Origin of the sequence: Lachnoclostridium sp. An118 (assembly GCF_002160985.1) — a bacterium.
GTDB classification, from domain to species: Bacteria; Bacillota; Clostridia; order Lachnospirales; family Lachnospiraceae; genus Claveliimonas; species Claveliimonas stercoravium.
Window position 1 is genome coordinate 229,336 of record NZ_NFLQ01000002.1, and the last position, 42,328, is coordinate 271,663.

Below are 42,328 nucleotides of genomic sequence, written 5' to 3' on the forward strand. Positions count from 1 at the left end.
CTTTTGTGCTCCGGGGCGGGGGCCCGGGAGACGGTGCTGGAGGCCTTTGAGCTGCCGGAGGATATGGACCCTGTCGTCCTGAGGGGCGTTGTGTCCAGAAAGAAGCAGCTTATCCCGGCGCTGGTGAGCGCACTGCAGCAGTAAGGAGGAGAAGCGGTAATGGCGAAGGAAATATGGAAGCCGGGCAATATGCTCTACCCGCTCCCGGCAGTGATGGCAAGCTGCGGGGACCAGGAGGGGAGGACCAATATCATCACAGTGGCATGGACGGGGACGGTGTGTACCAACCCGGCCATGGTCTATATCTCTGTCCGGCCTCAGAGGTACAGCTATGACATCATCCGGGACAGCGGGGAGTTTGTCATCAATCTGACTACGGAAAAGCTGCTCCGGGCGGCGGACTGGTGCGGCGTCAGGTCCGGCAGGGACACGGATAAATGGAAGGAGATGCATCTGACGGCGGGAAAGGCATCCAGGCTTGCCTTTGCGCCGGTCATAGAGGAGTCTCCTGTCAACATTGAGTGCAGGGTGACGGAGGTGAAGGAACTGGGAAGCCACCACATGTTCCTGGCCCGGGTGGAGGCTGTGCAGGCGGACACAGCCTACATGGACGAGGCCGGGCGGTTCCGCCTGAACGATGCGGGGCTTGTGGCCTACTCCCATGGAGAGTACCTGGAGCTTGGGAAAAAGAGGGGCAGCTTCGGCTACAGCGTGAAGAAGAAAAAGCGCAGGTAGGCCAGGCAGAGGGCGAAGACGGCGGCCTGGCTGGCCAGCAGTCCCCACAGGTATCCCTGGATCCCGATGACGGGGATGAGGAGGAACACGCTGCCGATGCGGAGGAGGAGTCCGGTCACATTCACGGCGAAGGAAATATTTGTCTTTCCCAGGCCGTTCAGGATGCCAAGGAGGCACCCGTTTGTGTAGAGGAAGGGGCACATCCAGGCCAGGGTGATGATGAAATGCCCTGCAGCCGCACTGTGGAACAGGAGCCTGCCTATGAAGTTTCCCGTCACCACAAGGGCCAGACAGAAGAGGAGCCCCAGGGAAAAGCAGCAGAAAAAGACCTTTTTGATGACTCGCTTCATGGCCGGGATATCCCCGGAGACCTGGATTTCCGCCACGGCTGGCAGCAGCATGGTGGCGATGGAATTTGTCAGGGCGGAGGGGAAGAGGACGCAGGGCAGGGCCATGCCCGTCAGGACGCCGTAGGTGCTCAGGGCCTCCCCGGCGCTAAGACCGTGGGACTGCAGCCTTGCGGGGATGGAGACGGCCTCCACGCTCTGCAGGATATTGAGGAGCACGCGGCTGCCGGTGAGAGGGACTGCCAGGGAGAGAATCTCCCGCAGTCCCTTTTTGTATGCCCCAAAGGGCAGGCGTTTCTGTGAGGACAGGTCTTCAGCCCGGCGCAGGTTTCCGAGACAGTAGAGGGCGGCAGCCGCCTCGCCCGCCACAATGCCGGCTGCGGCCAGGGCAATCCCTGTCTCCATGGAGCGCTCCATGAAGAACCAGTACAGAAGGGTGACCGCTCCCACCCGAACGGCCTGCTCCAAAAGCTGGGACAGGGCGGGGACTTTTGTATGCTTCCGGCCGATGTAGTAGCCGTAGATGCAGCTGTGCATGACGGAGAAGGGCAGAGCCAGGGAGAGGATCACCAGGAGAGGCGCGCACCGCGGCTCCCCCAGGAAGCGCAGGGCGATGGAGCCCGCCTCCTTCTGGATGAAGAGCATGAGGCCAAAGGCAAGCAGGAGAGACAGGCTGAAGCCGCTGTACAGCCCGGCTCTTGTGCGGCTCCCGTCCCTCTGGGAGCGGCCTGCGGCGGTGCTGCGGGCGATGGCTGTCTCGATGCCGGCGGCGCAGAGGGAGAAGCAGAGGGCGTAGACGGGAAAGGCCAGCTGGTAGAGGCCCACGCTCTCCTCTCCAAAGGCGCGGCTCAGGAAAATACGGTAAAAGAAGCCCATAAAGCGGGTGGTGACGCCGGCCAGGGTCAGGACAAAGGCCCCCTTTATGATGGTATTTTTCTGTATCATGGCAGGCTCCGGAACATTTTTATTACAGCATATTCAGGAAAACGCAGGTATATTCAGGCGTTCCGGGGCAAAAATGAGAGAAAGATGCTTGACAGACAGGCGGGGCAGTGCTATCCTACTAACAGAAATTCCGAGTAAAATACTAGGAATTAAAAAGGAGGGTGATGACAATGAAGCTGTCCACAAAAGGACGATACGGGCTCCGGGCTATTGTGGACCTGGCCAGGTTCAGCGAGGAGGAGCCGGTCTCCATCAGCAGCATTTCCGCCCGGGAAGACATTTCCGAGGGGTATCTGGAGCAGCTCATGGCTCTCCTGAAAAAGGCCGGTCTCGTAAAGAGCATCCGGGGAGCCGCGGGGGGATATGTGCTGGCCCGCCCGGCCGGGCAGATATCTGTGGGAGATGTGCTCCGGGCCCTTGAGGGAAAGCTGGAGCCTGCCGAGTGCGCGGCCTACCATCCGGACGAGGGATGCCAGGCGGCGGACAGCTGCGTCACAAAGTATGTGTGGAAGAAGATCAATGACAGCATCAACGACACGGTCAACGGGATCATGCTGGATGCCCTGCTGGAAAAGAGCAGGGAGCTCAGGCCCGAGGAGGAAGACAGGGAAAAGGCCTGCAGCAGAAAATAGACCCGGAATACGATAAATGATGATACCGTACAAGGAGGATACAAAAATGGACAGACTGATTTATCTGGATAATGCGGCGACAACGAAGACAGCCCCTGAGGTAGTGGAGGCCATGCTCCCCTATTTCAGTGAAAGTTATGGAAATCCGTCCAGCGTCTACAGCTTCGCGTCGAAGAACAAGGACGCGGTGACAGAGCAGAGGGAGGTCATTGCCCGGGCGCTGGGGGCAAAGAGCAATGAGATCTATTTTACGGCTGGGGGGACAGAGAGCGACAACTGGGCCCTGAAGGCCACGGCGGAGGCCTACGCCTCCCGGGGAAAGCACATCATTACCACAAAGATCGAGCACCACGCCATTCTCCACACAGGGGATTACCTGGAGGGGAGAGGTTTTGAGGTGACCTATCTGGACGTGGACGACAAGGGGCTTGTGCGCCCGGAGGATGTGGAGGCGGCCATCCGCCCGGACACCATCCTTATCTCCGTCATGTTTGCTAACAATGAGATAGGGACGATCGAGCCCATAAAGGAGATCGGGGAGATCGCCCGCAGGCACAATGTCCTGTTCCACACAGACGCGGTGCAGGCCTTTGGTCAGGTGCCCATCAATGTGGACGAGCTTGGCGTTGACATGCTCAGCGCCAGCGGGCACAAGCTGAACGGCCCAAAGGGGATCGGCTTCCTCTACATCCGCAAGGGCGTGAAGATACGCTCCTTCATCCACGGCGGGGCCCAGGAGAGAAAGCGCCGGGCGGGAACAGAGAATGTGCCCGGCATTATCGGCCTCGGGAAGGCGGTGGAGAGAGCCGTGGCCACCATGGCAGAGCGGTCCGCAAAGGAGATCGGGCTCCGGGACCACCTCATCAGCCGGGTGCTGGAGGAGATCCCCTACTGCCGTCTCAACGGGGATCCGGTGGACAGGCTGCCGAACAATGCCAACTTCAGCTTCCGGTTTATCGAGGGCGAGTCTCTCCTCATCATGCTGGACATGAAGGGCATCTGCGCCTCCAGCGGTTCGGCCTGTACCTCGGGCTCCCTGGACCCGTCCCACGTGCTGCTGGCCATCGGCCTGCCCCACGAGATCGCCCACGGCTCCCTGCGGCTGACGCTTGGCGAGGAGACCACAAGGGAGGATATCGACTACGTGGTGGACAGCCTGAAGGAGATCGTGGCCCGGCTGCGGGAGATGTCCCCTCTCTACGAGGATTTTGTAAAGAAAAGCAATCAGTAAAGATATAGAAGGACAGGCCGCCCGACAGGCGGCGGACAAGGAGGAAGATAGAATGTACACAGAGAAGGTAATGGATCATTTTCAGCATCCCAGGAACATGGGAGAGATAGAGAACGCCAGCGGCGTTGGCACAGTGGGAAATGCAAAGTGCGGGGATATCATGCGGATCTATCTGGATATTGACGAGGACCAGATCATCCGGGACGTGAAATTCAAGACCTTTGGCTGCGGGGCCGCGGTGGCCACCAGCAGCATGGCCACAGAGCTGGTGAAGGGAAAAAATATACAGGAAGCCATGGAAGTCACCAACAAGGCGGTGATGGAGGCACTGGACGGCCTTCCGCCGGTGAAGGTCCACTGTTCTCTCCTGGCGGAGGAGGCCATCCACGCGGCTCTCTGGGATTACGCCGAGAAGAACGGCATCAAGATCGAAGGGCTGGAAAAGCCCAAGTCTGACATCCACGAGGGCGAGGAAGAGGAAGAAGAGGAATATTGATCCGGAAGGACAAAGAGCATGGAAAAGAAGAAGGTTGTGGTCGGCATGTCCGGGGGAGTGGATTCCTCCGTGGCGGCCTGGCTCTTAAAAGAACAAGGATATGACGTGATCGGCGTGACCATGCAGATATGGCAGGACGAGGAGGAGACTGTGCAGGAAGAAAACGGCGGCTGCTGCGGTCTCAGCGCGGTGGACGACGCCAGGAGGGTGGCCTCAAGGCTGGGCATTCCCTACTATGTGATGAATTTCAAGGACCAGTTCCGCCGCAGCGTCATCGATTATTTCGTGGGCGAGTATACCTGTGGCAGGACTCCCAATCCCTGCATTGCCTGCAATCGCTATGTGAAGTGGGAGTCCCTCTTAAAAAGAAGCCTGGATATCGGGGCGGACTGTATCGCCACCGGCCACTACGCCCGGGTGGAGCAGCTGCCGGGCGGCCGGTGGTCCCTGCGGACCTCCGCCACAGCCAGGAAGGACCAGACCTACGCCCTATACAATCTCACCCAGGAGCAGCTCGCCAGGACTCTGATGCCGGTGGGGGGCTACACAAAGGAGGAGATACGCCGGATGGCGCTGGACCTGCAGCTTCCCGTGGCGTCCAAGCCGGACAGCCAGGACATCTGCTTTGTGCCTGACGGGGACTACGCCTCCTTTATCGAGAGGACCATCGGCCACAGGTTCCCGGAGGGCAGCTTCGTCCTCTCTGACGGGACGGTGGTGGGAAGGCACAGAGGCATCATACACTATACCGTGGGGCAGAGAAAGGGGCTTGGGCTGGCCCTGGGGCGCCCGGTCTTTGTGCTGGAGATACGCCCTGACACAAACGAGGTGGTGGTGGGCACGGATGAGGAGTCCATGTCCAGATACGTGACAGCGGACCACGTCAACTTTATGTCTGTCCCCGACCTTCCGGAGCCCAGGCGGGTTTTTGCCAAGATCCGGTACAATCACAGGGGCGCCTGGTGCCAGGTGGAAAAGACAGGGGACGACCAGATCCTGTGTACCTTTGACGAGCCTGTGCGGGCCATCACGCCGGGGCAGGCGGTGGTCCTCTACGACGGGGAGTATGTCCTTGGAGGAGGGACTATCACAGGCAGCAGGCCATAGCCCGGCCCGGCCTGAGGCGGAAACAGCCGGCAGACAGGGCAGGAAGAGAAGACAAAAAAGGAAAGAAGGGTGGAACAATGAGGGCAGACGTACATATGCACACATCATTTTCCCACGACTCCCAGTCAGAGCCCAGGGAAATGATAGAGGGAGCCATCGCAAAAGGGCTGGAGGTCATTTGCTTTACGGACCACTATGACAAGGACTATATGGGCTGGGGGGATGAGAGCATTTTTGACGCGGACGCTTATTTCGAGACGCTTCGTCCCCTGCGGGAAGAGTACCGGGACAGGATCGATATCCGCATCGGCGTGGAGCTGGGCATGCAGCCCCATCTGGGCGGGTTTTTTACTGAGTTCACAAAGAGATATCCCTTCGACTTTGTCATCGGTTCCCTCCACGTAGTGGACGGGGATGACCCGGCCCTGGGGACTGTCTTCCAGGGACGGACAGACGAGGAGGTGTACAGGAGCGCCTTCCGGGAGATGCTGGCAGACATAGAAAGCACGCCGGATTTTGACGTGCTGGGGCATATTGACTATGTGGTGCGGTACGGGAAAAACGGAACGGCAGAGTATTCCTACAGAAAATATGCCGACGAGATCGACGCCATCCTGCGGGCGGTCATCCAGAGAGGGAAGGGCATCGAGCTGAACATGGCAGGACTGAAGTACGGCCTCCCCTTTGCCCATCCCCACCCGGACATCCTGCGCCGCTACCGGGAACTGGGAGGCGAGATCATCACAGTGGGAGCAGATGGGCACAGACCGGAGCACATTGCCTGGGAGTTCGGAAAAGCCGACGACATCCTTAAGTCCTGCGGTTTTCGCTATTACGCCGAATTTAAAGAGAGAAAGCCGGTTTTTAAACTCCTTACGTAAAATTGGAAAAGCCTCTTGAATTTTTGTATGAGATTTAGTACAATTGTTAGTGGTTGAGAGTTCTTTAACAAAGTTGAAGGACGACAAGAGCTGTGAAACAGTAAATAGACTTTAGGAGGAATGTAATCATGGCAGTAAAAGTAGCAATCAACGGATTTGGACGTATCGGACGTCTTGCTTTCAGACAGATGTTTGGAGCAGAGGGATATGAGGTAGTTGCGATCAACGACCTGACAAGCCCGAAAATGTTAGCTCACCTGTTAAAATATGATTCTTCTCAGGGCAAATACGCTCTGGCTGACAAGGTAGAGGCTACAGAGGATTCCATCATCGTAGATGGAAAAGAGATCAAGATTTACGCAAAAGCAAACGCTGAGGAGCTTCCCTGGGGCGAGATCGGTGTAGATGTTGTTCTGGAGTGTACAGGCTTCTATACATCCAAAGAGAAAGCTTCTGCTCACATCAAAGCAGGCGCTAGAAAGGTTGTTATTTCCGCACCAGCCGGAAACGATCTGCCGACTATCGTATATAATGTAAACCATGAGACACTGAAAGCAGAGGATACAGTTATCTCCGCTGCTTCCTGTACAACAAACTGCCTTGCACCTATGGCAAAGGCTCTGAACGATCTTGCACCGATCAAATCCGGTATCATGTGCACGATCCACGCTTACACAGGAGATCAGATGACTCTGGACGGACCGCAGAGAAAAGGCGACCTGAGAAGATCTCGTGCCGCTGCATGCAATATCGTTCCTAACAGCACAGGTGCTGCAAAGGCTATCGGCCTTGTTATTCCTGAGCTGAACGGCAAGCTCATCGGCGCTGCACAGAGAGTGCCTACTCCGACAGGTTCCACAACGATCCTGACAGCAGTTGTAGAGGGTAATGTGACAGTTGACCAGATCAACGAGGCAATGAAAGCTGCTTCCACAGAGTCCTTCGGATACAACACAGATGAGATCGTATCCAGCGATATCGTTGGTATGAGATACGGCTCACTGTTCGACGCTACACAGACAATGGTTCTTCCGCTTGAGAACGGAACAACAGAAGTTCAGGTTGTTTCCTGGTATGACAATGAGAACTCATACACAAGCCAGATGGTAAGAACAATCAAATACTTCGCAGAATTAGCGTAATTAAGACTCACGAAAGGGTCCGGTCTGATTGGACCGGGCCCTTTTTTATGAAACCGCAGGTTCCGGCAAGGAAAACAGGAGACGCATTTTGCCGTACCGCGGTCAAACATTTATAAGGAGGCAGTGACATGCTTAATAAAAAATCAGTAGACGATATTAATGTAAAAGGAAAAAGAGTCCTCGTGAGATGTGACTTTAATGTACCCCTCATTGACGGAAAGATCACAGACGAGAACCGTCTTGTGGCAGCCCTTCCCACCATCAAGAAGCTGATCGCAGACGGAGGAAAGGTCATCCTCTGCTCCCACCTTGGAAAACCGAAGGGACAGCCTGTACCTGAGCTCTCTCTGGCACCTGTTGCCGTACGTCTCTCTGAGCTTCTCGGCCAGGAAGTAAAATTCGCGGCAGATCCGGAAGTGGTAGGCCCCAACGCAAAGGCTGCTGTGGAGGCTATGCAGGACGGAGATGTGATCCTTCTTGAGAATACACGCTACAGAGCTGAGGAGACAAAGAACGAGGATGCTTTCTCCAAGGATCTGGCTTCCCTGTGCGATGTATTTGTAAACGATGCTTTCGGAACAGCACACAGAGCACACTGCTCCAACGTAGGCGTGACAAAATATGTGGACACAGCCGTTGTTGGATATCTGATGCAGAAAGAGATCGACTTCCTCGGAAACGCAGTCAACAACCCGACAAGACCTTTCGTGGCTATCCTTGGCGGAGCAAAGGTTTCCAGCAAGATCTCTGTTATCGAGAACCTGCTCGATAAAGTAGACACACTCATCATCGGCGGAGGTATGGCTTACACATTCGCAAAATCCCAGGGTGGAAAGATCGGCATTTCCCTGTGTGAGGATGACTATCTTGAGTATGCGGCAAACATGCTGAAAAAGGCTGAGGAGAAGGGCGTAAAACTTCTTCTTCCCGTAGACAACCGTATCGGAGATGAGTTCTCCAACGATGCCAACATCAAGATCGTTCCTACAGGGGAGATCCCGGATGGCTGGGAAGGCATGGACATCGGACCTGAGACAGAGAAGATCTTTGCCGATGCAGTAAAAGACGCAAAGACTGTTGTGTGGAACGGACCTATGGGATGCTTCGAGATGCCTAACTTTGCACACGGCACAGAGGCAGTTGCGCAGGCACTGGCTGAGACAGACGCCGTGACCATCATCGGCGGCGGCGACTCTGCAGCAGCTGTAAACCAGCTTGGATACGGCGACAAGATGACACACATCTCCACAGGCGGCGGCGCTTCCCTTGAGTTCCTTGAGGGCAAAGAGCTCCCGGGCGTAGCCGCAGCTAACGATAAGTAAGCACTTAATGAGTCCAAGTCCGAAGGACGCCGGACGAATTCTAGTGCGCACTTAGTTCACCGCACTTAGCGAGCCAAGCCCGCCAGGGCGCAGGAGAGCTTAGTAAGGTGAACATCCCCCCACTTAATGAGTCCAAGTCCGGAGGACGCCGGACGAATTCTAGTGCGCACTTAGTTCACCGCACTTAGCGAGCCAAGCCCGCCAGGGTGAAGGAGAGCCTAGTAAGGTGAACATCCCCCCACTTAATGAGTCCAAGTCCGAAGGACGCCGGACGAATTCTAGTGCGCACTTAGTTCACCGCACTTGGCGAGCCAAGCCCGCCAGGGCGAAGGGGAGCTTAGTAAGGTGAACATCCCCCACTAAAAATGTAAAGAAATAAGGAAAAGAGTGAAAATAACAATGGCAAGAAGAAAGATTATTGCAGGAAACTGGAAAATGAATAAAACTCCCAGCGAGGCAGTTGCGCTTGTTGAGGAGCTGAAACCGCTGGTAGCTACCGAAGATGCGGATGTTGTATTCTGTGTTCCGGCTATCGACATCATCCCTGTTGTTGAGGCGTGCAAGGGAACAAACATCCAGGTTGGGGCTGAGAACATGTATTTTGAGGAGAGCGGAGCCTACACAGGAGAGATCTCCCCGGCCATGCTCACAGATGCAGGCGTGAAATACGTTGTTCTCGGACATTCTGAGAGAAGAGATTACTTCGGTGAGACAAACGAAGATGTAAACAAGAAGGTGCTGAAAGCTTTCGAGCACGGCATCACACCCATCATGTGCTGCGGCGAGACTCTGGAGCAGAGAGAGCAGGGCGTGACAATGGACTTCATCCGTCAGCAGGTAAAGGTTGGCTTCCAGAACGTGACAGCAGATCAGGCAAAGACAGCAGTCATCGCTTACGAGCCGATCTGGGCTATCGGAACCGGAAAAACAGCTACAACAGAGCAGGCTGAGGAAGTCTGCGCAGGCATCCGCGCATGCATCGCTGAGATCTACGACGAGGCTACAGCAGAGGCTATCCGTATCCAGTATGGCGGATCTGTAAACGCAGGCAATGCTGCTGAGTTATTTGCACAGGCAGACATTGACGGCGGACTTGTAGGCGGCGCTTCACTGAAAGCCGATTTCGGTAAGATCGTAAACTACAAATAAGAATAAAAAAGCACCCGCAGGGGACTTGAAACAGCAGGCCCTGCGGGATTTTGGGTTTCGGGAGGTAAAATACAATGATACTGGAAACTGTAAAACTGCAAGAAGAAGGATCCCTTCCGGACGCCCATGTGGTCTTCTATATTCTGGATACGCCGGGGGAGAAACTCTGGATACAGAAGAGACCATTTGTGATCCTGTGCCCGGGCGGAGGTTATGAAAGGACCAGCTTCCGGGAAGGAGAGCCCATTGCCATGTATTTCCTGGGAAAGGGATATCATGTGGCAATCCTGCGCTACTCCACAGCTCCGGCTGTATTTCCGGCAGCTCTCCTTGAGCTTGGAAGGACTATGGCACTGATCCATGAGAACGGGGAAAAGTGGAAGGCGGACACAGACCAGATCTTTGTCCAGGGATGCTCCGCGGGCGGACACCTGGCCGGGACCCTGGGGACCATGTGGCAGGAGCCGTTTCTTGCGCAGAAGCTCCATGTGAAGGCAGAGGATTTAAGGCCTGCCGGACTTCTGCTCTGTTATCCCGTCATCTCCTCCAAGGAGGGAGTGGCTCACGAGGGAAGTTTCCGCGCGCTGCTGGGCGACCGGTATGAGGCGGAGAAGGAGAAGCTTTCCCTGGAAGACAGAGTGGGAGAGGAGACACCGCCCTGTTTTCTGTGGCACACCTTTGCGGACGCCACAGTGCCGGTGGAGAATTCTCTTCTGATGGCAGGAGCCCTTCACAGATGTCATGTGAAAACAGAGCTTCACATTTTCCAGGAGGGAGTCCACGGCCTCGGGGCTGCGGATGAGCTCTCCAGAAGAGCTGACGGAAGCGGCGTGCAGAGAGAGTGCCAGTGCTGGACGGACCTGGCATACCGCTGGATGGAGCATATCCGGCACCAGGATGAGAAGTAATAAAATGAACCAACAGGAAAGTAGGGAGAATGAAAATGAGTAAAAAACCAACAGTGCTTATGATTTTAGACGGTTACGGTTTAAGAGATAAGGAAGAAGGAAATGCGGTGGCAGAGGGCAAGACTCCTGTCATGGACAAGCTGATGGCTGAGTGCCCGTTTGTACATGGAAATGCCAGCGGCATGGCTGTAGGTCTTCCGGAGGGACAGATGGGAAATTCAGAGGTAGGACATCTGAACATGGGAGCCGGCCGCATTGTATACCAGGATCTGACAAAGATCACAAAGGCTATCCAGGACGGCGACTTCTTTGAGAACAAAGCCCTCCTTGCAGCCTGCGAAAATGTAAAGAAAAACGGCTCTTCTCTTCATCTTATGGGACTTGTGTCCGACGGTGGCGTGCACAGCCACAATACCCACATCTACGGACTTCTGGAGCTGGCAAAGAGACAGGGGATCGAGAAGGTCTATGTACACTGCTTCCTGGACGGCCGTGACACACCGCCGGAGTCCGGTAAAGAGTACGTGGAAGAACTGGTGGCAAAGATGCAGGAGATCGGCGTAGGAGAGGTGGCTACTGTCATGGGACGCTACTATGCCATGGACCGCGACAACCGCTGGGACCGTGTGGAGAAGGCTTACAGAGCTCTTGTGTACGGCGAGGGCGAGCAGGCTGTGTCCGGACCGGCAGGCATCCAGACATCCTATGACAAGGAGACGACAGATGAGTTCGTACTGCCCACGGTCATCATGAAGGACGGCGCTCCCACAGCTACAGTGAAAGACGGTGACTCCATCATCTTCTTCAACTTCCGCCCGGACCGCGCAAGAGAGATCACCAGAACATTCTGTGATGATGCGTTTGCAGGATTTGAAAGAGGAGAGCGCGTCAAGACAACATTCGTGTGCTTCACAGACTATGATGTGACCATACAGAACAAACTGGTCGCCTTTGTGAAAGAGGAGATCACCAATACATTCGGTCAGTTCCTGGCAGCAAACGGGCTGAAGCAGGCGCGTATCGCTGAGACAGAGAAGTATGCCCACGTGACATTCTTCTTCAACGGCGGCGTGGAGGAGCCCAACGAGGGTGAGGATCGTATCCTTGTGAAATCTCCAAAGGTGGCTACCTACGACCAGAAGCCGGAGATGAGCGCCTACGAAGTGTGCGACAAGCTGACAGATGCCATCAGATCCGGAAAATACGATGTCATCATCATCAACTTTGCAAACCCGGATATGGTGGGACACACCGGCGTGGAGAGCGCAGCCATCAAGGCCATCGAGGCTGTGGACGAGTGCGTTGGCAAAGCTGTTGAGGCCATCAAAGAGGTGGATGGACAGATGTTTATCTGCGCAGACCACGGAAATGCAGAGCAGCTCATTGACGAGGAGACAGGGGAGCCTTTCACAGCTCACACAACCAATCCGGTGCCCTTTATCCTTGTAAACGCAGATCCTTCCTACAAACTGAGAGAGGGCGGCTGCCTGGCAGATATCGCTCCTACGCTGATCGAGATGATGGGTATGGAGCAGCCCAAAGAGATGACAGGAAAATCACTGATCGTGAAATAAAACAGGTCAATAAAACAGACAGGGACAGATCCCCGGCAGAGGTTATATGGCTTTCTGCCGGGGTTTTTGTGTTCCATTGCATCCAACGTATATATGTGTTACGCTTACTGTAAGTAAATTTTCTTAGGGATGACTTGATGAAATTAAACAGATCAAAAGCGGAAACTGCCTTGCAGGAAGCGGAAAAATCTAACCCAGGCCCATGGGTGGAGCACTCCCGGTATGTGGCGGAGGCCTGTAAAAATATTGCGGAGCGCTGCAGCCATTTGTCTGCTGAAAAGGCTTATATTTACGGGCTGCTGCATGATATCGGACGGTATGCCGGGGTGAGCTCGGAGAAGCATCTCATTGACGGGTACCGCTACTGTATGGAGAGGGGATGGGATAAGGCGGCACAGATCTGCATTTCCCATGCGTTTATGATACAGGACATCCATTCCTCTATTGGTACCTTTGATGTCTCCGGGGAAGACTATCAGTTTATGGAAAAGTTTATCGATAACGCCGTGTACGATGATTATGACCGGCTGGTACAGTTATGTGATGCATTGGCATTACCGACAGGGTTCTGTATCCTGGAGAAGCGGTTTGTGGATGTGACGATCCGCTACGGAGTACATCCTTATACGGTTGACCGCTGGAAGAAGATTTTGGAGATCAGATCAGATTTTGAGGAAAAAATACAGTGTTCTATTTATGAGCTGCTTCCGGGAGTGATAGAAAACAGTTTTAAATAGTAAAGGAGAGGTCTGTCGATGAACTATGATATAAAAATGGTTGCCGTTGATGTGGACGGCACGTTTGTCCATTCGGATCACACTTACGATGCCCCGCGGTTTCAGCACATTTTATCCCGTATGAAGGAGGCAGGATGCCGCTTTGTAGTTGCGAGTGGAAACCAGTATTATCAGCTGCGGGACCTGTTCCCTGGGTATAGCGATGAGCTCTCTTTTGTAGCTGAAAATGGTGCGTTTGTAAAGGATGGGAAGGAGCTTGTCTTTACAGCAGATATGCCGAAGTCCGTGGTTGATGCAGTGATAGACGTCTGCAGAGTATCCGGAAATATCAAATTTTGTATGTCCATCTAATGAGGAGGACGGCGTACTTGTGACACTTGAAAAGCTTTTTGGGCTTGGATATTAAAAAACGGAAGTGAGGTATCTCCCGTTCCAGGAGATACCTCACTTCTGTTTTTTACTGGGGAGGCAAACGGCCGTTTTTTGCAGTCCTGTCCTGCTATACAGCCATCTCTTCCCTGTTTTCCGCTTTATCCAGGTTCTTGTTGGCTGTGGACAGCATCAGCTTGATGCGGTTCAGCTGGTTGACTTCGCTGGCGCCCGGGTCGTAGTCGATGGCAACGATATTTGCCAGCGGATAGCGGCGGCGCAGCTCCTTGATAACGCCCTTTCCTACCACGTGGTTTGGCAGGCAGGCGAAGGGCTGCGTGCAGACGATGTTGGTGGCACCGCTGTGGATCAGCTCCAGCATCTCTCCGGTCAGGAACCAGCCCTCGCCGGTCTGGTTTCCGAGCGACACGATTTCCGAAGCCATGCGGCCAAGGTCGCGGATGTCAGCCGGCGGGTCAAAGTGTTTACTCTCCTTAAAGGCTTTGCTGGCCGGGGAGCGGAACCACTCCAGTGCCCTGATGCCCAGATTTCCCACAATAGCTTTCGATTTAGCAAATCCCAGCTTCTCCACCTTGAAGTTCTGGTTATAGAAGCAGTAAAGGAGGAAGTCGATGAGGTCTGGCACAACAGCCTCCGCGCCCTCGCTCTCCAAAAGGTCTACCAGATGGTTGTTGGCGGCCGGCAGGAACTTGACGAGGATCTCGCCCACCACGCCGACTCTTGGTTTCTTTACATCCAGAAGTTCGATGTTGTTGTCAAAGTCCTGGATGATATCCCGGCAGAGCTTCTTGAACCTCCGCCTGGAAGGATAGCCCTGGGATACAAAGTCCGAGCATACCTTTACCCATTTCCGGTGCATGGCCTCCACGGAGCCTTTTACAGCCTCGTAGGGTCGCAGACGGTAGATGCACTTCATGAAGATATCGCCGAACACGGCGGCGTAAATGCCACGCAGCGCAAGCATGGGGGTGATCTTAAATCCCGGGTTTCCCTCCAGGCCGCTTAAGTTGATGGAGATGACCGGAATATGCTCATAGCCCGCTTTTTTGAGGGCCCGGCGGATAAATCCGATGTAGTTGGAGGCACGGCATCCGCCTCCTGTCTGGCTGATGATGACAGCGATCTTATTTGTGTCATACTTGCCGGATAAGATGGCCTCCATGATCTGGCCTACCACCATGAGAGACGGATAGCAGGCATCGTTATTTACGTATTTCAGTCCCACATCCACGGCCTGCTTGTTGTCGTTGGGCAGCACCTCCACATGGTAGCCGGAAGCGTTGAAGGCAGGCTCCAGCAGCTCAAAGTGGATGGGTGACATCTGCGGGCAGAGGATGGTGTAGTCCCCGCGCATCTCCTTTGTGAATGGTACTTTGGTGATGGCAGAGGAGTGGAGCTCCCTCTTCTGGTTTCTCTGCTCGCGCACACGGATGGCGGCCAGCAGGGAGCGGATACGGATTCTTGCGGCTCCCAGGTTGTTGACCTCGTCGATCTTCAGGGAGGTGTAGATCTTGTCAGAGCCGGTGAGGATGTCCGCCACCTGGTCGGTGGTGACAGCGTCCAGACCGCAGCCAAAGGAGTTCAGCTGGATAAGGTCCAGGTTATCCTTTGTCTTCACAAAGTTTGCCGCCGCGTAGAGGCGGGAGTGGTACATCCACTGGTCCATGACATTTAAGGGCCGCTCCACCTGGTGCAGGTGGGAGACGGAGTCCTCTGTCAGGACGGCGATATTGTAGGAGTTGATGAGCTCCGGTATGCCGTGGTTGACCTCCGGGTCAATGTGGTAGGGGCGCCCTGCCAGGACGATGCCCCGGTTTCCTGTCTTATCCAGGAACGCCACGGTCTCCTCGCCCTTTTTGCGCATGTCATCCCTGCATTCCTCCAGCTCGACCCAGGCTTTGTGGACCGCGTCCCTGATCTCGGATGCAGAAATGGAGAATTTCTCTCCCAGCTCTTCAATGAGCCGTGAGGAAAGCGTCTCCTCGCTGGCGAAGGAGAGGAAGGGGTGCATGAAGTCCACTTCCCCGTTCACGATGGGATCCATATTGTTCTTGATGTTCTCCGGGTAGGAGGTGACGATCGGACAGTTGTAATGGTTGTTTGCCTCCTCAAACTCGTTCCGCTCGTAGGGGACGGACGGGTAGAAGATGTGCTGGATCCCCTGTTCAATAAGCCACTGTACATGTCCGTGGGCCAGCTTGGCCGGGTAACACTCGGACTCGCTGGGGATGGACTCGATGCCCAGCTCGTAGATCTTCCTTGTGGAGGCCGGCGAGAGCACCACCCGGAAGCCAAGAGCTGTGAAAAAGGTGAACCAGAAGGGATAGTTGTCGTACATGTTCAGCACTCTCGGGATACCGATGACGCCGCGCTTTGCATCCTCCTCTGAGAGAGGGATGTAGCCGAAATAGCGCTGGCTCTTGTACTCAAAAAGGTTGGGGAGCGTATTTTTCTTCTTCTCTTTTCCAAGTCCCTTCTCGCATCTGTTTCCTGTGATGAATTTTCTGTTGCCGCTGAAATGGTTGATGGTCAGACGGCAGTTGTTGGTGCAGCCTTTGCACTTGGTCATTGTTGTGCGGTATTCCAGATTTTCAATATCCTCAATGGAGAGCATGGTTGTGCCCTCGCAGTCCACGTACCGCTCCCTGGCGATCAGGGCGGCGCCGAAGGCGCCCATGATGCCGGCGATGTCCGGGCGGACAGCCTCGCAGTCTGCGATCTTCTCAAAGCTGCGGAGCACGGCATTGTTGTAGAAAGTCCCTCCCTGGACAACAATGTGCTTTCCAAGCTCAGAGGCGTCAGACACCTTGATCACCTTGAAGAGGGCGTTCTTTATGACAGAGTAGGCAAGACCTGCGGAGATGTCGGAAACCTCCGCGCCCTCCTTCTGGGCCTGTTTTACCTTGGAGTTCATAAATACCGTGCAGCGTGTTCCCAGGTCAATGGGGTTGTGGGCAAAGAGGGCCTCCTGGGCGAAATCCTCCACAGTGTAGTTCAGAGATTTTGCGAACGTCTCGATGAAGGAGCCGCAGCCGGAGGAGCAGGCCTCGTTGAGCTGCACGCTGTCTATGGTCTGGTTTTTGATCTTGATGCATTTCATGTCCTGTCCGCCGATGTCCAGGATGCAGTCCACATCCGGCTCGAAGAAGGAAGCGGCGTAGTAGTGAGCCACTGTCTCTACCTCGCCCTCATCCAGCATAAGGGCAGCCTTGATAAGGGCCTCTCCGTAGCCGGTGGAGCAGGAGTGGACGATCTCTACGTCCTCCGGGAGCTGGCTGTAGATATCCTTGATGGCAGTGATGGTGGTCCCCAGGGGGTCTCCCTCGTTGTTGTGGTAGAAGGAGTAGAGAAGCGTTCCGTCCTCCCCTACAAGGGCCGCCTTTGTGGTGGTGGAACCGGCATCGATGCCCAGGAATGCCTTGCCTTTATATGTAGCCAGGTCCTTTACCGGAACCTGGTGTTTCGCGTGGCGGGAAATGAACGCGTTGTACTCCGCCTCGGAGGCGAACAGGGGCTCCATCCTCTCCACCTCAAATTCCATCTGGATCCTTCTGGCCAGACGCTCCTGCAGCTCCCGGATAGGGACAACCGGTTCCTTTGTGGAGTTCAGAGCGGATCCGATGGCTGCAAAAAGATGTGAGTGGTTTGGAGCGATGGTGTGCTCATCGTCCAGATTCAGCGTGCGGACGAAAGCATCCCGGAGCTGATCCAGGAAGTGCAAGGGGCCGCCCAGAAATGCCACATGTCCCCGGATGGGTTTTCCGCAGGCCAGTCCGCTGATGGTCTGGTTGACAACAGCCTGGAAGATGGAGGCGGCCAGATCTTCCCTGGAGGCACCTTCATTGATCAGAGGCTGGATGTCAGACTTGGCAAACACGCCGCAGCGGGCAGCGATGGAGTAGAGGGCCTTGTAATTCTTTGCGTACTCGTTGAGACCGGAGGCGTCTGTCTGGAGCAGGGAAGCCATCTGGTCGATGAAGGAGCCGGTACCGCCGGCACACACGCCGTTCATGCGCTGCTCAATGCTGCCGCCCTCAAAGTAGATGATCTTTGCATCCTCGCCGCCAAGCTCGATGGCCACGTCTGTCTGGGGCGCATAGTCCTGCAGCGCTGTGGATACAGCCACTACTTCCTGGACAAAGGGCACGCCCAGATGCTTTGCCAGTGTAAGGCCGCCGGACCCTGTGATGACAGGGGAAACCCGGATGGATCCCAGCTTGTAGATGGCCCTTCCCAGAAGATCGGAGAGCGTCTCCTGGATGTTTGCAAAATGTCTCTCGTAGTCTGAGAATACGACATCGTTCTGGTCATCCAGAACAGCGATCTTTACGGTCGTGGAACCGATGTCGATTCCCAGGGTAAATAATTCCTGTTGGCTCATATTATGTACTCCTTGATCTGCAATCTTAAAATCTATGGGGAGGAGACCTCCCGCCTGGAAATATTTGGGTTCTTTCCTATTAAAAAATAAAACGGCTTTTCAGCCTGTAACATTATACGACAAAATAGGAAAAATGACAATTAACAAATGTAATAGAAATATTAAATAACCGTAAAACTTAAGTGCTATAATTGACAAAAGCATACTGAAACGGTAGAATGAACTACAGTATTTACTAAATTCTACAAACGCGGGAGGCAGGTATTCTTTTTATGAGCTGGCTTGACAAACTGGAGCGCAGATTTGGCAGATTTGCCATCCATAATCTGATGTATTATATTATCATACTATATGTTGTGGGACTGGTCATCCAGCTTTTTGCCCCCTCCTTTTATTATCAGTATCTTTCTCTGGATGTAGGCGCCATCCTGCACGGACAGCTCTGGCGGGTCGTGACCTTTATCATACAGCCGCCCCAGAGCAGCTATATCTTCATGGTCTTTGCCCTCTATCTCTACTATATGCTGGGCAGGGAGCTGGAACGCACATGGGGCGCATTCCGTTTTAACCTGTATTTCTTTGCAGGAATGCTCTTCCATGTGATCGCGGCCTTTGCGGCCTACTTTATAACAGGAGTATCCTTCCCGCTGGGGACATGGTATCTGAATATGTCGCTTTTCCTGGCTTTTGCCGCCATCTATCCGGATATGCAGTTCTATCTGTTTTTCATGATCCCGGTGAAGGCGAAATGGCTGGGCTGGCTGGACGGACTGTATTTCCTTTATACCATTGTGCAGGCCTTCCTTCCGGCTTATGGCGGAGGCGTGTTCGGGGTTGTCTACCAGTCCAATGCCATTGCGGCGGCTGTGTCCATCCTCAACTTTGTCATATTTTTCCTGGGCTCCAGGAATATGCACCGTTTTTCTCCCAAGCAGCAGAGGAGAAAGAGACAGTTCCAGCAGAGGATGCGCCCGGAGCACCACTATGCAGGCGGCGCCCGGCACCGCTGTGCCGTGTGCGGAAGGACAGAGCTGGATGATCCGGCACTGGAGTTCAGATACTGTTCCAAGTGCAATGGAAATTATGAGTACTGCCAGGATCATCTGTTTACACACATCCATGTGAAATAGACAGCAGACATTTACGGAGGCGCATCCGGCGCCCGGTCAGATAGAAATGAAATGAGTCAGATGAGTGAAGAAGTGGAGGAATGAAGAGAAATGAGTATGAAAAAAACAAAGATCATTTGTACCATGGGACCGAATACAAATGATGAGAACCTGATGAGAGAGCTTGTGAAAAACGGCATGGATATTGCCCGTTTCAATTTTTCTCACGGCGACCACCAGGAACAGAAAATGAGAATGGACATGCTCAAGAAGATCCGCGATGAGGAAAACAGACCGGTTGCGATTCTTCTTGATACAAAAGGACCGGAGATCCGTACCGGCCTGCTGAAAGATGGTAAGAAAGTACAGCTTCAGACAGGCGGGAAATTTACGCTGACAGCGGAGGAGACAGTGGGAGATGAGAACGGCGTTTCCATCAGCTATCCCGGACTTGTGGACGACGTGTCTGTGGGAAGCAGGATCCTCATCGACGACGGTCTGATCGAGCTGAAAGTTACCGGCAAGTCGGAGAAAAAGATCGTCTGTGTCATCGAGAACGGCGGCGAGCTGGGAGAGCGTAAGGGCGTCAATGTGCCTAATGTTCCGGTGCGGCTTCCGGCCATTACAGATAAAGACAGGGAGGACCTGCGATTCGGCGTGGAGCAGGGCGTTGATTTTATCGCAGCCTCCTTTGTCCGCAACGCAGAGTGCATTGTGGAGATCCGCGCTTTCTTAAATGAGTGCGGCGCTCCCTACACACCTATCATTGCCAAGATTGAAAATGCCGAGGGAATTAAGAACATTGACGAGATCATCCGCTGCGCGGACGGCATCATGGTTGCCAGAGGAGACCTGGGCGTGGAGATCCCGGCGGAGGAGGTTCCCTATCTCCAGAAGATGATCATCCAGAAATGCAATTACTATTACAAGCCGGTCATCACAGCCACTCAGATGCTGGACTCCATGATCCGCAATCCGCGCCCCACAAGAGCGGAGGTGACAGACGTGGCCAATGCGGTGTACGACGGGACCGACGCGGTCATGCTCTCCGGCGAGACGGCCCAGGGCAAGTATCCGGTGGAGGCGCTCCAGATGATGGTACATATCGTGTGCAACACGGAGGACCATCTGGATTACGACATGATGCTGAGAAAGGCTGAGGAGCATCGGATGAAGGGCATTTCAACAGCTATAGGACATGCCTCCGTCACCACAGCCTACAACCTGGGAGCAAAATGCATCATCACTCCCTCTGTATCCGGAGCTACGGCAAGAGTAGTGTCCAAGTTCAAGCCGAGAACACCTATCATCGGTGTGACGCCGGACGAGCGGACTCTGCGCAGGATGCAGATCTACTGGGGAGTCTGCCCTATGAAGTCTATCCAGTTCAACTCCACGGAGGATATCTGCTCCAGCGCCATCGAGCTTGTCTGTGCAAAACAGCTTGCTGAGACAGGGGACGTGGTCGTGCTGACGGCGGGACTTCCGTCAAGGAATACAGACAGAGGACGCGAGGGCGCCAGCAACATGATGCGGATCGCGGTCATCGAATAAAGAAAATGATACAGCCGGCAGGGGCGTGCTCCCTGCCGGCTTTCTTGGTGGTGCCTGAGAGGAGAAGCCGGCGGGCGGGATGGGGGAATGCAAAGAATGTCATTGACAACCACTCCCGGGTGTACTATAGTGTTTCTGTAAAGAACTACTAAGAAAGAGGCGGTTTTATGGAACATGCGGCCTACACGGATCGGCTGATGGAATTCGGGCTCACAAGGCAGGAGGCCACGCTGTACTACTGCCTGCTGGACGAGGGAAAGTGCAGCGGCTATGAGGCGGCCAAGCTGACGGGCATCTCCCGCTCCAACGCCTACGGAGGGCTGGCATCCCTGGCTGACAAGGGGGGAGCCCGCCTGCTGGAGGAGGGCCATACGCGTAAATATGTGGCTGTGGATGTGGAGGAATTCTGTAGCAACAGGATCAGGAAGCTGCAGGATACAGAGGAGTGGCTCAAAAGAAATGCCCCCGAGAAGAGAGCCGTGGAGGAGGGGTACATCACCATCGAGGGAGAGCAGAACATCGTGGACAAGGTCAAGCACCTCCTGTCTACAGCCCGGGAGAGAGCCTATGTGGTCTGTGCCTGCGGACGGCTGACCCTCTTTGAGAAGGAGCTTGCGGCCCTTGCCGGGGCGGGGAAGAAGACGGTCCTCCTCACGGACGGAGGATTTCCCCTCGAGGGGGAGCAGGTTAAGGTCTATCCGGATATGCAGGAGGGCAACCAGATCGGAGTCATCGTGGATTCCCGCTCTGCCCTCACCGGAGAGATGGGCCCTGACAGCAGGAACACCTGTCTCTATTCTGGACAGAAGAATTTTGTGGAGCTCTATAAGCGGGCGCTGGCAAATGAGATCGAACTGTTGAAATACAGGAAAGGAGAAAAGTGATGACGAAGAAACCATTTGTGACAAAGGAAAAGCTGGAGGAGATCGCGCGGGAGTACCCGACTCCCTTTCATCTCTACGACGAGAAGGGTATCAGAGAAAATGCAAAGGCTTTAAAGGAGGCTTTTGCCTGGAATAAAGGGTACAGGGAGTATTTTGCGGTAAAGGCGACTCCCAACCCGTTTCTTATAAAAATCCTGCAGGACTACGGCTGCGGCTGTGACTGCTCCTCCTACACGGAGCTGATGCTCTCGGAGGCCGTCGGCGCAACCGGGGAAGATATCATGTTCTCCTCCAACGACACACCGGCGGAGGACTTCCGGCTCGCTGACAGACTGGGGGCCATCATCAACCTGGATGATATCACCCACATCGAATTCCTGGAGAGGGCTCTCGGACATATCCCGGAGACGATCAGCTGCCGTTACAATCCGGGCGGCATCTTCAAGATAAGCAACGATATCATGGACAACCCCGGAGACGCCAAATATGGGATGACGACCGAGCAGATATTTGAGGCGTTTAAGATCCTGAAGGCGAAAGGAGCTAAGGAGTTCGGCATCCACGCTTTCCTGGCCAGCAACACGGTGACGAACGAGTACTATCCAATGCTGGCGAGAGTGCTCTTTGAGCTGGCAGTGCGGCTGCAAAAGGAGACGGGGGCCCACATTAAATTTATCAATCTTTCCGGCGGCATCGGCATTCCCTACAAGCCGGACCAGGAGCCCAACGATATCCGGGTCATCGGAGAGGGCGTGCGGAAGGTGTATGAGGAGCTCCTCGTGCCGGCCGGCATGGGGGACGTGGCCCTCTACACAGAGCTCGGCAGGTTTATGCTGGGGCCCTATGGATGCCTCGTGACAAGAGCGATCCATGAGAAGCACACCTACAAGGAGTATATTGGCGTGGATGCCTGTGCTGCCAACCTGATGCGCCCGGCCATATACGGCGCTTACCACCACATCACCGTGATGGGTAAGGAGAGCGAGCCCTGCGACCATGTCTACGACGTGACCGGATCCCTGTGCGAGAACAATGACAAGTTTGCCGTTGACAGGCATCTTCCGAAGATTGATATCGGTGACCTGCTGGTGATCCACGACGCGGGAGCCCACGGCTTCTCCATGGGCTACAACTACAACGGAAAGCTGCGCTCTGCAGAGGTCCTTCTCAGGGAGGATGGCAGTACACAGCTCATCAGGAGAGCGGAGACTCCGAAAGACTACTTTGCCACCTTTGATTGTTTCGAAATTGGTAAAAATCTGGTAAAATAGATAGACAATTCCTCCATTTTGCTGTAAACTGTCTATAAAGAGTCTACTTGAAAAGAGGAGGAAATGAATATGAAAACGAAAAAAAGAATTCTTTCAGTGATCCTTGCCGCCATGATGATGCTGGCTCTCACGGCCTGTGGAGGCATGACCACCGATGATGCGAAAACCTATGTGCAGTCAGTCCTGGACGCCAGTTACAAAGCGGACTTTTCAGAGTATACGGAGCAGACTGACTCCACGGAGGAGGAAGCACAGCAGCTTTTTGACGAGAACCTGGACAATATCATGTCCATGGGCGGCTTTACAGACGCCGGGCTGTCGGAAGAGCTGTCCGCCAGCTACCGCCAGCTCTTCCAGGATATGCTGGCCCAGGCGAAATATGAGGTGGGCAGCGCCACAGAGGGAGAAGATGACGGCTTTGTGGTTGAGGTGAGCGCAGAGCCATTCACAGCGTTTGACGGCCTTCAGGATGAGGTCATGAGCGCAGTTGAGGCGGAGATGGCGAACATCACTGACATCTCTCAGCTCCCAAGCCAGGATGAGATCAACGAGATGGTCTTCCAGAAGATGTACGACATCCTGGTGCAGAGGGTGGCAGAACCCACCTACGGGGAGGCTCAGACAGTGGAGGTACATGTGGAGCTGAGCGACAACATGTACTCTATCAACGAGGACGACCTGACAGAGCTGGACCTCATCCTGTTCCCGGCAGACAATCTGTAGGATCGCAGGTGAGAGGATATATACCATACGAAAAGGACAGAACCAAGTCGGGTCTGTCCTTTTTGCCGCGCAAGAAACTGACAATGGAGCGCTTTTTCAAGGAAATAAAGAGAGTAATGGGGTGAGTGCTCTGTATATTCTGCCAAATATACAATAATATATAAAGAAATGCAAAAATTTGTTGACACATTTTTAACAAAAAACTATAATATTTATTATAAAAAATGTGCTTGATGCACAAAGGGTTTCAGGAGGGATAATTATGAGTGCTGCAACCATATTACTTATCATCATGTGGATCTTTGCCGCTGTATTCTTCGTGGTGCTGGTGAAGGATGTCCTCGCCCACAAGGATGAGCTGGATAAGACCAAGCTGGGTTACAATTCGATCATCAGTATAATAGCAAACTTTTTTGATACTCTGGGCATCGGAAGCTATGCTATCGCCACATCAGCGTGGAAATTTAACAAGTCTGTCAGGGACGACCTGATCCCCGGGACGCTGAATGTTGCGTTCGGCATTCCTATCTGTGTTGAGGCGACCATCACGATGACCCGCATCGAGATGGATTCTCTGACTCTTGTTCTCATGATCGCGGCTGCCATCATCGGCTCCATCCTCGGCGCAAAGATCATCTCCAAGCTCGATATCATGAAAATCCGGGTTGTCATGGGTGTTGCGCTTATCATCGTGGCCGCTATCACCCTGTGCAAGATCAATGCGGTAGGTCCTTTCGGTATTCTCGGGACAGCCAGAGGCCTGGAGGGAGGCATGCTCGTCGTGGGCGTGGTCGCCAATTTCATCCTCGGCATCCTGATGACGGCCGGCATCGGACTTTACGCCCCCTGTATGGCGATCGTGCTTCTGTTAGGCATGAGCGCGGACGTGGCATTTCCTGTCATGATGGGCTCCTGCGCATACCTCTGCCCGGCCTGTGGGATCACGTTTATAAAAGAGGGAAAATACAACCGTGCTTCCACGATACCCATGATCATCACAGGTGCTATCGGCGTTCTCATTGCCGGATTTATCGTGACATCGCTGCCTCTGACAGTGCTTACATATCTTGTCTGCGTTGTCATGGTGATCTGTGCAGTCATGTTCTTCCATGATGCGAAGAAACAGAAGGGCTAGAAGCGTCGGCAGGATTGGAAAAATGGAGCAATGAGAGAAAACTGAATAGAGATGAAAAGGGAAGTAAAAAATCCCTGATCGGGGAGCGTCAGTTCCGGCAGGTGCCGGTCCTGGCGCTTTAAACCGTTTACGGAAGGGAGACAAGAAAAAAGCTCTCCAGCCAAAAGCTGGAGAGCTGAGTCTGCGCCTGCCGCTGATGGGACTCGAACCCATATGGTTTCCCGTACGATTTTGAGTCGTATGCGTCTGCCAATTCCGCCACAGCGGCACGATCTATACGCCCTGGACAGACCAAGACTGAAATAGATTATATCATATGGAAAAGTGGATTACAATCATTTTTTGAGTTATGCCTTTCAAAAGCGGTCGGTTTGTTGTATAGTAAATAACAGCAGTGCCTGAACAGACAGGGCTGACAGAAAAATGGAGAGAAAAAATGGCTGAAAAAATAGTATTGATCGATGGACACAGTATATTGAACCGGGCATTTTTCGGGCTTCCGGACCTGACCAACGCCGAGGGGCTCCACACGAACGCTGTCTACGGATTCCTGAATATCATGCTGAAGATACTGGAGGAGGAGCAGCCGCAGTATCTGACGGTGGCATTTGATGTGCATGCCCCCACCTTCCGCCACGAGATGTATGCGGACTACAAGGGGACGAGAAAGCCTATGGCGGAGGAGCTGCGCCAGCAGGTGCCGGTGATGAAGGAGGTCCTCAAGGCAATGGGGATCAGCGTCATCGAGAAGGCGGGCCTGGAGGCGGACGACCTCCTGGGGACCATCGCGGGGCGATGCGAGGCCTCCGGGATGGAGGTATCTGTCATCAGCGGAGACAGGGATCTGCTCCAGCTTGCCACGGACCACATTAAGATACGTATCCCCAAGACAAAGCGGGGAGGAACGGAAATAGAGGACTACTACGCGGCGGACGTGCAGGAAAAGTACGGCGTGACGCCCCGTGAGTTTATCGATATGAAAGCCCTGATGGGGGATGCCTCCGACAATATCCCCGGGGTCCCCGGCATCGGTGAGAAGACTGCGGCGAAGATCATATCAGAGTACCATTCTATAGAAAACGCCCATGAACATGTGGAGGAGCTGAAGCCCCCCAGAGCGTCCAATTCCCTGAAGGAGCACTGGGACATGGCGGTCATGAGCAAGACTCTTGCCACCATCTGCGTGGATGCGGATATCGACTATGATATGGAGGGGGCAAAGCTTGGAAATATCTTTACCGAGCAGGCGTATCCCCTTTTTCAGCGCCTTCAGTTTAAGAACCTCCTGGGAAGATTTGAGGTGGAGAGCCCCAAAAACGAGGTGGAGGACCACTTCCATGTGATCCGTACAAAAGCGGAGGCGGAGAAGGCCTTTGAGCGGGCCCGGAGGGCGGAGAGGCTGGGCGCCGCTATCCTGAAAAACGCGGAAGGCGTGCTTCCTCTCTTTGCCGCCCAGGCAAAGGCGGGAGGCGTTGCCCTCTGCTTTGGCGAGGAGGAGATCTGCTGCATCTGCGCCGGGGAGGGGCTTTCGGCGGAGGAAATCCTGGACAGGCTGGGAGAGGCCGCAGGCGAGGCAGGATGCTTTGCTGTCTTCGGGCTGAAGGAGGCTATGGACTGTTTCACACCGGGCCGTCAGGACAACTGCTTTGACGGGATCATAGCAGCCTACCTTCTCAATCCGTTAAAGAGCGACTACTCCTTTGAGGACGTGGCAAGAGAGCAGCTCTCCCTGCTCCTGGACGAGAAGAAGGAGGATGAGGTGAGGGCCTGCTATGAGGCCTACTGTGCCTGGAAATCCCAGCCCATCCTCGCCGATAAGCTCAAGGAGGAGGGGATGCTCCGGCTCTTTAGGGAGATAGAGATGCCCCTCGTGTTCACCCTGTTTGACATGGAGAGGAACGGGGTGAAGGTGGAGGCTGCTGAGCTGAAGGATTACGGCGACAGGCTGGCAGTTCGGATCGGAGAACTGGAGAAGGAGATCTACCAGGAGTCGGGGGAGGTGTTCAACATCAACTCTCCCAAGCAGCTGGGAGTGATCCTCTTTGAGAAGATGGGGCTGAAGGGGGGCAAGAAGACGAAGACCGGCTACTCCACGGCGGCGGACGTGCTGGAAAAGCTGGCGCCGGAGCACCCCTTTGTGGCAAAGATACTGGAGTACCGCCAGCTGGCCAAGCTGAAGTCCACCTACGCCGACGGGCTCGCCGCTTTCATAGGGGAAGACGGCAGGATACACGGGAAGTTCAACCAGACCATCACCGCCACGGGGAGGATCAGCAGCACGGAGCCCAACCTGCAGAACATCCCGGTGCGGATGGAGCTGGGCAGGCTGATACGGAAGGTGTTCGTGCCGGAGGAGGGGTACGTCTTTGTGGACGCGGACTACTCCCAGATCGAGCTGAGGGTGCTGGCCCACTGCTCCGGAGACCAGCAGCTCATCGAGGCCTACCGGGAGGAGAAGGATATCCACAGGATCACCGCGTCCCAGGTGTTCCACACGCCCTTTGACCAGGTGACGGACCTGCAGAGGAGGAACGCCAAGGCGGTCAACTTCGGCATCGTCTACGGCATCAGTTCCTTCGGACTGAGCCAGGACCTGAGCATCACGAGGAAAGAGGCGGCGCAGTATATAGAGCAGTATTTCAGGACCTACCCGGGCATCAAGGTGTTCCTGGACAACGCGGTGGCCCAGGCAAAGGAGAAGGGCTATGTGACCACCCTCTTTGGCAGGAGGCGCCCGGTGCCGGAGCTTTCCTCCAGCAATTTCGCCCAGCGCTCCTTCGGGGAGAGGGTGGCCATGAATTCACCTATCCAGGGAACGGCGGCGGACATCATGAAGATCGCCATGACCGGCGTGGAGAGGAAGCTTAGGGAGAGGGACATGCGCTCCCGGCTCGTGCTGCAGGTCCACGATGAGCTTCTGGTGGAGGCCTGGGAGCCTGAGCTGGAGGAAGTAAAGGGGATACTGAAGGATGAAATGGAGCATGCGGCATCCCTGGAGGTGCCGCTGGAGGTAGATATGCACACCGGCATGAGCTGGTATGAAGCGAAATAGGAGTGACGGAAGATGAAGATCATAGGAATTACCGGAGGGATCGGGTCAGGAAAAAGCCAGGTGCTCACGTACCTGGAGGAAACGTACGGTGCCGCCTGCTGTCAGGCGGACAAGGTAGCCAGGAGACTTCAGCAGAAGGGGACCAGATGCTATAAAAGGATCGTGGAGCATTTCGGCAGCGGCATACTGGACGGGGACGGCAGACTGGACCGGGCAAGGCTGGCTAATATCGTCTTTTCCAACAGGGCCCAGCTCCGCATCCTGAATGAGATCGTGCACCCTGCGGTGAAGGAGAAGCTCGGTGAGATCATCCGGAGGGAGGAGAAAAAAGGGACGAAGGTATTCGTCCTGGAGGCGGCCCTCTTTATCGAGGAAAATTATGATGCACTGTGCGATGAAGTGTGGTATATTTATGCAGATGAGGAGACGAGGAAACGGCGCCTGATGGCCTCACGGGGGTACAGCGAGGAGAAGATCCAGGGGATCTTTGACTCCCAGATGTCCTCCTCGGACTTCTTTACATACTGTGACAGGGCTGTCGACAACTGCAACTCCTTCCAGGAGGCCTGCGGCGAGATCGATGATGTCATGGCGCAGCTTGGCATAGAGAAAATACATAAATAACAGGCAGGAGAGATGACAGACGATGAGACTATGCAGCATAGCAAGCGGCAGCAGCGGCAACTGCATTTATGTGGGCAGCGACCACACCCACCTTCTGGTGGACACCGGCATCAGCAAAAAGCGGATCGATGAGGGACTCCACACCCTGGGCATCAAGGGGGAGGAGCTGTCGGGTATCCTGATCACTCACGAGCACTCGGACCATATCCAGGGCCTGGGGGTGTTCAGCAGGAAATACGGGATCCCGGTGTATGCCACAAAGGGAACGCTGAGGGGGATCATGGAGTACAGAAGCCTTGGAAAGATGCCCGAGGGACTGCTCCACGAGATACAGACGGACACGGATTTCCTTCTGGGAGACCTGTGCGTCCACCCCTTTGCCATATCCCACGACGCCTACGAGCCATCCGGATACCGGATCGCCTGCGGGGAGAGATTGGTGGCCGTGGCCACGGACCTGGGAATATACGACGAGTATACGGTGGAGAACCTGAAAAATCTGGACGCGGTGCTCCTGGAGGCCAATCACGACATACATATGCTGGAGGTGGGGCCCTATCCCTATCCGCTGAAGCGGCGGGTCATGGGGGAGAAGGGACATCTCTCGAATGAATTGTCAGGACAGCTCCTCTGTGATATACTGCACGATAAGCTGCAGCATGTCATACTGGGGCATCTGAGCAAGGAAAACAATTACGCGGAGCTGGCCTATGAGACAGTGAAGCTGGAGGTCACGGTGGGAGACAACCCGTACAGGGGGGAGGATATTCCCATCATGGTGGCAGGGCGGGATGCCGTGTCAGAGCCGGTGACGGTGTAAGAGACAAAAGCAGGGAGGACAGTAAAATGAGAAAATGTATCATCACAGTTCTGGGGAAGGACCAGGTTGGCATCATCGCTAGGGTGTGCGATTATCTTGCGGGTGCGAACATCAATGTCCTGGATATTTCCCAGACTATCGTAGACGGATATTTCAATATGATGATGGTAGTGGACGTGTCGGCGGCAGACAGGGATTTCTCTGTGTATGCCGGGGACCTGAGCAGGCTGGGCGAGGACATTGGCCTGAATATCCGCTGTCAGAGGTCAGAGATATTTGAAAAGATGCACAGACTGTAAGAAAGGACACCGGACGATGATCAACATATATGAAGTAAACGAGACAAATCAGATGATAGACGAGGAGAATCTGGATGTCCGCACCATTACCCTGGGCATCAGCCTTCTGGACTGTGTGGACACGGACCTGGACAGGCTGTGCGGAAAGATATACCAAAAGATCACTGCGACGGCGGAAAGGCTCGTGTCCACCGGTGAGGAGATAGAGAGGGAGTTCGGCATTCCCATTGTGAACAAGAGGATTTCCGTGACTCCCATTGCCCTTGTGGGCGCTTCCGCCTGCAAGAGCCCGGAGGACTTTGTGGCTATAGCAAAGACTCTGGACAGGGCGGCCCTGAAGGTGGGCGTGAATTTTATCGGCGGATACTCGGCTCTTGTGTCCAAGGCAATGACAAAGAGCGACGAGGACCTGATCCGCTCCATCCCGGAGGCGCTGGCATGCACGGAGAGGATATGCAGCTCTGTCAATGTGGGCTCCACCCGCACGGGCATCAACATGGATGCGGTCCGCCTCTGCGGGCAGATCGTGAAGGACACGGCCGAGGCAACAAAGGACCGGGATTCTCTTGGCTGTGCCAAGCTTGTCGTGTTCTGCAATGCCCCGGACGACAACCCCTTTATGGCGGGCGCCTTCCTGGGCGTGACAGAGGGGGACGCAGTCATCAACGTGGGAGTCAGCGGCCCCGGCGTTGTAAAGCATGCCATCGAGAAGGTGAGAGGAAAAGGCTTTGAGGAGCTCTGCGAGACCATCAAAAAGACGGCCTTCAAGATCACCAGGGTGGGCCAGCTTGTGGCCGGAGAAGCCTCGAGGAGGATGGGGATACCCTTTGGCATCATCGACCTGTCCCTGGCCCCCACGCCGTCTGTTGGAGACAGCGTGGCTGAGATCCTGGAGGAGATCGGCCTCTCCCAGGTGGGAGCCCCGGGCACCACGGCGGCGTTAGCCATGCTCAATGACCAGGTGAAGAAGGGCGGCGTCATGGCCTCCTCTTACGTGGGCGGCCTGAGCGGCGCCTTCATACCGGTCAGCGAGGACAAGGGCATGATCGATGCGGTGCAGGCGGGAACGCTCACCATCGAGAAGCTGGAGGCCATGACCTGCGTCTGCTCGGTGGGCCTGGATATGATCGCCATCCCCGGGAAGACGAGCGCGGCCACCATATCAGGCATCATCGCGGACGAGATGGCGATCGGCATGGTGAACCAGAAGACTACGGCTGTGCGGCTGATCCCGGTCATTGGGAAGGATGTGGGGGAGACGGCCCAGTTTGGCGGCCTGCTCGGGTACGCCCCCATTATTCCGGTGAACGAGGCGGACTGCAGCGCCTTTATCAGCAGAAGAGGGCGTATCCCCGCACCCATTCACAGCTTTAAGAACTAGACGGGGAAGCTTCTGCGGTGACAGGGCCGGGAAGCAGAAAGGGAAGATTTCAGTATGAGGAAAGTAGCGGTCATGACGGACAGCAACAGCGGCATTACACAGAAGGAGGCCCGTGAGCTGGGGATCCGGGTCGTGCCCATGCCGTTTTATATTGACGGCCAGCTGTTTTACGAGGATATCACACTTACACAGAAGGAATTTTATGAGAAATTATCAGGAGACGCGGATATTTCCACCTCCCAGCCTTCCCCGGCGGACGTGATGGAAATATGGGAGGAGCTGTTGGATGAGTACGATGAGGTGGTGCACATCCCCATGTCCAGCGGCCTTTCCACCTCCTGTGAGACAGCGATGATGCTGGCAAGGGATTTCGATGGGAAGGTGTTCGTGGTGAACAACCAGCGTATATCCGTCACACAGCGCCAGGCTGTTCTGGATGCCCTGGAGCTGGCTGCGGCGGGGAAATCCGGGCAGGAGATCCATGATATACTGATGCGGGAGAAAATGGAGTCCAGCATCTATATAACAGTGGACACGCTGAAGTACCTGAAAAAAGGCGGGCGTGTGACACCTGCGGCTGCAGCCCTGGGTACAGTGCTGAACTTAAAGCCGGTGCTCACCATCCAGGGGGAGAAGCTGGACGCTTTTGCCAAGGTGAGGGGGCTGAAGTCTGCCAAAAAGGTGATGAAGGAAGCGATGGAAAAGGATATCAGGGAGCGCTTCCGGGGGAAAAGAGTACACCTTGAGGCGGCCCATACCTGTACAGAGGAGGAGGCTGAAGAGTGGAAGAGAGAGCTGGAGGAGTATTTTCCCGGCTATGACATCCACATGGATGCCCTGTCCCTGAGCGTTGCCTGTCACATCGGGCCGGGGGCCATGGCGGTGGCCTGCAGCAGGTACATTGAATACGAATAGGATACAGACTGTGGGGCGGCAGGCGTCAGATGATGACGACCTGCTGTCTGTATTCAGAGATAAATGGACGGTGGAACTTCTCTGTGACCACGGATTCATACAGGTCCGCTGCCAGGATATCCGCCTGCAGCATATCCCGGGCCAGACCGGTCCATGTCTCTTCTCCTTCGCCGGTCCCGCTCTTGGCTCCGGGACGGGGAAGCTTTGTGACGAGGGGGATGGAGCTGCTCTTTTTCATGATGCCCAGGAGGGCGGAGGCGTCCCTGCGGAAGCCCAGGAGGCGGGCGTAGCCGCAGCCCTCCTGCTTGAAGCGTTCCATGTCCCTGGCAGTGATGCCCAGCAGGATGTGGAGCAGCGCCCGGCTGATGCGGGAGTGGGTCATCTCCTTTGTCTTGAGAAGACCGCAGAACTGGTCAAAGGAGAGGAGGTCATTCCGGCTTTTGACGATGCGGTTTGCCAGCTCCCGGGTGACGTCCGCATACCCTGCCAGGCTTTCCTTTGTCTCCTGCAGTAGGCGGTATTTCAGGAGGAGAGAGAGGTCGTCGGACCACACGGGGTATCTTGTCTCATATGCTCCGCGCAGGACCCGGAGGGAGGAGGCGGGCATCTGTCCGTCCAGACGGTCCAGGGCGCCGGCGGAGCCGGACTCCCGCAGGAGCCGGCGCAGGGAAGTGGCAGAGCTATAGCGGTCAGCCAGCTCCTGATCGTGGTAGCCGGATTCCCGGCGCTGGATGGTGCAGAAGGCAAGGGAGCTCCCCTGCTGCAGGATGGCCTTGATATACTCTGCCCCCAGGATATTGTTGGGCTCCTCCAGGATGCACCCCGCCTCTTTCCCCAGGAAAGAGGAGAGGGCCAGCTGCCGGGCCCTTGGAAAGGACAGGCCGCGGCGCAGTCCCTCTCTGAGGAGTGATCTGTAGGGCGCGGGCTCAAGGGCGGTGACCCGGGCCGCCTCCTCCAGAAGGGAGGCGTCGCCGCACTCGCTGCCAAAGCAGACCGTGTCCACACAGCCAAGGCGGTCCAGCAAAGAGACAGCGCCGGAGGAAAAGTACTCGGCGCTGCCGCAGGCGCACCAGACGGGCAGCTCGATGACGGCTGAGACGCCGGCCTCCAGGGCCATGCGCGCCCGGAGATGCTTTGGCAGCAGCGCCGGCGCTCCCCGCTGCACAAAATCCCCGCTCATGACTGCGACCACAGCATCCGCACCGGCAGTTCTGACTGCCTCCTTCATATGATATAAATGCCCGTTGTGGAAGGGATTGTACTCGGTGATCAGTCCGACAATTTTCATGGAAATCTCCTTGTATATCTTTTTGAAATTGATTATACTATATGGAGGTGTTTGCGGCAACTGCCGCAAACAGGCTTTTTTCTGAGGTCAAAAATGAAAAAATAAGCCGGAAGACGGCTGGCGGGAAAGGAGGATACGTATGGAAAAAAAGGATGAGAGAGAAGAATATACGTATGAAGATGAAGAACGGGAAGAGCTGACAGAAGAACGTATCCTCCAGATGCTGGATGAGCGAAAGTTCAAGGAGCTGAAGGAAGAGCTGGAGCACATGTACCCCGTGGATCTGGCAGAGCTCATGGAGGATTTCAACCAGAAGCAGCTTGTCATGGTGTTCCGTCTCCTGGCAAAGGAGGAGGCCGCCGAGACCTTCACCGAGATGGACAGCGACATGAGAGAGACGCTGATCGGCGGCCTGACGGACTCGGAGCTGGAGGAAGTCATGGAAGAGATGTACCTGGACGACACGGTGGACGTGCTGGAGGAGATGCCCGCCAACGTGGTGGACCGTCTTCTCATGGCCACTGACGAGGAGACGCGGCAGCAGATCAACCAGCTCCTCCAGTACCCGGAGGACAGCGCCGGAAGCGTCATGAATGTGGACTACATCGCCCTGCGCAAGGAGATGACAGTGGCGGAGTCCATCCTGAAGATCCGGCAGGTGGGTATCAATAAGGAGACCATCTACACCTGCTATGTGACAGAGAAGCGAAAGCTCATCGGGATGGTGGACGTGAAAGAGCTCCTGACGACAAGCGAATCCAAGACTATCGAGGAGATCATGGACACCAATGTCCTCTACGCCCACACGACGGACGACCAGGAGGAAGCGGCTCAGACTATCAACAAGTACGGCCTTATCGCCCTGCCTATCGTGGACCACGAGATGTGCATGGTGGGTATCGTCACGGTAGATGACGCCATGGACGTCCTGCAGGAGGAGACCACAGAGGACATCAGTATCATGGCCGGTGTCAACCCCAGTGATGACTCGTACTTTGAGACGACGGTGTTTGAGCATGTGAAGAGCCGTCTTCCCTGGCTCCTGTTCCTGATGCTGTCAGCTACGGTGACCCAGATGATCATGAACCGGTACGAGAGCGCCCTGGCCGTCATGCCCCAGCTGGCCGGATTTATCCCCATGCTGACAGGGACAGGGGGGAACTGCGGCTCCCAGAGCTCCACACTGGTGATCCGGGGGATTTCTGTGGGCGAGATCGAGTTTGGCGACCTTTTCAAGGTCATCTTTAAGGAGATACGCGTTGCGGTGCTGATCAGCCTTATCTTGTCTGTTGTCAATGGGATCCGCATCATCATCATGGGTCAGGGAGACGCGCTCATCGCTTTTACAATAGGACTCACCATGGCCTGTACTATCGTTATCGCCAAGGTTGTGGGCTGTACCCTCCCCCTTGTGGCTGAGAAGATAGGCCTCGACCCGGCTATCATGGCCACGCCTCTGATCTCCACACTGGTGGACATCAGCACGATCAGTGTATATTTCGCCATCGTGAGCGCTGTGTTTTCCCTGTAAAACAAAGAGGAATATCTGATAGAAAATTAACATGGATTGTACTCCAAAAGAGACATCTGATCGACAAAAGAGCCCTTGTTTGCAAGGGTTCTTTGTATTATAATGAAAACAGTGAGAAAAAATGGAAAGGAGTCTTTCAGTCATGGGATTTATAGATGAGATGAAAGCAAAAGCAAGAGCAAACAAAAAGACGATCGTTCTGCCTGAATCAGAGGACGAGCGCACCTACAAAGCCGCTGAGGCTGTCCTGAAAGAGGAGATTGCCAACGTAGTCATCGTCGGAAGCGAGGAAGAAGTGGCAAAGAACAAAGGAAGCTACGACATCAGCGGCGCACAGATCGTAGACCCGGCCACAAGCGACAAGACCGAAGCCTACATCGCAAAACTTGTGGAACTTCGCCAGAAGAAAGGTATGACAGAGGAGCAGGCAAGAGAGATCCTGCTGACAAACTACCTGTACTATGGCGTTATGATGGTGAAGATGAAAGATGCAGACGGAATGGTTTCCGGAGCATGCCACTCCACGGCAGACACACTTCGTCCCTGCCTGCAGATCCTGAAGACAAAGCCCGGCACAAAGCTGGTATCTGCCTTCTTCGTAATGTGTGTTCCGGACTGCGAGTACGGCGAGAACGGTGTGTTCGTATTTGCTGACTGCGGACTGAACCAGAATCCGGCTCCGGAAGAGCTGGCAGCTATCGCAGAGTCTTCTGCAGAGTCCTTCCGCATGCTGGTGGGAGCAGAGCCGAAGGTTGCTTTCCTGAGCCACTCCTCCAAGGGAAGCGCAAAGCATGCTGACGTAGACAAAGTGACAGAGGCAGTGAAGATCGCAAAAGAGGCTAATCCGGACCTTATGGTGGACGGCGAACTGCAGCTCGATGCAGCCATCGTTCCGAGCGTAGGAGAGTCCAAGGCTCCCGGAAGCCCGGTTGCAGGACATGCCAACGTGCTTGTATTCCCGGATCTGGATGCGGGAAATATCGGATACAAACTGGTGCAGAGACTGGCAAAAGCTGAGGCTTACGGACCGATGACACAGGGCATAGCAGCTCCGGTCAACGATCTGTCCCGCGGATGCTCCGCAGAGGATATCGTGGGCGTGGTAGCCATCACAGCAGTGCAGGCCCAGAATCAGTAGATCCTGGCAGATAAAAAAGTATACGAAAATTCCGGAGGAGAAAAGAAGATGAATGTATTAGTAGTAAACTGCGGAAGTTCTTCACTGAAATTCCAGCTAATCAATTACGATAACAGAGATGTCATGGCAAAAGGTATCTGCGAGCGTATCGGCATCGACGGCCGTCTCGTGTATGAGCCAAAGGGCGGGGAGAAGGAAGTGACAGAGGCTGCTATGCCGGATCACACAACCGCTATCCAGATGGTCCTGGACGCTCTTGTGAATGAGAAGACAGGAGTTGTGAAATCCCTGGAGGAGATCGATGCTATCGGACACCGTGTACTCCACGGCGGCATGAAGATCACTAACTCCGTTATCATCGATGAGGAGGTCATCAAAGTGATCGAGGAGTGTGCGGACTTAGGACCGCTTCACAATCCGGCCAACCTGATGGGTATCAACGCCTGCATGAAGCTGATGCCGGGCGTTCCCAATGTGGCTGTCTTTGACACTGCTTTCCATCAGACAATGCCTCCGAAGGCTTACATGTACGGGATCCCGAAAGAGTATTACGAGAAATACGCCATCCGCAAGTATGGCTTCCACGGCACATCACACAAATATGTATCTGCTAGGACAGCAGCGTTCCTCGGAAAAGATATCAAGGATCTGAAGATTATCGTGTGCCACATGGGCAACGGTGCTTCCCTGTCTGCAGTGAAGGACGGAAAATGTGTGGACACATCCATGGGACTTACACCTCTTGAGGGTGTCATCATGGGCACAAGATCCGGCGATATTGATCCGGCCTTTGTGGAGTACCTCTGCAACAAAGAGAATCTGTCTGTGTCTGAGGTGCTGAACATCCTCAACAAGAAGTCCGGTATGCTTGGAATGACAGGCATCTCCAGCGACTACCGTGATGTGTCTGCCGCAGCAGAGGCGGGCAACCAGGATGCCATCAACTGCCTGGAGGCCTACGCGTACCGCATCATCAAGTACATCGGCTCCTACATCGCAGCCATGGGCGGCGTGGACGTGATCACCTTCACAGCAGGTCTCGGCGAGAACGCCATCCCGCTGAGAAAGACAATCTGCGAGGCGTTTGGATACATGGGTCTTGTATTCGATGATGAGGCAAACAACAGCCGTGGCAAAGAGGTCATCATCACAAAGCCTGAGTCCAAGATCACAGCCTGCGTGATCCCCACAAACGAGGAGATCGCTATCTGTGAAGAAACAGTGGAACTGGTAAAGAAAAACCTTGACAAATAGTGACTGAAAAGATATACTTTAAAAAGTGTGGTTAGGAGAGCGTTATGCTGATTGAACTGACAAAGGTTTTAGAGCAGGATGACAAGGTCATCCGGCAGGAAGCACATCTTGAGCTGGAGGATATGGAAGTATCCGGCAAAAAGTACCGGCTTGAGGAACTGGAACCGGCCCTGTTCGAGATCACCAATCTCGGGAAAAAGCAGGTGCAGGTGAAGGGATGTGCTAAGATAAAGACCGTCATTCCGTGTGACAGATGCCTGGAGGACGTGGAGCAGATCTTTGATCTCGACTTTGAGCGGGAAGTGGATCTGAAGCTCGACGAGGAAGGGCGCAGACAGTCCGATGATGAGTACAACTTCATGGAAGGAAACTGTCTTGACACGGATGTGCTGATATGCAACGAGCTCCTGGTCAACTGGCCGATTCGGGTGCTGTGCAAAAAAGACTGCAAAGGTCTGTGCAGCATTTGTGGTGCTAATCTCAATCATGGTGAATGTGGCTGTGACAGAGAGGTATTAGACCCGAGGATGGCAGCCTTTCAAGATATATTCAGCAAGTTTAAGGAGGTGTAAAGTATGTCCATCTGTCCAAAGAATAAAACATCAAAAGCCAGAAGAGATAAAAGAAGAGCTAACTGGAAAATGAGCGCACCGAACCTGGTAAGATGCAGCAAGTGCGGCGAGCTGATGATGCCCCACAGAGTATGCAAGGCATGCGGTTCTTACAACAAGAGGGAGATCATCGCTCAGGATTGATCAAGAGCTTAGGCAAATGAAGGAGATCAGAGATGGTCTCCTTTATTTTTTTGCACTTTTTGACCGAAAATGATTGACAATGACTGGTTGTGAGTGTATTATGGAGATAAAGATGAATGAAAATGATTGAAATGTGATCGAAAATGACTGAGACAGAGAGGGAGGAGAGCATATGCTGGCAGAAGAGAGAATGAACGAGATACTGGCCATTGTGGGCGACAGGGGAACTGTGACCGTGCAGGAGCTGACCCGAATCCTTGACACCTCCGAGTCCACCATACGCCGGGACCTGACGGAGCTCCACAGGCGGGGCAGCCTGGTGAAGGTCCACGGGGGAGCGGCCGCAGTGGGGCTTAAGAGCATGACAAAGGATCCATCCCTGAGCCTTCGGCAGGAGCTGCACAGGGAGGAGAAGGAGAAGATCGCCGACAGGGCCGCCCAGCTGGTGGAGCCGGGAGATTTTATCTACGTGGACGCCGGGACCACCACGGAGCTCTTCGCGGGGAGGATCAGGGGCAGGGACGTGGTCTGCGTCACCAACGCCATCAGCCACGCCAGAGAGCTGATGAAGCAGGGAGCCCGGGTCTTCCTTCTCGGAGGGGAGCTGAAGGCGGTGACAGAGGCTATCGTGGGAGCCGAGGCCGTGGAGTGCCTGAAAAAGTACAATTTTACAAAGGGATTTTTCGGAGCCAACGGGGTAGACCGGGAGAGGGGGCTGACCACCCCGGACCTGACGGAGGCCCTGGTGAAGGCGGAGGCCTTCCGCAGGTGCAAGGAGCGCTACGTGCTGGCGGATAGCTCCAAGCTAGGACAGATATCCGGCGTCACCTTCGGGGAGGCGGATGAGGGGATCATCCTGACGGCCAGCGCTACGGGAACGGAGTTTGAAGGCAGAGAAAATATCATGGAGGTGGAATAGACTATGATCTACACAGTCACATTTAACCCGTCCCTGGACTATGTGATCTCCCTGGACGGACTTGAGAAGGGGCAGATCAACCGGACCAGGCAGGAGCATATTTACCCGGGAGGAAAGGGCATCAACGTGTCCGTCATCCTCTCCAATCTGGGGTACAGCAGCGTTGCCCTCGGTTTTGAGGCGGGATTTACCGGGAAGACGCTGCGGGAGATGCTGGACCAGTTCGGGTGCCAGACGGATTTCATCCACCTGGATGAGGGGATGACAAGGATCAATGTAAAGATCAACGCGGGGGAGGAGACAGAGATCAACGGGCAGGGCCCCGCCATCCCGGAGAGGGCGGTGGAGGAGCTCTACGGAAAGCTGGACGCGCTGCAGGCGGGGGACTACCTTGTGCTGGCGGGAAGTATTCCGGACTGTCTCCCCTCAGACATGTATGAGCGCATACTGGAGCGCCTGGAGGGAAGGGGCATCCACTACATCGTGGACGCCACAAAGGACCTGCTTCTGAATGTGCTGAAGTACCACCCCTTCCTGATCAAGCCGAACCAGCACGAGCTGGGCGACATGTTCGGAAGGACACTGACCACGGAGGAGGAGATCATCGCCCACGCCAGACTCCTCCAGGAGATGGGGGCCCGCCATGTGCTGGTGTCCATGGCGGGGGACGGAGCCATCCTGGTGCCCCAGGACGGGGAGGTGATCCGGGAGTGGCCGCCAAAGGGTGAGGTGAAAAACTCGGTGGGGGCCGGGGACTCCATGGTGGCCGGCTTCCTGGCCGGCTATCTGGGCACGGGAAGCTGCGAAAAGGCTTTCCGCCTGGGCCAGGCGGCGGGCAGCGCGACAGCCTTTGACTACTGGCTGGCAGACAGAGCCAGCATCCTGTCCCTTTTGGGAGAACCAGCGGACAGCTATGGACTGTAGAGGAGTGTGGAGAAGATGAAGATTACAGATTTACTGAAAAAAGAGAGCATAGAGCTGAACGGGAACGTGCAGACAAAGGAGGAGGCCATCAACCAGATGGTATCCCTCATGGTAAAGGGTGGAAACATCCAGGACGTGGAGACCTACCGGAAGGGCGTCTTTGCGAGAGAGGAGGAGGGCACCACAGGCATCGGCGAGGGGATTGCCATTCCCCACGCAAAGTCGGACGCGGTGAAGGCTCCCGGCCTGGCCGCCATGGTAGTGCCGCAGGGCGTGGACTATGAGGCTCTGGACGATGAGCCGGTACACCTGATCTTTCTCATAGCCGCCCCCAACACAAAGGACAACGTGCATCTGGATGTGCTCAGCAGACTGTCCACCCTCCTCATGGACGACGGCTTCCGTGAAAATCTCTTAAAGGCAGAGACGCCGGAGGAGTTCCTGGGCTATGTGGACCAGGCGGAGAAGGAGAAGTTCGCCGAGGAGGAGAGGAAGGCAAAGGAAGAGGAGGAGACAGCAAGGACCACCGGCTTCCAGATCCTGGCTGTCACCGCCTGCCCCACAGGCATCGCCCACACCTACATGGCGGCGGAGAGCCTGGAGAAGAAGGCAAAGGAGATGGGCTGCACCATCAAGGTGGAGACCAACGGCTCCGGAGGCGACAAGAACGTGTTGACAGCAGAGGAGATCGCTGCCTGTCAGTGCATCATCGTGGCTGCGGACAAGGAGGTGCGGATGGCCCGCTTTGACGGCAAGCCGGTTCTTGTGACCAAGGTGGCGGACGGCATCAACAAGCCGGAGGAACTGATCAGCAGAGCTCTCAGCGGATCCGTTCCGGTGTACCACAGCAAAGGGGGAGAGGAGGAGACCTCCTCTGTAGAGGGTGAGAGCCTGGGAAGACGGATCTACAAGAGCCTGATGAACGGCGTCTCCCACATGCTGCCCTTTGTCATCGGCGGAGGTATCCTCATTGCCCTCTCCTATCTGGTGGACGGGGCGAACGCCGGCACGGCGGACTTCGGAAACGGCACCCCGCTGGCCCATTTCCTGAACCTGGCGGGCAACACCTCCTTCAGCATGATGTTCCCCATCCTTGCCGGCTTCATCGCCATGGCGGTGGGAGACAGGCCGGCTCTGATGCCGGGTATCGTGGCCGGTCTTCTGGCAAAGGCCGGAACCTCTGTCTTCCTGCCTGAGGACCAGTGGATTGCCTCCGGATTTTTCGGGGCCCTGGCAGGCGGCTTCATCGCCGGCTACCTGATGGTCCTGATCAAAAAGCTGCTGGAGAAGCTGCCCAAACCCCTGGAGGGGACGAAGCCGGTCCTTCTCTATCCGCTCCTTGGGCTTCTCGGCATCAGCGCCATTATGATCTTCCTCATCAACCCGCCGCTTGGAGCCTTCAACACCTGGCTCAACAACAGCCTGGCGGGGATGGGAGAGTCCAGCAAGATTCTGCTGGGGCTTGTGCTGGGCGGCATGATGTCCATCGACTTTGGCGGCCCCTTCAACAAGGCAGCCTACGTGTTTGGAACAGCCTCCATCGCGTCAGGACAGTTTGACATCATGGCGGCTGTCATGATCGGTGGCATGACCCCGCCCATCGGCATCGCCCTGGCAACCACCTTCTTCAAGAACCGGTTTACAAAGAGCGAGCGGCAGACAACAGTGACCAACTACATCATGGGACTTTCCTTCATCACAGAGGGAGCTATCCCCTTCGCCGCGTCAGATCCCTTAAGGATCATCCCTCCCTGCGTGGTGGGCTCAGCGGTGGCGGGAGCTCTGTCCATGGCCTTTGGCTGCGGGTCAAGGGCGCCCCACGGCGGACTCTTTGTCATCGGCATCATCGAGAACGCGCCCATGTTCCTGGTGGCTCTTGTGGCCGGAGCCGTCGTCACCATGATCGGCATCGTGCTTCTGAAGAGGCCGCTGAAGGAGGAGGCGTAGCCTCATTGCAGGAAAATTAAAAAAAACCCTTTTGAAAATTCGGGAAAATTTCATTATAATATAAGTACAACGAGTGGCTTTCAGGCGTAATTCCAGTTGCGCCTGAGGGCCACTCGTCATTTTCAGAAAGAGAGGTAAAGCAGGAAGTAGAGCAGTACAATTCTAGCCCGGTTGGAAATTATCTGGACTAAGTGAAAACCTCTTTCTTTTTTGCGAGTTAAACTGCTAAATTGTTTGAAATTCCGCGAAAGTAGTGTATAATGAAATCAGAATACGTGAAAATTCTAACCAACAGCAAAAGCAAGAAAGAAAGAGGGTTCCATCATGGGAAGATATTATCGGTTAACAAAAAAGATCTCGGAGGAGATGGCGCAGGAAATCCTGAAAGAGCTGAAGGAGCTTGAGAATGTAAAAAATGTGGGCTTTTCAGAGGACCTGTCATTGCTGAAGGTTGAGACAAAGAACGGTCTGTTCCCTGAAGTCATGAACCGGGCAGTCAACATCTGTCGGCGCATTGGCGGGGGGTGTGATCTGAGCTTTGCCGGATTTGCCTGCTAGGAGCCCAGAGGAGCAGGTGGCAGAAAGAAAAAGCAAGAGAACCTGACAGATTGCGCCCTGTGCGCAATCTGTTTTGTAATCAAAATGTTATAGTATGAAGTATACAAATAACATTTTGGGATGGTTCCGCTTCGCGGAAATTACAGACAAGGGTAGTGTCAAATAAGTTATGAAAAAGCGAAGCCTAAAAAATAGGCTCCGATTGAACCTTGAAAATCGCAGATATGAAGTTTGATGGCAGCTCACGCCACCCTTGACAGCACACAAAAG

38 protein-coding genes and 1 tRNA gene (1 of these 39 cut by a window edge) are annotated in these 42,328 nt (G+C 54.9%); 35 read left to right on the plus strand and 4 right to left on the minus strand.

Annotation, left to right across the window (positions count from 1 at the left end; all coding sequences use genetic code 11):
• Positions 1-144: the 3' portion of a putative manganese-dependent inorganic diphosphatase gene (locus B5E62_RS02795; protein ID WP_087173217.1), read on the plus strand. The gene continues 1,491 nt to the left of window position 1, outside the view; 144 of the gene's 1,635 nt are visible here — the last part of the coding sequence; its start codon lies off the left edge, out of view; it ends in the stop codon at positions 142-144.
• Positions 145-159: 15 nt separating this feature from the next.
• Positions 160-735: a flavin reductase family protein gene (locus B5E62_RS02800; RefSeq protein ID WP_087173218.1), complete on the plus strand. Its 576-nt coding sequence runs from the start codon at positions 160-162 to the stop codon at positions 733-735.
• Here the strand turns inward: B5E62_RS02800 and B5E62_RS02805 are convergent.
• Positions 705-2,027, minus strand: a complete 1,323-nt coding sequence (locus B5E62_RS02805; protein WP_087173219.1) for a polysaccharide biosynthesis protein — start codon at positions 2,025-2,027, stop codon at positions 705-707. The two genes, B5E62_RS02800 and B5E62_RS02805, sit on opposite strands and share 31 nt — an antisense overlap.
• A gap of 170 nt (positions 2,028-2,197) precedes the next feature.
• Between B5E62_RS02805 and B5E62_RS02810 the strand changes: the two genes are divergently transcribed.
• From B5E62_RS02810 to B5E62_RS02865, 12 genes are all read left to right on the plus strand, one after another.
• Entirely contained in the window at positions 2,198-2,659 is a 462-nt protein-coding gene (locus B5E62_RS02810; protein ID WP_087173220.1) for an RrF2 family transcriptional regulator, read from the plus strand.
• 46 nt (positions 2,660-2,705) lie between these two features.
• Positions 2,706-3,890, plus strand: coding sequence for a cysteine desulfurase NifS (nifS, locus tag B5E62_RS02815; protein ID WP_087173221.1), 1,185 nt, complete (start codon positions 2,706-2,708; stop codon positions 3,888-3,890).
• A 52-nt stretch (positions 3,891-3,942) separates the two neighbouring features.
• Positions 3,943-4,386, plus strand: coding sequence for a Fe-S cluster assembly scaffold protein NifU (gene nifU / locus B5E62_RS02820; RefSeq protein WP_087173222.1), 444 nt, complete (start codon positions 3,943-3,945; stop codon positions 4,384-4,386).
• An 18-nt stretch (positions 4,387-4,404) separates the two neighbouring features.
• Positions 4,405-5,493 carry a tRNA 2-thiouridine(34) synthase MnmA gene (mnmA, locus tag B5E62_RS02825; RefSeq protein WP_087173223.1) on the plus strand — a complete coding sequence of 363 codons (1,089 nt, stop codon included), beginning with the start codon at positions 4,405-4,407 and terminating at the stop codon, positions 5,491-5,493.
• A gap of 77 nt (positions 5,494-5,570) precedes the next feature.
• Positions 5,571-6,374: a histidinol-phosphatase HisJ family protein gene (locus B5E62_RS02830; protein ID WP_087173224.1), complete on the plus strand. Its 804-nt coding sequence runs from the start codon at positions 5,571-5,573 to the stop codon at positions 6,372-6,374.
• A 128-nt stretch (positions 6,375-6,502) separates the two neighbouring features.
• Complete coding sequence (gene gap / locus B5E62_RS02835) at positions 6,503-7,516, plus strand: type I glyceraldehyde-3-phosphate dehydrogenase (RefSeq protein WP_076777275.1); 1,014 nt, start codon at positions 6,503-6,505, stop codon at positions 7,514-7,516.
• 128 nt (positions 7,517-7,644) lie between these two features.
• Positions 7,645-8,838: a phosphoglycerate kinase gene (locus B5E62_RS02840; protein WP_076777276.1), complete on the plus strand. Its 1,194-nt coding sequence runs from the start codon at positions 7,645-7,647 to the stop codon at positions 8,836-8,838.
• A gap of 399 nt (positions 8,839-9,237) precedes the next feature.
• Positions 9,238-9,987: a triose-phosphate isomerase gene (gene tpiA / locus B5E62_RS02845; protein WP_033124586.1), complete on the plus strand. Its 750-nt coding sequence runs from the start codon at positions 9,238-9,240 to the stop codon at positions 9,985-9,987.
• Positions 9,988-10,061: 74 nt separating this feature from the next.
• Positions 10,062-10,895, plus strand: coding sequence for an alpha/beta hydrolase (locus B5E62_RS02850; protein ID WP_087173225.1), 834 nt, complete (start codon positions 10,062-10,064; stop codon positions 10,893-10,895).
• A 35-nt stretch (positions 10,896-10,930) separates the two neighbouring features.
• Positions 10,931-12,469: a 2,3-bisphosphoglycerate-independent phosphoglycerate mutase gene (gpmI, locus tag B5E62_RS02855; protein WP_087173266.1), complete on the plus strand. Its 1,539-nt coding sequence runs from the start codon at positions 10,931-10,933 to the stop codon at positions 12,467-12,469.
• A gap of 137 nt (positions 12,470-12,606) precedes the next feature.
• Positions 12,607-13,206: an HD domain-containing protein gene (locus tag B5E62_RS02860; protein WP_087173226.1), complete on the plus strand. Its 600-nt coding sequence runs from the start codon at positions 12,607-12,609 to the stop codon at positions 13,204-13,206.
• A gap of 18 nt (positions 13,207-13,224) precedes the next feature.
• Entirely contained in the window at positions 13,225-13,557 is a 333-nt protein-coding gene (locus B5E62_RS02865; protein WP_242957694.1) for an HAD hydrolase family protein, read from the plus strand.
• 148 nt (positions 13,558-13,705) lie between these two features.
• On the opposite strand, the gene B5E62_RS02870 is transcribed toward B5E62_RS02865, so the two are convergent.
• Positions 13,706-17,977, minus strand: coding sequence for a 2-hydroxyacyl-CoA dehydratase (locus tag B5E62_RS02870; RefSeq protein WP_087173227.1), 4,272 nt, complete (start codon positions 17,975-17,977; stop codon positions 13,706-13,708).
• Between the two features lie 272 nt (positions 17,978-18,249).
• On the opposite strand from B5E62_RS02870, the gene B5E62_RS02875 reads away from it, so the two are divergent.
• From B5E62_RS02875 to B5E62_RS02900, 6 genes are all read left to right on the plus strand, one after another.
• The gene (locus B5E62_RS02875; RefSeq protein WP_087173228.1) at positions 18,250-19,107 is read left to right on the plus strand and encodes a hypothetical protein; all 858 of its coding nucleotides are present in this window, start codon (positions 18,250-18,252) and stop codon (positions 19,105-19,107) included.
• A 96-nt stretch (positions 19,108-19,203) separates the two neighbouring features.
• Positions 19,204-20,640, plus strand: a complete 1,437-nt coding sequence (gene pyk / locus B5E62_RS02880; RefSeq protein WP_087173229.1) for a pyruvate kinase — start codon at positions 19,204-19,206, stop codon at positions 20,638-20,640.
• 167 nt (positions 20,641-20,807) lie between these two features.
• Positions 20,808-21,524 (plus strand): TrmB family transcriptional regulator, encoded by a 717-nt coding sequence (locus B5E62_RS02885; RefSeq protein ID WP_087173230.1) that lies wholly within the window; start codon positions 20,808-20,810, stop codon positions 21,522-21,524.
• On the plus strand, positions 21,524-22,795 hold the full coding sequence (locus tag B5E62_RS02890; RefSeq protein ID WP_087173231.1) for a diaminopimelate decarboxylase: 1,272 nt from the start codon (positions 21,524-21,526) through the stop codon (positions 22,793-22,795). Before B5E62_RS02885 ends, B5E62_RS02890 begins: the two co-directional genes overlap by 1 nt.
• Before the next feature lie 69 nt (positions 22,796-22,864).
• Positions 22,865-23,518 carry a YgdI/YgdR family lipoprotein gene (locus B5E62_RS02895; protein WP_242957695.1) on the plus strand — a complete coding sequence of 218 codons (654 nt, stop codon included), beginning with the start codon at positions 22,865-22,867 and terminating at the stop codon, positions 23,516-23,518.
• A gap of 262 nt (positions 23,519-23,780) precedes the next feature.
• Positions 23,781-24,653: a sulfite exporter TauE/SafE family protein gene (locus B5E62_RS02900; protein WP_087173232.1), complete on the plus strand. Its 873-nt coding sequence runs from the start codon at positions 23,781-23,783 to the stop codon at positions 24,651-24,653.
• 188 nt (positions 24,654-24,841) lie between these two features.
• Here the strand turns inward: B5E62_RS02900 and B5E62_RS02905 are convergent.
• A tRNA-Leu gene (locus B5E62_RS02905) sits at positions 24,842-24,921 on the minus strand.
• A gap of 168 nt (positions 24,922-25,089) precedes the next feature.
• On the opposite strand from B5E62_RS02905, the gene polA reads away from it, so the two are divergent.
• Genes polA through B5E62_RS02935 form a run of 6 tightly spaced genes read left to right on the plus strand, consistent with a single transcriptional unit; the run spans position 25,090 to position 31,744 of the window.
• On the plus strand, positions 25,090-27,705 hold the full coding sequence (gene polA / locus B5E62_RS02910) for a DNA polymerase I (RefSeq protein ID WP_087173233.1): 2,616 nt from the start codon (positions 25,090-25,092) through the stop codon (positions 27,703-27,705).
• Between the two features lie 12 nt (positions 27,706-27,717).
• Positions 27,718-28,329, plus strand: a complete 612-nt coding sequence (gene coaE, locus B5E62_RS02915; protein WP_087173234.1) for a dephospho-CoA kinase — start codon at positions 27,718-27,720, stop codon at positions 28,327-28,329.
• Between the two features lie 22 nt (positions 28,330-28,351).
• On the plus strand, positions 28,352-29,149 hold the full coding sequence (locus tag B5E62_RS02920; RefSeq protein WP_087173235.1) for an MBL fold metallo-hydrolase: 798 nt from the start codon (positions 28,352-28,354) through the stop codon (positions 29,147-29,149).
• 26 nt (positions 29,150-29,175) lie between these two features.
• Positions 29,176-29,448, plus strand: coding sequence for an ACT domain-containing protein (locus B5E62_RS02925; protein ID WP_087173236.1), 273 nt, complete (start codon positions 29,176-29,178; stop codon positions 29,446-29,448).
• 16 nt (positions 29,449-29,464) lie between these two features.
• The gene (locus B5E62_RS02930) at positions 29,465-30,829 is read left to right on the plus strand and encodes a PFL family protein (RefSeq protein ID WP_087173237.1); all 1,365 of its coding nucleotides are present in this window, start codon (positions 29,465-29,467) and stop codon (positions 30,827-30,829) included.
• A 54-nt stretch (positions 30,830-30,883) separates the two neighbouring features.
• Entirely contained in the window at positions 30,884-31,744 is an 861-nt protein-coding gene (locus B5E62_RS02935; RefSeq protein WP_087173238.1) for a DegV family protein, read from the plus strand.
• 25 nt (positions 31,745-31,769) lie between these two features.
• On the opposite strand, the gene B5E62_RS02940 is transcribed toward B5E62_RS02935, so the two are convergent.
• The gene (locus B5E62_RS02940) at positions 31,770-33,032 is read right to left on the minus strand and encodes a nucleotidyltransferase (RefSeq protein ID WP_087173239.1); all 1,263 of its coding nucleotides are present in this window, start codon (positions 33,030-33,032) and stop codon (positions 31,770-31,772) included.
• Between the two features lie 196 nt (positions 33,033-33,228).
• Between B5E62_RS02940 and mgtE the strand changes: the two genes are divergently transcribed.
• The 9 genes from mgtE (at position 33,229) to B5E62_RS02985 (ending at position 42,058) form a co-directional block, all read left to right on the plus strand.
• Positions 33,229-34,563, plus strand: coding sequence for a magnesium transporter (gene mgtE / locus B5E62_RS02945; protein ID WP_242957697.1), 1,335 nt, complete (start codon positions 33,229-33,231; stop codon positions 34,561-34,563).
• A gap of 121 nt (positions 34,564-34,684) precedes the next feature.
• Complete coding sequence (pta, locus tag B5E62_RS02950; RefSeq protein ID WP_275532571.1) at positions 34,685-35,701, plus strand: phosphate acetyltransferase; 1,017 nt, start codon at positions 34,685-34,687, stop codon at positions 35,699-35,701.
• 48 nt (positions 35,702-35,749) lie between these two features.
• Positions 35,750-36,955, plus strand: coding sequence for an acetate kinase (locus B5E62_RS02955; protein ID WP_076777294.1), 1,206 nt, complete (start codon positions 35,750-35,752; stop codon positions 36,953-36,955).
• A gap of 44 nt (positions 36,956-36,999) precedes the next feature.
• On the plus strand, positions 37,000-37,527 hold the full coding sequence (locus B5E62_RS02960; protein WP_087173242.1) for a YceD family protein: 528 nt from the start codon (positions 37,000-37,002) through the stop codon (positions 37,525-37,527).
• Between the two features lie 3 nt (positions 37,528-37,530).
• The gene (rpmF, locus tag B5E62_RS02965; RefSeq protein WP_033124613.1) at positions 37,531-37,710 is read left to right on the plus strand and encodes a 50S ribosomal protein L32; all 180 of its coding nucleotides are present in this window, start codon (positions 37,531-37,533) and stop codon (positions 37,708-37,710) included.
• 172 nt (positions 37,711-37,882) lie between these two features.
• Positions 37,883-38,629 carry a DeoR/GlpR family DNA-binding transcription regulator gene (locus B5E62_RS02970; protein ID WP_087173243.1) on the plus strand — a complete coding sequence of 249 codons (747 nt, stop codon included), beginning with the start codon at positions 37,883-37,885 and terminating at the stop codon, positions 38,627-38,629.
• Between the two features lie 3 nt (positions 38,630-38,632).
• Positions 38,633-39,553, plus strand: coding sequence for a 1-phosphofructokinase (gene pfkB / locus B5E62_RS02975; protein WP_087173244.1), 921 nt, complete (start codon positions 38,633-38,635; stop codon positions 39,551-39,553).
• A 15-nt stretch (positions 39,554-39,568) separates the two neighbouring features.
• Positions 39,569-41,500 (plus strand): PTS fructose transporter subunit IIABC, encoded by a 1,932-nt coding sequence (locus B5E62_RS02980; RefSeq protein WP_087173245.1) that lies wholly within the window; start codon positions 39,569-39,571, stop codon positions 41,498-41,500.
• Between the two features lie 324 nt (positions 41,501-41,824).
• Positions 41,825-42,058 (plus strand): hypothetical protein, encoded by a 234-nt coding sequence (locus B5E62_RS02985; protein WP_087173246.1) that lies wholly within the window; start codon positions 41,825-41,827, stop codon positions 42,056-42,058.
• Positions 42,059-42,328 lie beyond the last annotated feature (270 nt).

Bases quoted from the DNA above. Each gene is read 5' to 3' on its own strand.
- pyk (WP_087173229.1), top strand. From the start codon at position 19,204: ATGAAAAAAACAAAGATCATTTGTACCATGGGACCGAATACAAATGAT.
- B5E62_RS02800 (WP_087173218.1), top strand. From the start codon at position 160: ATGGCGAAGGAAATATGGAAGCCGGGCAATATGCTCTACCCGCTCCCG.
- B5E62_RS02870 (WP_087173227.1), bottom strand. From the start codon at position 17,977: ATGAGCCAACAGGAATTATTTACCCTGGGAATCGACATCGGTTCCACG.
- nifS (WP_087173221.1), top strand. From the start codon at position 2,706: ATGGACAGACTGATTTATCTGGATAATGCGGCGACAACGAAGACAGCC.
- B5E62_RS02830 (WP_087173224.1), top strand. From the start codon at position 5,571: ATGAGGGCAGACGTACATATGCACACATCATTTTCCCACGACTCCCAG.
- B5E62_RS02895 (WP_242957695.1), top strand. From the start codon at position 22,865: ATGAAAACGAAAAAAAGAATTCTTTCAGTGATCCTTGCCGCCATGATG.
- B5E62_RS02900 (WP_087173232.1), top strand. From the start codon at position 23,781: ATGAGTGCTGCAACCATATTACTTATCATCATGTGGATCTTTGCCGCT.
- tpiA (WP_033124586.1), top strand. From the start codon at position 9,238: ATGGCAAGAAGAAAGATTATTGCAGGAAACTGGAAAATGAATAAAACT.
- nifU (WP_087173222.1), top strand. From the start codon at position 3,943: ATGTACACAGAGAAGGTAATGGATCATTTTCAGCATCCCAGGAACATG.
- pfkB (WP_087173244.1), top strand. From the start codon at position 38,633: ATGATCTACACAGTCACATTTAACCCGTCCCTGGACTATGTGATCTCC.
- B5E62_RS02940 (WP_087173239.1), bottom strand. From the start codon at position 33,032: ATGAAAATTGTCGGACTGATCACCGAGTACAATCCCTTCCACAACGGG.
- B5E62_RS02920 (WP_087173235.1), top strand. From the start codon at position 28,352: ATGAGACTATGCAGCATAGCAAGCGGCAGCAGCGGCAACTGCATTTAT.
- B5E62_RS02805 (WP_087173219.1), bottom strand. From the start codon at position 2,027: ATGATACAGAAAAATACCATCATAAAGGGGGCCTTTGTCCTGACCCTG.
- B5E62_RS02930 (WP_087173237.1), top strand. From the start codon at position 29,465: ATGATCAACATATATGAAGTAAACGAGACAAATCAGATGATAGACGAG.
- B5E62_RS02860 (WP_087173226.1), top strand. From the start codon at position 12,607: ATGAAATTAAACAGATCAAAAGCGGAAACTGCCTTGCAGGAAGCGGAA.
- B5E62_RS02875 (WP_087173228.1), top strand. From the start codon at position 18,250: ATGAGCTGGCTTGACAAACTGGAGCGCAGATTTGGCAGATTTGCCATC.
- B5E62_RS02935 (WP_087173238.1), top strand. From the start codon at position 30,884: ATGAGGAAAGTAGCGGTCATGACGGACAGCAACAGCGGCATTACACAG.
- B5E62_RS02985 (WP_087173246.1), top strand. From the start codon at position 41,825: ATGGGAAGATATTATCGGTTAACAAAAAAGATCTCGGAGGAGATGGCG.
- coaE (WP_087173234.1), top strand. From the start codon at position 27,718: ATGAAGATCATAGGAATTACCGGAGGGATCGGGTCAGGAAAAAGCCAG.
- B5E62_RS02925 (WP_087173236.1), top strand. From the start codon at position 29,176: ATGAGAAAATGTATCATCACAGTTCTGGGGAAGGACCAGGTTGGCATC.
- B5E62_RS02890 (WP_087173231.1), top strand. From the start codon at position 21,524: ATGACGAAGAAACCATTTGTGACAAAGGAAAAGCTGGAGGAGATCGCG.
- pta (WP_275532571.1), top strand. From the start codon at position 34,685: ATGGAAAGGAGTCTTTCAGTCATGGGATTTATAGATGAGATGAAAGCA.
- B5E62_RS02960 (WP_087173242.1), top strand. From the start codon at position 37,000: ATGCTGATTGAACTGACAAAGGTTTTAGAGCAGGATGACAAGGTCATC.
- B5E62_RS02970 (WP_087173243.1), top strand. From the start codon at position 37,883: ATGCTGGCAGAAGAGAGAATGAACGAGATACTGGCCATTGTGGGCGAC.
- B5E62_RS02885 (WP_087173230.1), top strand. From the start codon at position 20,808: ATGGAACATGCGGCCTACACGGATCGGCTGATGGAATTCGGGCTCACA.
- B5E62_RS02980 (WP_087173245.1), top strand. From the start codon at position 39,569: ATGAAGATTACAGATTTACTGAAAAAAGAGAGCATAGAGCTGAACGGG.
- gpmI (WP_087173266.1), top strand. From the start codon at position 10,931: ATGAGTAAAAAACCAACAGTGCTTATGATTTTAGACGGTTACGGTTTA.
- mnmA (WP_087173223.1), top strand. From the start codon at position 4,405: ATGGAAAAGAAGAAGGTTGTGGTCGGCATGTCCGGGGGAGTGGATTCC.
- polA (WP_087173233.1), top strand. From the start codon at position 25,090: ATGGCTGAAAAAATAGTATTGATCGATGGACACAGTATATTGAACCGG.
- rpmF (WP_033124613.1), top strand. From the start codon at position 37,531: ATGTCCATCTGTCCAAAGAATAAAACATCAAAAGCCAGAAGAGATAAA.
- B5E62_RS02850 (WP_087173225.1), top strand. From the start codon at position 10,062: ATGATACTGGAAACTGTAAAACTGCAAGAAGAAGGATCCCTTCCGGAC.
- B5E62_RS02865 (WP_242957694.1), top strand. From the start codon at position 13,225: ATGAACTATGATATAAAAATGGTTGCCGTTGATGTGGACGGCACGTTT.
- B5E62_RS02840 (WP_076777276.1), top strand. From the start codon at position 7,645: ATGCTTAATAAAAAATCAGTAGACGATATTAATGTAAAAGGAAAAAGA.
- B5E62_RS02810 (WP_087173220.1), top strand. From the start codon at position 2,198: ATGAAGCTGTCCACAAAAGGACGATACGGGCTCCGGGCTATTGTGGAC.
- B5E62_RS02955 (WP_076777294.1), top strand. From the start codon at position 35,750: ATGAATGTATTAGTAGTAAACTGCGGAAGTTCTTCACTGAAATTCCAG.
- gap (WP_076777275.1), top strand. From the start codon at position 6,503: ATGGCAGTAAAAGTAGCAATCAACGGATTTGGACGTATCGGACGTCTT.